We start from the raw sequence: 57,047 nt of genomic DNA on the forward strand, positions 1-57,047 counted from the left end.
GTAGACGATGTAGGAGTGGCCGGTGATCCAGCCGATGTCCGCCGAGCACCAGTAGGTGTCGTCGGCCTCGATGTCCAGTACGGCGTGGCTCGTCCAGGCCGTGTAGGCGAGGTAGCCGCCGGTGGTGTGCTTGACGCCCTTGGGCTGACCCGTCGTCCCCGAGGTGTACATCAGGAACAACATGTCCTCGGCGTCGCGGGTGACGGGCTCGACCGACGACCCCTCGTGGTCGGCGACGAGCTCGTCGTAGTCGTGCTGGTTGTCCGCGAGGTCGTGGTCGAGATCCTCGCCGAGTCGGTCGACGACGACGACGTCGGAGACCTCGTGTTCGACGCCCTCGAGGCCCTCGTTGGTCTTCGAGAGGTGATCGAGCGCGTCGCCGCGGCGGTAGTAGCCGTCGCAGGTGACGAGGTACTCGCTGTCGGCCGAGTTCATCCGCGTCGCCAGCGCGTCCGCCGAGAAGCCGGCGAAGACGACGCTGTGCGGTGCGCCGATGCGGGCGCAGGCCAGCATCGCGATTGGCAGCTCCGGAACCATCGGCATGTACAGCGTGACGATGTCGTCCTCCTCGACGCCCAGATCGCGCAGCGTCGCGGCGAAGTCCTCGACCTCGTCCAGCAGTTCGCTGTAGGTGTAGGTCCGCGTCTCGCCGAGTTCACCTTCCCACTCGATGGCCACGCTGTCGCCGCGACCCTCCTCGACGTGCCGGTCGAGGCAGTTGTACGACGCGTTCAACTCGCCACCGGTGAACCACTCGTAGAACGGTGCGTTCCCGTCCTCGAGGACGGTGTCGTACTCCTCGTCCCACGAGAGCAGATCGGCCGCCCGTTCCCAACAATCCGGCCAGTTCTCCTCGAACTCCTCGTATACCCCCGGATCCGAGACGTTCGCCTGCTCGACGAACGAGTCGGAGGGTTCGAACGTCTCCTGTTCCTCGAGTCGGGCCTCGAGGTTGGCATCCTCCTGTGACATGATACACCACACCCAAACACAACTGGCATAGTAAAGCCGCCATCTAGTTGTGCAAAATCGACCCGACACGGGGGATGATAGCTAGGGAATATTGACTGTATTAGGAGCATATAGCCGCTTATATCGACCCGAATCCCCCCGGTCGAACGGTCGCGCGACGAACGAGCGCGGACCGACCGGACACCGTTCGCCGTCGGACCCGTCACGTGCAGGCCGTTCATCTAGAGGGTTAGTATCCGATCGATCGACAGGATCTCCGTCAGTCGGTCCCGCGAGACTCGTCGGCCGGATCGTCGAAGAAGGTCCGCAGGAGTTCGTGCTGGCCCTTCCGCAGGTGGTTGTGCAGCGTCGGCGAGGAGATCCCCATCGCGTCGGCAATCTCCTCGGCCGTGCTCTCCCGGGGCCAGTCGTAGTAGCCGCCGAAGTAGGCCGCCCGCAGCGACGCCTCCTGACGGTCGGTCAGCCGGTCCTCGAGGCCCTCGCGGAACTCGCGAGCGGTCCGGACGTTCCGTTCGGTCTCGCGTTTGCCGACCAGTTCGGAGTCGGGGAAGACGGCGCGGAGCCCGTCCAGGATCGTCCGGATATCGGCGTCGACGGCGCATTCGGCCGTGATCGTCGCGGTTCCGCCCACGAACCGCGCCTCGAGGACGGTGGTGCCGTACTCGGTGAGCGTGACGATCGGACACGAGCTATCGACCACGAACTCGACGCGCCACCCCTCCGCGTCGGTCTCGACCAGCCGGTAGTCTTCGATACCGGGATCGTCCGCGGCGAGATCGAAGACGTCGGCCGGCGACGCCCCCTCGAGGCGCAGGTAGTACAGCTGCATCGTCTCCGAGACGGGGACGAGCGAGTCGAGTTCGAACCGACAGCCCAGCTGTCGCGAGGCGTCGACGAAGAACGAATCGTCGTCGCGACACTCGAGTTCGAGTTCGACGACCCGATCGGACAGCAGGAGGTTCCGCCGCCGGATCGCCGCGATGGCGTAGCCGACCTGCTTGCCGATCGTCTCGAGTGACCGTCGCTCCTCGTCGTCGAACGCGTCGTCGGCGTCGGTCGCGACCGAGAGGGCGCCGTAGACCGTGTCGCCGTACGCGAGCGGGATGCGCGCGAGGGCTCCGAACCCGTCGGTGTCACCGTCGCCCTCGTCCTCTCCGTCGGCGTCGATTGCGAGGGAGACGCCCCGTCCGATCGAGACGGACGACTCCCCATCGACGTCGATCGACCCGACCTCGCCGTCACGCCACGCCTCGGGGACCAGTCGGTCGACCGCGTCCGGATCGATCCCGCTGGCGGTGCGCCGGTCCGTCCGCCGGTCCGCGTGGATCGCCCGCTCGATCCAGGCGTACTCGTAGGCGCCGCCGGCGGTCAGTGCGGCGCAGGTCTTTTCCTCTACCTCCTCGTGATCGGTCGACTCCAGCAACGCACGCGTCACCGCCCGGTGAGATCGAGCGACGTCGTATCGGCGCTCGAGTTCGTCTCTGCGCGCGCGAAGTTCCTTGAGTTCCTCGTGGGCCGGCGAGACGTCGCGGACGAAGACAGCGAAGCCGCGGTGTCGCCCCTGATCGTCCCGCAGCGGCGAAATGATCTCGGTCGCGCGGAATCGCGACCCGTCCTCGGCGACGCGCCACCCTTCGCGTTCGTACCCCGACTCCTCTAAGGCCGTCGCGAGCACCCGTTCGGGGACGCCCTCGTCGACCGCTTCGTCGGTGTAGAACGTCGAAACGTGCGTGCCGACGATTTCGCCGGCTCGGTAGCCGAACATCGCGGCCGCGCTCCGGTTCCAGCGCTCGATGTAGCCGTCCGAGTCGAGACGTAACAGCGCGTACCGGTCGCTCGCAGCGAGCAGCAACCGGATGACGCTGTCGTCGCCGACGATGGGACCGTCGCGGTCGCGACCGGTTCCGGACGGCCGTTCCATGGCGTCGAAGGCGTCGATAATCTTGGTGTCGGTCGGTTCGGGGAGGTACGGCTCGAGGGCCTCGAAGCTCCGCCAGCCGCCGGCGGCCTTGACGGCCCGCGGGTTGACGCCGTGATCGATCAGCGCGCGACGGGCGAAGTACCGCCGGAGATCGCTCGTCGAGACGTCGGACAGGTCCGGGCGGTTGAACAGTTCGGCGGCCCGGTCCGCGACGTCCGAAACGAGCATCTGGAGCCGGCGGGCCGTGACGGGGAAGATCCGATCGTCGGTCGTCAGCCCGTTGCTCCGGGCGTAGCGTCGCAACTCGCGTTCGACGTGGGTCGGCAGGTACGCCGTTCGGCCGTCACCGCCGTCGACGGCCGGCACCCGAACCAGATAGCGGGGCGGCTCGATCCTGACCTGCTCGACGGCGTCGACGGTGAGTTCGGCCAGTTCCCGCGGCCGGAGACCGACGTCGGCACAGAGGCGCACGACCAGCGCCTCGCGATACGTCTCGGCGGCATCGAGGAGAATCTCGTACTCGTCGCGCTCGAGCGCCGCCGCGTCCACCCCCTCGAGACTCATGCTTCGCGCATTCCAGCGGTGCGAATATAATTGTATCGGCGCGAACCGACGGTAGACCGGTAGTATCGCGAATACGGTGCACAAGTCGTCGCTGCGGGACGTTTCGCATCATTTGAGATCGCGAAATCAGATGCGCTGCGGTCACTCGTCGTCGATCTCCGCCTGGATTTCGCCGACGATCTCCGGGTTTCGCAGGGCGCTCGTGTCTCCGAGTTCCTCCCCGTTCGCGACGTCCTCTAAGAGACGGCGCATGATCTTCCCCGAACGCGTCTTGGGAAGTTCGGGCGTGAAGACGACCGCCTCGGGCCGAGCGATCGGTCCGATCGCCGCCTCGATGTTGTCGACGATCGCCTCGCGGACGGCGGTCTCGTCGTCGTAGCCGCCCTCGGTGCTGACGTAGGCGTAGACGTCGGTACCGTTCGTCTCGCTCGAGCGGCCGACGACGGCGGCCTCGGCGACGCCGGCGACGTCGGTGATCGCCGACTCGATCTCCATCGTGCTCAGCCGGCGGCCGGAGACGTTGATCACGTCGTCGACCCGGCCGAGGACGGTCACGTAGCCGTCCTCGTCGATGCGGGCGGCGTCGCCGCTGAAGTAGCGCCACTCGTCGGCTTCCGGGTCGGAGAACCGCTCCCAGTACTCCGCGCGGAAGCGGTCGTCGCCGTCGTACAGCGTCCGGGCCATCCCCGGCCACGGGCGGGCGATCGTGAGATAGCCCGTGTCGCCCGGATCGACCGGTTCGCCGGCGCCATCGACGACGCGGACGTCGATCCCCGGGAGCCCCGGCCCGGCCGCGCCGGGTTTCATGTCGTCGATCGCGGGCAGCGTCGAGATCGTCACGGCGCCGGTCTCGGTCTGCCACCAGGTGTCGACGACGGGACAGTTCTCCTTCCCGATGTGTTCGTAGTACCAGTTCCACGGGCGCGGACTGATCGGTTCGCCGACGCTGCCGAGCAGGCGCAGCGACGACAGGTCGTGTCCCGCGGGGTACTCCTCGCCCCACTTCATGAACGCGCGGATTGCCGTTGGCGCCGTGTAGAAGACGTCGACGGCGTTGCGGTCGACGATCTCCCAGAGCCGGTCCCGGTCGGGGTAGTCGGGCGTCCCCTCGTACATCACCGTCGTCGTCCCCAGCGCGAGCGGGCCGTAGACGATGTAGGAGTGGCCGGTGATCCAGCCGATATCGGCCGCACACCAGTAGGTGTCCTCGGGTTTGACGTCTAAGACTGCGTGGCTCGTCCACGCGACGTGGGCAAGATAGCCCCCCGTCGAGTGGACGACGCCCTTCGGCTCGCCGGTCGTCCCCGAGGTGTACATCAGGAACAGCATGTCCTCGGCGTCCCGCGAGACCGGCTCGACGGTCTCGCCGGAAAACTCCTCGCGGAGGTCGTGGTAGTCGTACTCCTCGTCGCCGAGGACGTGGGGGAGGTCCTCGCCCAATCGGTCGACGACGACCGTCCGCACGTCCTGCTCGAGTTTGAGCTGGGCGTTGTCGACCTTGCTCTTCTGATTGAAGGCGTCCCCGCGGCGGTAGTAGCCGTCGCAGGTCAGCAGGTACTCGCTGTCGGCGGCGTCCATCCGGGCGACGAGCGCGTCGGCCGACAGCCCGGCGAAGACGACGCTGTGTGGCGCGCCGATGCGGGCGCAGGCCAGCATCGCGATCGGCAGCTCCGGGATCATCGGGAGGTAGATCGTCACCACGTCGTCCTCCTCGACGCCCAGGTCGCGCAGCGCCGTGGCGAACTCGTTGACCTCGACGTACAGGTCGCGGTAGGTGTAGGTCCGGCGCTCGCCCTGCTTGCCCTCCCACCGTATCGCGGCGTGGTTCTTTCGCCCCGCCTCGAGGTGCCGATCGAGACAGTTGTACGACGCGTTCAGCCGGCCGCCGGCGAACCACTCGTAGAACGGCGCGTTCCCGTCCTCGAGGACGGTATCGTACTCCTCGTCCCACGAGAGTAACTCGGCGGCCCGCTCCCAGCAGTCCGGCCACTCCGTCTCGAACTCCTCGTAGATCCCCGGCTCCGAAACGTTTGCCTGCTCGACGAACGACGACGGAGGGCTTCGGGGCGACCCGGTGAGGACGGGATGATCCCGTCCCCACCCGTTCCGATCGACCATTCTCGTTCGAACCGACGGCAGACAGTGGAATAAGCGTTAGGCACCGAACTTTTTAACGGGTCCTCGCGCGGCCGAAGGCCGCGATCGAACCTCGTCAAAAAACCTCGATGAAAAAGGCCGAGAGAGCGAAGCTCTCTCGAGCTCTCGTTCGTTCCTTCGGAACTCACGAGGAAGACCGAGCGCGCCGCTGGCGCGCTCGGTGAACCGCTCGCCCCGCTCGCGGATGCTCGGCATCCGTCAGCTTCACTCAGGTTTCGAGGACAGTCCTGTCAGATACTCCCGTAGCGATTCAGGTGGCTCAGTCACCGGAACTGCAGGAACTGCCGATCGTCGCCCCGCTCGCCGACCGCCGGATAGATCACCACGAAGTTCCCGTCGGTCAGTTCCGCGACGGTCGTCGGCAGCGTTCGCAGCCTCGAGTCCCAGCCCATCGTCCCCCGGCGGGCGCTCATCGGGACGATCAGCGACGTCTCGTCGACACCCTCCCGGAGTCTGTCCTCGAGGGCATCCCAGCTCTCGACTCCGTCGAACGTCGCCGGCACGTCGGGTTCGATCAGGTCAAAGGCGCGCTCGAACTGCTCGGGATCGCCCTCGACGACGAGGCCGCGAACCGGCGCGCCGACCTGCTCCGCGAGGTGTTCGACCGTGTGGACCGCCTCGGAGAACCCGTCGTTATGTTCGATCCCCGGCGGGAGGACGACTACGACCTCGTCGGTGGTGTTCAGCGGCTGTCGCACGTGCGAGACCAGGACGAGTTGTTTCGTCCGGAGCAACACCCGATCGATCACGTGGCCGAAGACGCGCTGGTGGCGCGGCGCGCCGTCCCAGCCGATGACCAGCGTCGTGATCCGATTCTCGAGCGTCGCTCGAACGATTCCCGAGGCGACGTTAGCGTCGACGCGCGTCTGCGGTTCGAGGGGCACCTCGGCGCCGGCCGCGTAGGCCTCCGTCGCCTCGAGGACCGACTCGAGTTCCGCGACGTCGGCCTCGGCGTCGGTTCCCGGTCGGGCGACGCTCAGGGAGTACAGCGGCTGGTTCTCACCGGGTTCGCGCACCAGCAGCGCGAGATCGAGCAGGCGCTCGCTGTACTGGGACTCGCGCGAAAAGGGGACCATGATCCGCTGCGGGGCCGCCCTCGGATCGTACGCGGTGCGTTCGGACGCGCGAACGATGCCCCGACCGTAACGGTCGACGATTGCGGGGCTGATCACGCTGACGACGAGGATCATCAGCACCGTCGCGTTGAGCATCGCCTCGCCGAACAGGCCCGCCTCGTAGCCGATGAGCACGATGGCCAACGCCGCGGCGGCCTGGCCCAGCGAGAGTCCGAACATCGTCATCGTCTCGTCGGTCGAGTAGCCGTACAGCCGCGCGGTCAGCCACGCCGCCGCGTACTTCGTCGGGAACAGGAGGCCGACGAACGCGACGGCGAGCACCAGCGTCTCGAGGCCCTCGGTCAGGACTCGGACGTCGACGAGCATCCCCACGGAGAGGAGGAAGAAGGGGATGAAGAGGGCGTTGCCGACGAACTCGATGCGGTTCATCAGGGGACCGCTCTCGGGGATCAGCCGGTTGAGAACCAGTCCCGCGAGGAACGCGCCGATGATGTGCTCCACGCCGGCGAGTTCGGCGAGGAAGGCGCAGCCGAAGAGGACGGCCATCACGAACAGGAACTCGAAGTAGCTCTCCTGATCGACCGTCTGGAAGAACCACTCGCCCAGCCGGGGGACGAGCACCCAGACGCCGACGAAGAAGAGCGCGAGCTTCCCCGTCAGCGAGAGCCAGAAGGTCGGGCCCAGTTCGCCCGCCTCGCCGGCCATGACGACCGCGAGGACGAGCAACGCGAGGGTGTCGGTGACGATCGTCCCGCCGATCGTCGCCGTGACGCTCTCGGTCTTCACGATTCCCAGTCGGCTGACGATCGGGTACGCCAGCAGCGTGTGCGAGGCGAAGATCGCGGCGAACAGCGCCGCGGCGCCGACGGAGAGCCCGAGGGCGTAGTAGCCGACGACGGTCCCGATCGCCTGCGGGATCGCGAAGGAAAGGAGGCCGAAGACGGCGCTCCGGTCCTTGTACGCGATGAACTGGGCGAGGTTGATCTCGAGCCCCGCGACGAACATCAGATAGACGATGCCGACCTCGCCCAGCAGCACGATCGTCTCCCCGCGCTCGAGGATCCCGAGGCCGTTGGGTCCGATCGCCGCGCCGACGACGATGACGCCGATGATCCCCGGGAGCCGGTAGCGGTCGAGCACCAGCGGCGCGACCAGAAAGACGGTCATCGCCAGCCCGAAGATGAGAATCGGATCTTCGACGGGGATCGACGCCGCCAGCATCACGATCCGCTCCGCGACCGATCCCGCCGTCGACTCACGACTCTCGTCACTTCCGGATTCTGTCCGAACACGCGTCTACTCGAGACGGCCTCGGTCGACTACAAACTGGCTCCGATTTTCGCGCCGCGAACTCGAGTGCTCGACGGCGAGACCGACTGACGCCGCCGCGATAGCGGGGACGGTCACTCGACGGTCGAATCGATGTCCGTGATGTCCTCGGGGTCGACGTCCGCGCCGGGCTCGCGGACGACGTAGACGTCGTAGCGCTGGTCGTTGGCGACCGGGCTGCCGACGCTCGACTGGGGAGCGATCACCGAGCCGGCGTTTTCGGACCCGATGAAGACCACCGACGCGCCGATCTCGCCGGCGACCCGTCGGATCGCGCGGACGACGTTGTTCGTCGCCGTCGCGGTCGGTTCGTCGGAACTGACGCGCTCGGTCTGGAACGTCGCTTCCGGGGCGACCTCCATCGCCCGCGTCTCGATGCCCGCTTCGATAGCCTCCGGGTCGAACGGCTCCCCCGCGGCGATCCAGCCGCGGTCTCGAGCGTAGTCGGCGTCGTCGGGGATCACCGTCAGGACGACGACCTCCTCGTCTAACAGGTCGCCGAACGTCGCGGCCTTCTCGAGCGCTTTTCTCGCCAGTTTCGACCCGTCGAAGGGCACGAGTAGCGTCATACGGCTATGTCACACGACAGCCGAAGTAAATGTTCGGCCGCCGCCGCTCGGCGAGGCGGTCGGCGGCGTCACGCGCGTTCACTCATCAGTTTCCGGTTCCACGTGAGCGCCGATCGTCGCGACGACGTTTCGGACGTACCGCATGCTCGTCGCGATCGACATGATGCCGTCCATCAGGGCCTGCTGGCTGGCTTCGTCGGGGTAGACGCGGTACTCGACCTGAACGGTTTCCGCCTCCCGGAGCTGACAGGCCGCGCCGCCGGGGTCGAGGAAGGTGTAGAACCCCGGCGTCGCCGCCAGCATCGGTCCGACGTACTGGAGGAGTTCGCTTCGGTGCTGATCGTCGCGGAGCAACTCCTTCGTTCGCTCCGTGTCGAACCCGCTTCGACCGACGATCCGGACGGGACCGAACTCCTCCTCCTTGATGACGTGGACGGGCAACCGCGAGAGTTCGACCTGCAGATTGAACGCGGTGTCCTCGTCGGAATGGGCCGTCACGCCCCGAATCGCCGTTTCGTCTAACCAGTGGCGAACCTGGGTCTCGCTAACGTGTCTCGTCATACGAGAGCGACGGCTGCAGTCGGGATAAGCCTTCAGCGGTCTCCTGCCAGGGTTTCGTACGGTCCGTGCGCGTCAGTACGAGCGGACGGGTCGCTCAGCGGCGTTTGGGCATCGTCGAGTGACGCGTCGTCTTCATATCCGCGCGCTTCGATGGCGGCGGTGCCATCGTCGAGTGACGGGTTCCGTCGCCGCCGCCCCCGTCGCTCGAGCCGAGCCCGGAACCGAGCAGCCCGTCGTCTTCCTCGTCCGCCGCGTCGCCGTCGTCCTCACCGTCGCCGTCGCCGCCGACGGAACTGGCGCTTCGCTCCTGTAGTCGCTCGTGGAGCCCCTCGAGGTCGTCGCCGACGCCCGTCAGCGAGGACTCGACCGCCGACCGAAGCTGGTCGCCGATGTCCGAGCCGCCGCCGTCCTCTCCGTCTCCATCCTCGTCGTCGCTCTCGAGGAGTCCACCGGCTTCGCCGACTGTTTCGGCGGCCGCTTCGATCGTCTCTCGAGCGCCGCCTTCGCCGTCGGCGTCGTCGCCGTCCTCGTCGGATTCGGTGTCGTCGGTCTCCGCCTCGGCGCCGCTCTCGTCCCCCTCGAGGAGACCGCTGGCTTCACCGACCGTTTCGGCGGCCGCTTCGATCGTCTCTCGAGCGCCGCCTTCGCCGTCGGATTCGCCGGCGTCGTCATCGGTTCCGGTATCCGCGGCCTCCGCTTCGGCGCCGCTATCGCCGCCCTCGTCGCTCGAGCCGAGCACAGTCTCGAGCAGTCCGTCGCCCTCGGCGCCCTCGTCTTCGGTCTCGTCGTCCTCGCCCTGATCGCCCTCGCTGGCGGCCTCCGCGTCGCTCCGCTCCTCGTCCTCCGACTCGCCCTCGTTGGCGTCCGATTCGGCCGCCGCTTCCTCGCCGTCGTCGATCGACGACCGGAGTTCGTCGACAGCGCCCTCGAGTGCCCCCTCGTCGTCGTCATCGGCCAGATTCGAGAGGTGTAACAGCCGCTGGAGGTCCGCGACCTGCTCCGGATCGCCCCGCGCGATGGCCGCCGGAATCGAGTCCGGCTCGCTGCCGTCGGGCAGCGTGTCCAGCCCGACCGCCGCGAGCAGTTCGTCCGGCTCCGCGGACTCGAGGAGGTCGCTGGCCTCCGCGGCGGTCTCGAGGAGGTCCCCGCTCGCGCCGTCGGAATCGCCGTCCTCGTCGCCGAGCAGCGACCCGCTCGAGGCATCGGCCGCGTTCAGTATCTCGGTCACCCGATCGTGGAGGTCCTGGCTATCCTGACTCATGGTTCCCTCACCGTCCGCGCCGCGGTCCACAGTTCGCCGTTGGCCGATCGCTGCCGTCCGGGCTGCCACTCGAGGGCGGACGGCGACGATTCGGTTTCAGCCGTCGGTCGCTATTCCGCTTCGGCCTCCGCCTCTTCGTCGTCTTCGTCCTCGTCGGTCACCGCCGCGATGATCTCCTCGGTCATCTTCTCGCGGCTGAGGTTCGCCTTCACGTCGACGTCCTTGGCCACCGATTGCAGGTCGTCGTAGGACATGATACCGAGGAAGTCCTCCAGCGTATCCCGACGCAGATCCTCGATGTCCTCGACCGACGGCTCGGAGTCGTCGCTCGCTTCGGCCTCGGATTCGTCTGCCGTCTCCTCGGTCTTCTCTTCGGAATCCGCTTCGGCTTCGGATTCGTCCTCGGCCTCCTCCGATTCGTCGCTTTCAGCTTCCGACTCGCCTTCGTCTTCCGACTCGGCTTCCTCTTCCGCTTCCTCCTCGGCGTCTTCGTCCGCCGATTCGGTTTCGTCCTCTTCCTCTTCCTCGTCGCCCTCTTCTTCCGGCTCGGCTTCGCCCTCCGACTCTTCGCTCTCGCCCTCGAGTACGTCGCCGAGACCGCTTTCCTCGCCGATGCTCTCGACGACCGACTCGATGGTCTCCTGCGTGTCGCCCTCTCTGTCGGCTTCCTCGCCGTCGTCGCTCTCGGCCTCGCTTTCGTCAGTATCGCTCTCGAGTAAGCCCTCGAGACCGCTGCCTTCGGAGACACCCTCCGCCAGCGATTGGACCGATTCCTTCGCGTCGTTTTCTTCGACCGTCTCCCGGAGGGAATCACGGATCGCGGCCGTGAGGGACGACTGCATTTCCTTGCGGCTCTTCCCCTCCTCGAGGCCTTCGGCGATCGACTCGTGGATTCCGCGGCCGATCGCCCCGCCGAGTTCGCGCCCGACCTGCTCGCCGAACTCGCGGCCGACCGCCGCGCCGACTTCGCCGCCGTCGATGCTGTCCTCGATGCTGCCGTCGCCGAGCACGTCGGCCACGTCGAGCTGGTCGCTCACTTCTTGGGCGACCAGCTTCCGCAGTCCGCTCTCAGCCATGGCGCTCACCTCGAGACGGGTGCGGCGAACGGCCGCCGAGTGCTTGATTCGGTCTCATGGTTAGTCCTCCTCGGCTTCGACGGCGTCCTCTTCCTCGGCCTCGGAGTCGGATTCCTCGCCGTCGTCGGTCTCCTCGTCGTCGGCTTCGGACTCGTCGTCCGTCGACTCCGCCGATTCTTCGTCCTCCGATTCGGATTCGCTCACTTCTTCCGCCGATTCGTCCGTTTCCTCTTCGGCGTCGCCCGCGTCCTCGTCCTCGACCGATTCGTCCGCTTCCTCCTCGAGATCTTCTTCTTCCTCTTCAGCTTCGGCTTCCTCTTCTTCGGCTTCTTCCTCGAGATCCTCCGCTTCTTCTTCGGCCTCGGCTTCTTCCTCTTCTTCGGCCTCGGCTTCTTCCTCTTCTTCAGCCTCGGCTTCTTCCTCTTCTTCAGCCTCGGCTTCTTCCTCTTCTTCAGCCTCGGCTTCCTCTTCCTCAGCTTCCTCCTCGGCCGCCTCTTTGCCGCCGAGTAGTTCTTCGACGACCATATCGCCGATCGTCCGACCGATGGATTCGCCGATCTTCCGGCCGATAAGCGCGCCGATCTGGGCGCCCAGCGCCTCTCCGAGGGGCTGATCCTCGTCGATCTCGTCCTCCCACTGGGTCCCCTCGATCAGCTCGTTGACGTCGATGTTCTCGGTGATCTTCCCGTAGTCGATTCGCTGTGCCATTGACGTAGACTCGGACTCGGACTCAGATTCGGATTCTCCACTCATCGTTAGGCTGCCTCCGCTGTGGCGTCGGATTGGTCTCCGGACCCTGCTTCTTCCTCGTCGGGTTCGAGCTGCTCAATTAACTGCTCGAGCACCTGACTGACGACCGTCGCGACGAATTCCTCGACCGGCAAGTTCGGGGCGAGCCCGGCGAGCCCCTCTTTGGCCCGGTCGCCGACGGCGGAGATTGGTCCCGGCGATTCGGTCGATTCCTCCTCGTCCTCCTCTGTGCCTTCCGCTTCTTCGTCTTCTTCCACCTCCGACTCGTCCGGCGCTTCCTCCTCTTCGGGCTCTGTCGCTTCGTCCTCTGCAGCCTCTTCCTCCTCGGCTCCGCCGCCGAAGAGCCCGCGGAGCCACTCCACCGGCTTGCCGAGAATGCCTTTCACCCAGCTCACGAGCGAGGAGATTCGGCCGCCGGATTCCGCTTCTTCCTCTTCGCCTTCGGCTTCTTCCTCGCCGCCGAGTCCCAGCATCCCCAACAGCTTGTTGAACAGTTCTTTCGGCTTGCTCAGCAACCCGCTGAGGACCTCCTTGGGCTTCTCGAGGAGTCCGCTGAGCATCTCTTTGGGTTTCTCGAGAATCCCGCTGAGGACCTCCTTGGCCTTCCCCGGGACCTTCTTGAGCAGTTCGAACGGCTTTTTCAGGAGCTCCTTTGCCTTATCGATCATCGCACCGGGGCCGTCCAGCAGCCCCGTCACGGCGGACAACAGGTTCCCGAGGAGGTTGTTACTGCCAGGCCGTGCCGACACGTCGAGCTGGACCGGGTTCAGGTTGACCTCGAGGCCGAGCAGATCGAGGAAGAGGCCGTCGAGGTCGAGGTGGAGGACGCCGGAGGCGTCGTCGCCCTCGTAGACCTTTTCGGCGTCCTCGGCGTGCCCTTCCTCGCGGCTGTCATCGGTGAGATCACCGGTATCGTCTCCGACGTCCTGTTCCTCTTCCTCAGCTTCTTCCTCCTCTTTGGCTTCTTCGTCCTCGGCTCCCTCCTCCTCTTTGGCTTCTTCGTCCTCGGCTCCCTCCTCCTCTTTGGCTTCTNTCTCCTCTTTGGCTTCTTCGTCCTCGGCTCCCTCCTCCTCTTTGGCTTCTTCGTCCTCGGCTCCCTCCTCCTCTTTGGCTTCTTCGTCCTCGGCTTCCTCTTCTTCGCCTTCTTCGTCCTCAGCTTCTTCCTCTTCAGCTTCTTCGTCCTTGGCTTCCTCCTCTTCAGCTTCTTCGTCCTTGGCTTCCTCCTCTTCAGCTTCTTCGTCCTTGGCTTCCTCCTCTTCAGCTTCTTCGTCCTCGGCTCCCTCCTCCTCGGCTTCTTCCGATGCCTCTTCGGTATCAGCTGTCGATTCCTCGTCGTTACCCTCCTCGGCAATCTCTGCTTGACCGCCGTCGGTCAGAACCCTTCGGCCCGCTCGCTCCGCGTGCTCACCGTCGTGACGATGGCTCGAGCGATCCCCAACTGTCACGGGATCCGAACACTCCTCGGAACCATCATCTCCTAGACCCGTTGTCATTATATGCAAAACCCATGCGAGTGGGCGTTGTGGTAATTTCCCTTGCGTATGCGACTGATGGCTGGATCGACCGCTCGAGGCAGATTGTAGTCGAGAAAACGGGTGAACGAGCGACGATTTCGAGCCGGATCTAACAGTTCGATTACTCGACCGAAGCCACGTGCAGGGCGTACTCGCCGCGGGTCTCGCCCTCGTCGTGGTAGGCCACGGGTTCCTCGATCGCCGCCAGCGTCCCGTCGTCGACGGCAGCGGCGGTCGCGATCCCCGCGAGTCGGTCGACCCGTCGCGGTCCGGACTCGAGGTCGAACCGGCGAACGGCGTGGATTTCGGGATCGCGAACGCGGAAGTTCTGCGCGCAGGGCGCGACGATCGTCTCGCCGTCAGCGGTGAGGCCGTGAACGAAGCCCCGAACCTGGTCGTCCCACGCCAACTCGCCGTCGGCGTCGAAGGTCGCGATCCGGTGCTCGTTCGGGTGGCGACTCTCCGTCTCGCGGCTCTCCACTGCGTAGGTGTTGCCGGTCACGAACGTCACGCGCCCGTCGGCCGCGTACGCGTGGTTCGGATAGGCGTACAGCGTCTCGCCGTCGATCTCGGTTTCGACCGCCAGATCGACGCGCCAGCGCTCGGCGCCGCCGGGGCCGAGCAGGTAGCCCCGTTTGTCGCCGTGGCTCGAGACCGCGATCGAATCGCCGTCGAAGGCAACGTCGCCGACGCGCCGGTCGCCCTCGGTGCCGGGGTCCCACGTCCACGCGAGGTCGCCCGATTCAGTTTCGAGGACGACGAGGCCGTTGTCGTGATCGCCCATACAGCGGTTGTAGCCGACCGCCAGTCGCTCGCCGTCGGCGTCGAGATCGATCGTGATCGGCGAGGCGTCGGTCTCGTACGTCCAGCGCACCGTGCCGTCGGGATCGAACGCGTAAACGGTGCTGTGCCACTGCCGACGGTCGCCGTCGCGCTCGTACCGCCGCGCGGCGGCGTAGAGGCGCTCGTTGCCGTCGGCGTCGGTGCTGCTCTCGAGGGCGACCACGTACGGGAGGTAGAAGACGGTGTCCTTGACGGCCTCGCCGAGGTCGTCGACGGTCTCGTACCGCCAGCGCCGCTCGCCGGTCGCGGCATCGTAGGCTGCAATCGTGCCGGTCTCGCCGCGGCCGGCGACGATCACCGTCTCCGCGGTCTCGCCGTCGCTCTCGGTCCCGTCGCTCGAAAGCGTCGCGATTCCGACCGCGTGGTCCGGATGGTCGGCCGTCCAGTGGGTCTCGAGCGAGGCCGAGTCGACCTCGCGGGCGGTGACGGTGCCGTCCCACTCGCCGGTGACGACCAGATCGCCGCCTTCGGCGACGTGAACCGCGGATCGGGTCCACATGTGGCGGCTCCGAGCCGTCTCGATCTCGCCGAGCGAGACCGACCGGAACTCGCGGTCGCCGTCCCGATCGGCTTCGCGGTCGGCGTCAGCGGTTTCGGCCATCGTCAGTCCTCTACCGGGAAGGTCTCGTGGAGGGTATCGTGAGCGTCCCCGAGGCCGTCGACGATACTCCCGCCCTGCGTGCGCAGCCGCTGGACCGCGCGTTCGGCGTCGCGAACCGCCAGCAGTCGTCCTCGCGTGTAGTCGTACTCGGGGTCGTCGTCGTCCATCGCGGCGACCTCTTCCTCCAGATCCACGAGGGCCGCGTCGAGGTGGCGTTCGACCTCGGCGAGGCTCTCGGCGTTCGCGAGCCCTTCTATCGGCCCCTCGAGGTGGCCCTCGAGTTCGTTCTCCGCGTGGTCGCGGGCGCTGTCGTCCCCGACGCCGAGGACGTTCATCAGTCCGAGTCGTAGCGCTTCGATTTCGTAGCAGCTCATGAGTGTGTGTGTGTGTGTACTGACTGTTCGGAGTCGTGTTTTTCGTCTCGAGTGCGTCGGTGCACGTCGGTCGGTTCGGTCCGCTACAGCGTCTGATCGACGAGGTCGCTGACGATGCGATCCCGATCGAGGTGGTCGCCGACGATCCGTTCGGCGTCCTCGCTCGCGACGTCGCCGTACCAGATCCCGTCCGGGTAGACGGCGACCATCGGCCCGTCCCCGCAGCGTCCCAGACACGAGGAACGCGTGATCCGCGCGTCGCAGTGGTCGGAATCCCGCACCTCCTGTCGGAGCCGCTCGAGGACCGACGGCGACCCCATCTCGGCACAGGTCTGGTTCATGCAGACCGCGACGTGCTTTTCGGGCGCGTCGTGGCTGTGGGGTTCGTCGTCGACGTCCTCGCGGTCGGCGTGGGCCTCCTGATGGGCCAGCGCGCGCAGCATGGCCCGCGCGCCGCCGACGTCCTCCTCGTAGCCCTCGAGGTCGACCTTGTACTTGCACGTGTCACAGGACATGGAGACGCTGTCCGTGCGCGCCTCCTGCCAGCGGTCGGCGAAGACGTCGAGCAACCGCGAGTCGGTGCCGAGCGGGTCGCCGGCCAGCGCCTCCACGTACGGGTAGTCCTCGTCGAACTCCGCCGTCCAGTCGCGGACTCGCTGGGTGAGCACGCCGTCGCCGAGCATGTACGGCAGGACGACGACCGCGTCGGGGCGGTGCTTCGAGAGCCCGTGGAGGGTGTCCTCGAGCGTCGGCTCGGTGACGCCGATGAACGTCGCCTCGACGCGGTCGAATTCGCGGCCCTCGTAGAGCAGGCGGGCCAGCTTGTGCACGTCGCCGTTGGCGTCCGGATCGCTCGAGCCGCGGCCACAGAGGACGACGGCGACGTCGTCTTCCGCACGGTCGACGCTCAGTTCGGCCTCGACTTCGGCGGCGCGGTCGTCGAGCAGATCCAAGATCGCGGGGTGGATCCCCAGGTGGGCGCCGTTGTTGATCTCGAGGTCGTGTTCGGCCCGGGCCTGCTCGATCGCCAGCGGCACGTCGTTCTTGACGTGGCTCGCCGCAAAGAGCGAGCAGTGGACCACCGTTACCTGCGAGGTGACGGGCGCGAGTTGCGCGAGCGCCTCGTCGATCGCCGGCTCCGCGAGTTCGAGGAACGCGGCGTCGACGGGGATGCCGAGTCGGGACTCGAGGCCGGCGGCGAGGTCCCGAACCTGTTCGTTGGACTTCTCCCGGCGGGAGCCGTGACCCACCAGCAGGAGCGCCTCGTCGTCGAACGCGGCCGTCGTCGCGGGCGTGGTCTCGTTGGATTTGCTCATCGATTGGATGGTCGGATCGTCGTTGGTCGGTCGGTTACTCGTCGTACGCCGTCGCCTGCTCGAGGCTCCGCTCGAGTTTGCGGCGGCGACTCGGCGCGAAGAGGCCGGTCGCCTCGCAGTCCTCGTAGAGCCACGTGCCGAAGTCGGGCGCGGCGTCGTCGTCGACGCCGAACCAGTAGCCGCCCGACGAGGTCTCGGAGAGGTCGTCGTAGGGCGCGTCGACGGGACTCTCGTCGATCAGGTCCTGTGCGAGCTCGAGCAGGTCCGCGTCGTCGTGGACGAACGAGATGCCGACGGTGCCGCTCGAGGACTTGAAGCAGACGGTACCACAGCCCTCGAGCAGCCCTCGGAGGAGCTCTCGATCGTGGCTCGAGAACGCGCCGAAGCGGTAGTTGCCGCGACCGTCGACGGGGAGCCCGAGCGCGCCGCTGCGGCCCAGAAGGCCCGAGTCGTCGGTCCCGTCGTCGGCTCCGACCGACAGCGTGTACTCGTCTTCCGTCCGCGTGATCGAGGTGTCGTGGGCGTAGTCACGCGTCGTCGTCTCGTGCTCGAGGTCGCCGCCCGCGACGGCCGCGAGCACCCGTGCGGACTCCTCGTCGTTGGTGACGACTTCGATGCCGCTATCCGAGACGTCGCCGCTGCCGGCGACGTGCCCCCAGAAGTACGCCGTCGCGGGGTGGCCCGCGAGCGGGTCCGACGGAACCGCGATCTCGAGCGGCGTTTCGTCTCCGTCGTCGGCTTTCGATTCGGTCTCGCTCATTCGCCTACCTCCTCGACGACGATCGCGTCCGTCGGGCAGGCCGCGGCGGCCTGCTGGGCCTCGTCGATTCGATCGTCGTCAAACGTCGCGACGACCCGGTCGTCGGTGTCCGCGACCTCGCCCTCGCAGTCGTAGACCGGATCCGCGTCGGGATCGATCGTCGCGAGGCCGTCCCCGCCCTCGACGAACCGCGGGTCGCGGGTCAGGCAAGCAAAGATGCCGTCGCAGGCGTCCTTCTCGATGGTGACTTCGTATCGTGGCATGCTGATCCTCAGTAGTCGTACTTCGTCTCGTAGCCCCGGGGCGTGACCATCCGGTCGTCCCAGACGTAGGTGTCCTCGGTGCCGACGACGATCGTCGTCGTCATGTCGATGATTTCGCTTTCGCCGAGTTCCTCGAGTTCGGCGAGTTCCGTGATCATCACCTGCTCGTCCTCGCGGCCGGCGCCGTGGACGATGCCGACGGGCGTATCGGGGTCCCGATGAGTGAGGAGAATCTCGCAAGCCTTCTGGAAGTTCTCGCGGCGCTTGCGGCTCCACGGGTTGTAGATCGTGATCGTGAAGTTCTCGCTGGCGACCGAGTGCAGGCGCGACTCGATCTCGGGCATCGGAACGAGGTGGTCCGACAGCGAGACCGAGACGGTGTCGTTCACGAGGGGGGCACCGAGCCGAGCGGCACAGGACTGGGCCGCCGGGACGCCCGGCACCACTTCGAAGTCGACCATCGAGGCCGTCGCGCCCTTGGACTCTAAGATCTCGAGGGCCAGCCCCGCCAGCGCGTAGACGTTGGGGTCGCCGCTGCCGACGATGGCGACGTCGTTGCCCGCCAGCGCGCGGTCGATCGACTCCTCGGTTCGCGACACCTCACCGCACATCGGCGTGTCGTAGATGTCCTCGGCCTCGTCCGTGATCTCGTCCGGGATGAGCTCGATGTAGGTCGTGTAGCCGACGATGTGGTCGGCCTCGAGTAACGCAGTCTTCGCGCGCTCGGTCATTCCTTCGGGGTGGCCGGGGCCGAGGCCGACGGCGATCAGCTGGCCGGGCTCGGCGTCGAAGTCCTCGATCGTCGCGCCGACCTCCTTCTCGTTGCTGCCCGAGTCGTCGGAGCTCGAGGCCCCGCACGAACTCGAGGACGAGGAATCGGAACTCGAACTGGAACTGGAGGCGCCGCATTTGGAACCGCTCGAGTCGTCCGTCTCGTTCGAGGAGGCGCCGCACTTCGATTCCGATTCCGAAGACGAGGTCTCGGCCTCTGTATCGGTACTCGAGGCCCCGCACTTGGACGTCGATTCATCGTCAGCGTCTGCGTTGGTGTCCGTACTCATGGTTGGATTGCGTATTATCAGAAGTCGTCGACGTCACGCCCGCCCCGCGGGGTGACGAGGTACGTTCGGTCGTCGTTGCGCCAGGTCTCGGTCTCGTGGTTGCCGATGATCAGCGAGGTGCCCATCCCGGAGACCTTGTCGTCGTGGTCGGCGGCCTCGCCGAGGGTCGTGATGAACTGGCTCTCGCCGTTCCGGCCGGCGTCGGCGCGGCCCGCGTCGTTGACGATGGCCACGCGGGCGTCGTCGGTGCGCTCCTCGCGGACGATCTCGACCGCCTTCTCGTAGTTTCGCCAGCAGTTGTAGAGGACGATCACGAAGTCGCTGATCGCCGCGGCGCGCAGTTTCTCCTCGATCTCGTCCCAGCCGCGCCACTTGTCCGACAGCGAGATCGTACAGAAGTCGTTGCAAAGCGGCGCGCCGACGTTGGCCGCGCCGCCCAGCGCCGCCGTCATGCCGGGCACGATCTCGATCGGGACGTCCGTGGCGTCCTCCTCGTCGGCCATCTTGAAGATCAGGTCGGACTTGCCGTAGACCGACGGGTCGCCGCCGGAGACGTGGGCCACGTCCTTCCCTTCGCGGACGTAGTCGAACGCCGCGCGGGCGAGTTCGATCTGGCGCCCCATCGTCGAGCGGACGATCTCCTGCTCGAAGCCGTCCTCGCGGGTCGCGATGCCATCCTCGTCCGTTCGCTCCTCCGAGGGGATCGTGCCGTCGTCGCGCAGGAACTCCTGATAGAGGCTCGAGGCGATAACGACCTCCGAGGACTCGATGACCTCCTTGGCCCGCTTGGTCATGTGATCGGGCAGGCCGGGGCCGATGCCGACGACGTAGAGGGTGCCGTGGTCGTCGGGGGTGCCGCCGGTGGTCGCGTCCGCTGCCGTATCGGCGGCGGCGGAGTCAGCGTCCGAACTCATCGGCCGATCGCCACCGTAACCTCGTTCTCGTAGCTGATCTTCTCGAGCACCAGTTCCTGCTCGGCCCCGCCCGCAATCGCGGAGGCCTCGGAGACGCCCGGCCAGCCGATCAGCTCCTTCGATTTGGAGGGCGTCGGCCCCTCGTGGTCGAGCAGCGTCTCCTTATCGAAGGCAACGACGCCGAGGTCGAGCTCCTGTGCGGCCTCGAGCAGTCCCTCCTCGTCTTCCTTCCGGGTCGCAGTGCCGACGAACTCGACGTCCGCGAGGTCGTAGTCCGTTCGCTCGAGTGCCTCTTCCCAGGCCTCGAGGAAGGCCTCCTTGTCGGCCCCGGAGACGCTGCCGGTGCCGAGGACGACCCCCTCGTCCTTGTTGCGCTTGAGAACCGTCACGTCGTCGCCGACGAGGACGGCCTTCGGGCCCTCGAGTCGCTCGACGGGGCCGAGGTTGTCGTCCAGTACGGCGAGGTTGGTCTTCACCGTCGAGTCGCCGTTGACGACGTGGGTGTCCATCGCCTTCGCGCGCGACTCGACGCCCTGCTTGCCGGCCGCCTCGGAAGCGGTAGTCATCGCCGGAACGGCACCCATTGTCGCCAAGTCCTGTGCGACCTGATTCGCGCCGTGGTGGCCGCCGGTGATCGGGATGGCCCACGTGAGTTCCTCGTCGACCACGCAGATCGCGGGATCGTCCCACTTGTCGTCGAGCAGGTGGGCCGTCTTCCGCATCGCGATCCCCGAGGCCATGAGGCCGATGAAGCAGTCGTACTCGCCCCAGTGCTCCTCGAAGACGTCGCCGTGGTACTCGATGATGTCGATCGCCTCGTAGCGATCGCCGATCTCGGCTTTGATCTCCTCGGCGGTGTCCATCTTTCGCCCGAAGGAGATGATCGCGATCTCCTCGGCGACTTCGCCGTCCGAATCCGGCGTCGAACAGTGGCCGCCGTCGGAATCCGATCCGCCGTCGTCGTTCGCGTTGTCAGCGTTGTCCGTACTCATGATTAATCGTCTCCCGCTTGCGTTTCCGTTTCGTTCGCGTCGCTCGATCCTCGGTTCGCCCAGTCGCCGTAGAGGAAGGATCGCTCGTAGCCCGCGCCGGTCACGGCGTCGCCGATGACAACCAGCGCCGAGGCGCGGTAGCCGGCCTCCTCGACCTTGTCCGCGATCGATCCGATATCGCCGACGATCACGTCCTCGTCCGGCCACGAGGCGTGGTAGATTACCGCGACCGGTGTCTCGGGATCGTGATCGTCCTCGAGCAGTCGGTCCATCGTGTCCCGAACCGCGTGGGTCCCGAGGTATATGCAGGTCGTCACGTCGCCCATCTCCACGAAGTCGGAGATGTGGTCCTCCTCCGCCGTGAGCGTCTTGCCCTGCGGCCGGGTGAACGCGACGTGATTCGAGACCTCGTTGAGCGTCAACTGGGTCCGCAGCGTCGCGCTGGCCGCGAAGGCCGACGTGACGCCCGGCACGAAGTAGGTCGGGACGCCCTCGTGTTCCAGCGCGTCCATCTGCTCCAGGGCGGCGCCGTAGATCGCCGGATCGCCGCTGTGGAGCCGCACGACGTTGTCGCCATCCTCGTAGGCGTCCCGCATCAGCGGAATCAGCTCCTCGAGGTCCTTGCCGACCGAATTCACCAGCTCCGCGTGGCCGCAGTACTCGTCGAGGAGCTCGCTGTTGACCAGCGAGCCCGCGTGGACCACGAGGTCGGCGTCCTCGAGCAGTTCCTTGCCCGCGACGGTCAGTAGGCGCGGGTTGCCGGGGCCGGCACCGACGAAGGGGATCCCCTCCTGCTCGTCGCCGGCGCTGTGCTCGAAGATCCGGTCGTCGAGTTCTTCGCGGCGGCGTTTGCTTTGGGAGTCGATCGCGTCCTGCGGGTCGTTCGGTGTGTCTTCAGTCATCGATGGCCTCCACAGTCGCCGCCCTCACAGCCCTCGGCGTGCTCGAGGGCGGCGACTTCCCCGCCGTCCGCGACGGGTTCGCCGCTCGAGTCGGGGTCGTTCGCGGTCGCGTCGTCCGCGTCGTCCTCCTCGAGGAACGCCGCCGTCGCCTGCTCGACCTCGAGGTCTTCCCTCTCGGCGTAGGCGAGCGTATAGTAGTCGCGCTCGTCGAGCTCCTCGGGGTCGTCGGTGACGATCGTCTCGCCCTGTTCCATGAACAGCCGACGGCCGTAGGTCACGTCGTAACCGGCCTCGACGAGTCCCTCGTGGGTCGCCGGCGCGTCGGTGACCTTGAACAGGATCATCCGATCCGGGCCCGTCGGGCTCGCGCCGGACGCGGCCTCGCGCAGCGAGAGCCCGGCACCGGCCTCGATCTCGACGCCCATCGCGGTCGCGAACGCGGTCACGGCGCTGACGCCGGGGACGATCTCGAGGTCGACGTCGGGGTGGAAGGCGTCGATCGTCCGGCGCAGGTGTCCGAACGTCGAGTAGACGTTCGGATCGCCCAGCGTGACGAAGGCGACGTCGCCGTCGCGTGCGTTCGGCGCGATCTCCGCAGCGGCGTCCTTCCAGGCCGCACGGAGCTTCTCCTCGTCTTTCGTCATCGGGAAGTCGAGATCCCCGATCTTCGACTCGTCGACGTGCTCGAGGGCGACGGTCCGAGACAAGCGGCCCGGCGAGTAGACCACGTCAGCGTTCTCGAGAATTTCCTTCCCGCGGACCGTGACGAGGTCGGCCTCGCCGGGGCCGAGCCCGACGCCGTACAGCGTCATTGTCGGCTCCCCCCGCTTTTCGAATCGCCCGCGGTGATTCGACCTACGTCGGAGCGACGCTCCGACGAGGATCGCCTCGTTTCACTCGGCTCACCACCGTCTGCAGCGACTTTCTTCCCGCCATCGTCGTCTGCGTCTTCGTCGGCCGTCGCGCTCCCGACCAGCATGTAGACCGGATTATCCGAGTTGAAACTCGTCGCGCCGGCGAGTTCGTAGCCGTTGCTCACCTGGAACTGGACGACCTCCTCGAGGATATCGCGCTCGCGGAACGCCTCGGTCGCTTTCCCGGCGACCTCGAGTCGCGAAACGTTCATCACGATGCGGTCGACACCGGTCTCGACGGCGTGGTCGAGGACGGCCTCGAAGTTGCGGCTCCCGCCCAGGAAGAGCGCGTCGGCGTCGTCGGGCAGCCCCTCGGGGGCTTCCGCGTTGCGCAGTTCGACGTCGGCGCGGACCGACTCCTCGTTCGCGGCGAGGTTCTTCTCGGTCGTCTCGAGCCGTTCGGCCTTCCGCTCGAGGGCGGTCACTCGCCCGGCCCGCTGTGCGGCTTCGATGGTGACGGCCCCCGTACAGGAGCCGACCTCCGCGAAGTGGTCGTCCGCCTCGAGCACGAGCTTCGAGGCGACGACGGCGCGGACCTCGGACTTCGTCGGTCCGGCCTTCGCGTCGTGTGGAAGCGCGATGGGTGGCATCACCCGTGGCAACAGCAGCCTCCCCTAAAACAATTTTGTTTGGTATAGGGCAAGTTCGCTTGCTTAGTTGCAGTTGGAGTAGTTCAAGAGGGGTTGTGCTACGGAGCGAGACGATCGACTCGAGCGCGTCGAACCGTGCCAAAAAGTGTCGCCTCGAGGTCGGGTCGAGGAGCGATACGCGATGAGCGCCGCGTCACCACTCCATGCCGCCGTTGATACCGAGGACCTGTCCGGTCATGTACTCCGCCTGATCGCTGGCGAGGAATCGAATCATGCCGACGATGTCCTCGGTCGTGGCGAAGCGATTCAGCGGGATGTCCTCGCGGATCTTCTCTTGGACGCGCTCGGGGACCTTCTCGAGCATGTCCGTCCGAGTGAAGCCGGGCGCGACGCAGTTGGCCGTCGAGCCGTGGCCGGCCAACTCGAGGGCGAGCGTCCGGGTGAAGGCGAAGAGGCCGCCCTTCGAGGTCGCGTAGTTGGCCTGGCCGTAGTTGCCCTGCTGGCCGACGACGCTCGAGATATTGATGAGCCGTCCGTGTTCGGACGCCTTGATGTCCTCGTAGAACGCCTTCGTACAGTTGAACGTCCCGTTCAGGTTGACGTCGATGACGGTCTGCCAGTCCTCGTGGGTCATGTCCTCGAACTTCCGATCGATCGTGATCCCCGCGTTGTTGACGAGGACGTCGATCTCGCCGAGTTCCTCGCGTACCTCCGCGGCCATTCGCTCGACCTGCGTCGGGTCGGAGATGTCGGCTTGCACCGGGACGGCTGTCTCGCCGTTGGCTTCGATCGTCTCCGCGACCTCGAGGGCGCGGTCCTCGGCCGAGCGATAGTTGACGGCCACGTCGGCGCCGGCGCGGGCGAGTTCGAACGCGATATCGCGGCCGATCCCGCGGGACGATCCGGTGACGAGACAGGTGCGATCGGTCAGCGGCCTTCGCTCCAGCGGCTCGAGTCGGGAGACGGTTTCTGACATACGAACGACACTACGCTCGCATTCGTGTTAACTATTTGACTGTATATCAGTAGCTGTGACTACCAGTCCGTGATTCCATTCCAATCCGAACGGACGGACTCGATGCGTTTCGAGACACTCGTTCACAGCAGTACAGCGCGGAAGCCCACCCCTTTAGGGGTGGGAGGAAGCGCGTAAACTCTATGCCACAGCCCACCGATATCAGCAGGGCCGACTCCCGAAATAATCGTCGTATATATAAATAACCAGTCTCAATGTGGTTCTGTCATGGAGGTGCAACGTACCGTTCGGGTCAAACTCGACGTGCCCGACGAGCGACGAGACCACCTCCATCAGACCATTGAACAATTCGATACTGCCGTCAATTATAGCATCGAGAACGGTCGCAACGACGACGGCTACTTCATCACTGCGAAGACTAACATCCACGATCAGGTCTACCACGATCTCCGTGACGTGACTGACCTTCCCGCAAACCTCTGTGTTCGCGCTTATTCAAAGGCAGTTGAAATGATAAAATCCACGGTCGCCGACTGGAAGAACGGGAATAGTCGCCCCGTACCGTCGTTCGACCAGCCCATCGTCGTCTACGATAAACGCATCCTGACTATCAACGAGAGGAGCGCGACCCTCTCAACTGTCGAGTCCCGCGTCGAGGTCGGCTTCGACATTGGTGAATATCAGGCCGACTACCTCGATGACGACGACTACGAGAAACGAATGGGGACGCTCCACTACGACGAACAAGAGGACGACTTCTACCTCCACATCGTCATTCAGAAGGAAGTCGAGGAGCGCGAGGGCGACCGCATTCTCGGTGTTGACCTGAATCTGAAGAACGTCGCCGTGACTAGCACGGGATCGTTCTATGACGGCGGTAAATTACTATGGGGGCAGAACCATTACTTCCGCGTGCGTCGGAGCCTCCAAGACAAAGGCACTCGCTCCGCAAAGCAGGCGTTAGCGCGACTGTCGGGGCGAGAAAACCGCTTCGTCTTGGATCGCCTGCATACAATTTCTCGACGCATTGTGGAAGAAGCCCGCCACTACGACTGCTCGTACATCGCCGTCGAAGACTTGACCCACATCCGCGAGCGGATGGACGCCTCCGACGACCAACTGAAACGCCAGATGCACCAATGGGCGTTCCGCGAGTTACAGGAGATGATTCAGTGGAAAGCCACCGAGTACGGGATTCGCGTCGAGAGCGTGAACCCCGCGTTCTCCTCGCAGACCTGCTCGAAGTGCGGACATCAATCAAGCACGAACCGGAATTCGGATGGGTGGTTCGAGTGCAACGAGTGCGGATACGAGATAGACGGCGACTACAATGCTTCCAAGAACATCGGGATGCGACTGCTCTCTTTACCCGAGGGCAAACGTCCCTCGGGGTTGGGCGACGGTCATCTCGCCCTCAAGAGCGGGACAGTGACCCTGAACGGCGATTACACCGCCTACGACACCGTGTCGGCAGAAGGGGAGTCCCACGCTTAAGCCCACGGCTTTAGCCGTGAGTAGATGACTCCGTCTCGACCGAGACGTCGAACTTGCCGCGCCACCGGTAGCGTCGCCCGCCCCAGACGAACGTTCGTCGGACGAGGCCGTACGCGAGCAGCGGAATCGCCGCCAGCGCGACCGGATACGCCGCGAGGAACGTCCATCGACGAACGCCGAACGCGGCGTAGACGACGGCCATCGCGGCCGTCAGTAGCACCAGCGCGGGGAGCGGAAACAGCACGCACCCGGCGGTGAGCGCCGATCCCAGGACGAACTGGCCGGCGGTCGCGACCGGATCGTGGTACCGGACGATTTTCGCGAACCGAACCTGATTCTCGAGCGTCTCGCGGACCGAGCCACCGATCTCGACGCGGCGCGTCCGCCCGACGCTCGTGATATCGGCGTACTCCATGAGGAGGCCGTCGTCGCTCACCGTCCGCCGGAGTTCCGAGAGGAACGCCTCTTCGTCGATGTCGTCGCGTTCGAAGACGAGCGACCCGCCCCAGGGAACGCCCCCTCGAGAGACGGCGAGCGTTCCGCTGAGAACGTGGGTCGGCTCGAGGAGTCGGGCGAGCGGATCCCGGCCGACGAAGACCGGGACTTCCGTGGTCGGTCCGTACCGTTCGTAGTCGCGGCGCAGTCCGTCCAGCCAGTCGGGCGGATGGTGATAGTCGTCGTCGGACCAGACGAGGCGATCACACTCGGCCGCGTCCATTCCGGCCGCGATCGCGTTCGCCTTCCCGGAACAGCCCTCGGGTTCGCCCGCGACCACCAGCCTAACGTCGTCCGGGCGGTCGTCGATTCGCTCGGCGACCGACTCGACCGCCCTGTCACAGACCACGAGGAGTTCGTCCCCCGGACGCAGTTGCGCGGCGATCTCTTCGCAGGCGTCGTTCCACCCCGTCGTGGGTAGAATGACGCTGATCGGCGTTGGCTCTACCATGCACTCCCTATCGACCACCTTATAATTAAATGACAGGTGATCGGAGCGGAGTCAGCTATCAACTCACGATTAGCGGCACGTCGGTCGAGACTATCGAATCGGTCGAACGCGATCGCCGCGATCAGCGACTGCTCTCCTCGAGGAACCGATCGAACGCACCGCTCTCGGCGTGGACGTGGACGTACGTCCCCAGCGAGTCGTACTCCGTGAGACCGTCGTGGTCGCCGTCGATGCCGTCGCCCCGCACGGTCTCGAAGGCGAAGCGGGCGTCGTTGTCGACGTCGGCGCTCGAGTAGTGAAACTCGTGGCCACGGATCGTCTGGCCGGCGCCGGCAGTGAGCGTCCCCTCGAGGGCCTCGAGTTCGACGTGATCGAGCGCCTGATAGCGGTCGTGCATGGTGACGTCCGCTGGGAGAATGCCGGCCATCTCGTGGGTATCGCCCGCCGCCGTGGTCAGTGTTTGGCTCATGGCCATCAGACCACCGCACTCGCCGAGAACGGGGAGTCCCTCGCTCGCGAGTCGAGCGAGTTCGTCGAGCGTATCGCTCGACTCGAGTTCCGCGCCGTGGAGTTCGGGGTAACCGCCGGGGAGGTAGACGCCGTCGCAGTCGGGGACGGGATCGCCCGCGACGGGCGAGAACGTGACCAGTTCGGCGCGCTCGCGGAACCGCTCGATCGTCGCCGGATACCGGAAACAGAAGGCGGCGTCGCTGGCGACGGCGACCGTGGCGTCGACGGGTTCGGCGGACTCGACGGGTTCGGCGGGCGCGGGCGGCGCCGTCGCGACCGCGGCCAGCCGTTCGGCCTCGAGCGATTCCGCGGCCTCCCGCAGCGCGTCTCTGGGGAGGGCGGCCTCCGCGCCCATCTCGAGGCCCAGGTGCCGGTCGGGAATCTCGAGGTCGTCGTTCGGCGGGATCCGCCCGAAGTACTCGAGGTCGTCGGGGAGGGCGTCACGGATGCCCTGCTCGTGACGGCCGCCGTGGGCCCGCTGGGCGACGACGCCGGCGACCTCGATATCGCGGCCGATCGCGTCGGCGTACTCCTTGAAGCCCAGCGCGGTCGCCGCGACGCTCTCCATGCCGGCCTTGGCGTCAGCGACGAGGACGACGGGGATGTCGAGCGCCTCGGCGACCATCGCCGTGCTCGAGCCGTCGCCGTCGTACAGTCCCATGACGCCCTCGACGACGCAGACGTCGCCCTCGCCGCGCCGGTAGTTGCGCCGGAGGCCGTCCTCGCCGCAGAGCCACAGATCGAGCGTGCGGGAGGGCCGGCCCGCAATCGCCTCGTGGTGGCTCGGGTCGATGAAGTCCGGGCCCGCCTTGGCCGGCTGGACCGCGTAGCCGGCGTCCTCGAGGGCCTGCACGATCGACAGCGTCGCGACCGTCTTCCCGACGCCGGAGCTGACGCCGCCGAGGACGAATCCGTTCATCATTGTAGTTGCGTTCGCACAACTGAACTTGAATCCGTCGGTGGCGGTGGTGTACAGTTTCTCGAGGGGACAGAGCGAGAAACGTAAGAAGGGATTCGGACGGGAGGAGGCGGCCTGCTATCGTGGCAACAGGGAGTTACCACGCCCTCCCCAACCGACTGCGGTCCTCGCTCCACAAGTCGCTGCGGTCCTCATCCCTCGCGCGCTTCAGTGACTGACCTCGCGTAGCTCACGGTTCCCTTCGGTCTCCGTTCGCTTTCCGAGGTTCTCACTTCGTTCGAACCTCGCCTCGCTCGGCCAGTCCCCAGCGCGCGCCACCGCGTAGAGCCTAATAGTGCGACACTCAATACTCTCGTCGCGATCCGAGGCGACCGAAACCGAATTGGGCGTCGTCCGCGTTCGAGAACTCGAGACCAATGAGCGACGCGACGACGGCCGAGACGGTGCCGGCGCTGAAGGAGCGCGCCGGCGTCGTCAACGCCCTGCTCGACGGCGCCCAGACCGTCCTCGTCCGCCACCCGACGCTCGATCCGGGGACGATCGACGACGAATTCGTGCTCTATCCGGCCTATAGCCATCAGGACCCCGCGCGGTACCAGTCGCGGTACGAGCACTACTACCATCGCTCGAGCGCGAAACCCGAGGCCGGCGTGCCGATCCGCGCCGTCGCCGACGTCCGCGAGGAATACCGCGTCTCGAGTGACGCCCTCGAGGCGCTGGCTCGCCACTACGTCTACACGCCGGACGGCCTGCGCGACAAGTACGACCTGGAGGACGACCTGCGCGTGCTGTTGCTTCGCGTGTCGGCGCTCGTGTCACCGCGACTCGTCGAGGAACGAAGCAGCTACCGCGGCTGTCGCGCGTGGATCGACCTCGAGAACGACGTCGATGTCGATACCGAGGCCTCGCTCCCGGTGCTCGACGACGCGACCTTCGCCGAGCGGCGGGCCGCGGTTCGGGACGCCCTCGAGTGACGGCCGGTGTTCGGTTCGACCCACCGACGAACTTAACCGCTCGAGTCGGCTACGACCGTCGGATCGAACTATGAGTGGTGAACCTGGGAGCGACACCGAGATCGAGCACCACCTCCGGGAAGCGCTGCAGCACCTGAGCGCGGCCCGCGACGCCGACGAGCTCCGGAAGACCAACGCCGTCGCGCTCGAGGAGGTCGAGAACACCGTCTCGACGGTGCTGCGGGAGTACGAACAGGACGAGTGAGGCCGCCGATCGAGACGGGGACGTCCGTGGCCTCGCGCGGAGTCTCACAGACGGTGCCGGTTCTCGAAATAGTTATTTTGTCCGATGGGTGATTGCAAGCAACAATGTCGTTCGAAAATCGTCGGATCGGTTCGAACCGATCCGCAGGCCGGACCAGGGGTGGCCAGTCGTGACGACTCGAGACGACGAGGCCGTCAAAGAGCGCGTCCAGCAGTATTGGGACGACCGTTCGGAGTCGTACGACGGAGACAGTCACCACGCCATCCACGGCGACGAGCAGCGCGACGCCTGGCTGTCGATCCTCCGGGACTGGACCGGTGACGGGGAACCACCCCGGCGGGTTCTCGACGTCGGCTGTGGAACGGGCGTCATCTCGCTGTTGCTGGCCGAACTCGGTCACGACGTCACCGGCGTCGACCTCTCGACGGACATGCTCGAGCGCGCTCGAGCGAAAGCCCGCGACCGCGGCCGGTCGGTCGAGTTCCGAAACGGGGACGCGGAATCGATCTCGGCTCCCGAAGACGCGTACGATCTGGTGACGGCCCGACATCTCGTCTGGACGCTGCCGAACCCGTCGGCGGCGCTTCGGGAGTGGCAACGGGTCGTCCGGCCAGGCGGCCGAATCGTCCTGATCGAGGGCCACTGGGACTTCGACGAGGCGTTCGACGGCTATCAGGAGATTCACGACGAGTTGCCGCTGTACGACGGCCGGCCGCCGAGAGAGTTGGTCGACGTGCTCGAGAAACACGGGCTCGAGCGGGTCGAGCACGAGCCCCTGATGGAGTCGGTGCTCTGGGGCGAAGAGCCGAACTACGAGCAGTACGTCGTCGCCGGCGACGTTCCGGAGTGAGACGGGACGGGAGAGATCGAACGGAGACGGTGACGGACCGCCCGCGATACCATCGACCCGATCTGCTAGAGTTTCATGATTTGACACGTACTCGGCGAGAACACACGATGAGGACCGTCGAATGACGACCGACACGGCCGACACGGAATCGAAGTCGAGGGAGACTGCGAGATCGATTCGCGATCCGCGAGTCGTCGGACGAGGGCTCCTCCTCGTCGGAGCGCCGTTTCTCCTCGCTGTCGTCCTGTGGTTCCATCCGAGCGCGGGTGACGAGCCGTTCGCGGCCCTCTCGCCGGTCGTGGACACGTGGTTTCTCGTCCACGCGCTCCTGTTACCGCTCTTCGGTCTCCTCGGGATCGGCCTCTACGTCCTGCTGAGCGAGTATCGCGGGACCGTCGCGACCGTCGGACGGGTCGGCGTCGCGGTGTATCTCGTCTGCTATCTCGCGTTCGAAGCGATCGCCGGCATCGCGACGGCCGTCCTGATTCGAGAATCCGGTGACCTCGCCGCCGACCAGCGAGAGGGCGTCGCGGCGGTCGTCGACGTCGTGCTGACGGAGCCGATCGACGGCGTCGCGGGCCTGCTGGCGGTCGTCGGGACCGTCGGTAACCTCGTCGCCGTGCTCGCGATCGCCGTTTTGCTTCGGCGCTCGGGCGCGCCGCTCGTCCCGGTCGTCCTGCTCGCCGGTTCGCCGATCGGTCTCGTCGCCCACGGTGCCACTCCGGGAGCCACGATCGGTATACTGGCGTTCTGTTTCGGCGTCGCGTGGCTCGAGTTTGGCTGGCGCTTGACAGACTGACGAAAGAGACGGTATCGAGTCGTCGTTGGATCATGACGCACGCCGACGAACCGCCGACGGGAATCGTCGGTTTCAGCGTCGCGCCGACGGTGTGGCCTTCGATTCGACCGGCTGTCGAACGGCGAGCACGACCAGATCCGAGAACGGCGTGTCCTCCCGACCCGTCCCGCCGGCGTGTTCGGACAGCTCCGCCAGCGTGAACCGGTGTATCTGCTCGTCCTCGTGGGTCAGCTTCTCGAGCACCAGCGCCTCGAGGTCGGGATCGGCACCCCGCTCGAGCAGGAAGGCGGCGATATCGCCGGGCATCCGATCGTAGGGCCGCGGGAGCACGAGCAGGTGCCGATGGTCGGCCGTCACTGCGCTCGCGAGCCGCTCCATGTCGGCCTCGAGGTCGCCGCTCTTGTGGAGCGTGACGAACTCGGTGTCCTCCATCGGGGTGCGGGCGCGGCTGGCGGCCATCTGGAGCGAGGAGATGCCGGGGACGATACGGACCGGGATATCGGGATCCTCACGCTCGACCGCCCGCTGCACCTTCCCGACGAACTGGTAGCCCGAGTGGTTCGGGTCGCCCATCGCCACGGCGGTCCCCGACTCGCCGGCTGCAACGCGTTCGCCGAACGCCTCGAGCGCCTCAGCCTCGTCCTTGTACCCGCAGGTCAGCAGGTCGGCGTCGGTCAGATCTTCGACGAACTCGACGACGGTCGTGAAGCCGACGACGACATCGGCCTCCTCGATCGCTCGCTGACCGCGAGGAGTCAGATACTCCTGATTCCCGGGGCCGACGCCAACGGCGTAGACGGGGTTGTCCGCCTCCGCATCGATATTTGGCTCCGGCGCTGCCGCCGCGAACGTCGACGGATCCGGACCTGCCTCGAGGTCGTAGTCGTCGCTCATTCGTCCTCGCTTTCGGATTCGGCCCTCGCCGCTCGAGCGTCAGCCGTCACCTCAAGTTCGAGGTCGTCGGTCCGCACGTCCTTTGCGACGTGGATCAGTTCGTTCGTCAGCGCCGCGGCCAGTCCGCTGCCGCCGCGTCGGCCGACGTTCGTGATCGCTGGGACGTCGTACTCTTCGCTGACCTCGCGGATGCGTTGGCGGCTCTCCTCGGCCTTGACGAAGCCCACGGGCGTCGCGACGATGGCGGCGGGTCGGGTGCCGTTCTCGATGCAGTCGGCCAGCGCGAACGCCGCTGTGGGGGCGTTGCCGATCGTCGCGATCGCGCCGTCGTAGACGCCCTGTTTGTCGAGTTCGAGCACCGAGGCCGCAGTGCGGGTCATCCCGGTCTCCTTCGCCAGTTCGGCGCCGTTGCCGATCGCCTTGCGCTTCTCGCAGTTGTGGCCCCGAGAGGTGATTCCCGCCTTGGACATCGTGATGTCCGTGACGATGGTCGCCTCCTCGAGGACGGCTCGAGCGCCGGCGCGGACGGGCGCGTCCTCGTCGTCGCCGAGGTCGTCGCTGCCGGTGAACTCGATCAGGTGCTGGAACTCGATGTCGCCCATCGAGTGGACGGACTTCTGTCGGATTCGGTCTGCCAGCGTCTCGTCGGGGACGAACTGCCTGACGATGTCCATGCTCGTCTCCGCGATGTCCATCGCGTTCTGTGTCGTCGCGCCCAGATCGGCGTACTCCTGTTCGAACTCCTGGCCGCCGTCGGTCTCGGGTCGCTCGCCCTCAGTCATCGTTCGCCACCTCCGCATCGGCATCCGCACCGACGCCGTCGTTGGTCGTTCTGGCCTCGAGATCGCCCTCGACCTCGAGGTTCAGATCGCGCAGTCGGTCGACGGTCTCCTCGTCTGCGTCCCAGAGGTCGCGTTCGATCGCCTCGAGCAGCGTGTCCGTGATGGACTCGAGCGCCCACGGGTTCACGTCGCGCATCCATTCTCGCCGAGCGTCGTCGAAGGCGAACTTCTCGGCGACCTCCGCCCAGAGCGTGTCCGAGACGACGCCGGTCGTCGCGTCCCACCCCAGCGTCACGTCGACGGTCGTCGAGAGGTCGCCCGCGCCCTTGTAGCCGTGTTCCTCCATGGACTCGAGCCAGTCCGGATTGAGGACGCGCGAGCGCATCGCCTTGCGGACCTTCTCCTCGTTCGTGTAGACGTCGACGTTGTCGGGGTCCGAAGAGTCGCCGACGTAGGAAGCCGGTTCTTCGCCCGAGATTTCGGACACTGCGGAGATGAAGCCGCCGTGGAAGGCGTACCAGTCAGAGGAGTCGAACTCGTCTTGCTCCATCGTGTCCTCGAGCTTGACCGTCGCATCGACGGAAGAGAGACGACGTTCGAAAGCGTCGTGGGCGTCGGAGACGCGCCCTCTCGAACCCATCGCGTAGCCGCCCCACTGGACGTAGACGCTCGCGAGGTCCGAGCGGTCGTCCCAGTTGCCCTCGTCGACGGCCTTGTTCGTCCCGGCGCCGTAGCCGCCGGGTTTGGTGGTGAAGACGCGGTGTTTCGCGGCCTTGCGGGCGTCGGACTCGTCGAGGCCCTCTTCCTCCTGCAGTTCTTCGGTCTCCTCCTCGACGTGTTTCTTCACGTAGTTCATTTCGAGGGGTTCGTCGAGGTCGACGACGGCGTCGACGGCGTCGTGGATGACCCCTGCCGCGGCGGGGAAGGCGTCCCGGAACAGCCCCGAGACGCGCGTCGTGACGTCGATTCGGGGTCGGTCGAGTTCCTCGAGCGGAATCGGCTCGACGTCGTCGATCCGGCCGGCGTCGGTCCACTGCGGTTCGACGCCCATCATCGCGAGCACCTGGGCGATCGTCTCGCCGCGGGTGCGGACTGTGGGAGTGCCCCAGGCGACCACGCCGATCTCCTCGGGATACTCGCCGTTCTCCGAATGGTGGCGCTCGAGGACGCCCTCAGCGACTTCGCTCCCGACCTGCCACGCGGCCTTCGCGGGTACCTTCCGCGGGTCGAGCGTGTAGAAGTTCCGCGCGGTCGGCAGCAGGTCGACGCCGCCGCGGGTCGGCGCGCCCGACCCGCCGGGGGGCACGTACTCGCCCGAAAGGGCGTCCGCGGTTCGCGGGATCTCGTCCTCGGCGCCCTGCACGCGGGGCTGGGCCTCTTCGCAGATGTACGCGAGAACTTCGCGGAGGTCGTCGTGGGCGCGCGATTTGGCCCGCGCGTCGCCGATCGTCTCGAGGTCGACGACGAGGAGATTCATGTTCACCTCGTCCTCGGGACCGGCCTCGCGCTCCGATTCGGGCACGTCGAAGTCGTGTTCCGCGAGCGTCTCGATCAGGTCGACGCTGGTCTCGTGGACGACGTCGGCGGCCTCGGCGTAGGTCATGCCGAGGGCTTCGTCGTACTCGCCGGGCGACTCGAGCATCGTTTCGTAGTCCACGCCGAGCGCGCCGGCCACGCTCTCGCGCAGGCTCGGCGCGCCGGGGTTCTCGAGGCGAGTGAGCGCGACGAGATACTCCACGAGGCGCTCGTCGGCCGGCGGCTCGGACATCGTGTGCAGCCCCAGCCGGATCTGGGTCGTCTTGACGTCGGTGAGGTACTCGTGGACGCGTTCGACGAGTTCGTCGATGTCGACTTCGTCCCCTGCGACCTCGCCCTCCGCGAGGCTCGAGCCGGCCTCGTCGGGTCCGCGGACGTCGGCCCTCTCGTCGATGGTTCCCGAAATGCCGAGTTCGACGGCGAGGTCCAGTTCCTCGACTTTCTCGCGGATGAGCGTCTCGAGGTGGTCGCCGTCGTCGGCCCGGGCGTCTTCCATCCCCGCTTCGCGGTACTGATTGGCGAGTTCCTCGAGTTCGGAGAGTTCGTCGTACGTTCCGGCCGACCGCATGACCGGGGTCAGATAGTCGACGATGGCGGCGTAGGAACGCCGTTTGGCCTGGGTCCCTTCGCCGGGGTTGTTCACGATGTACGGGTAGACGTTCGGGATGTCGTCGATCAACTGATCGGGCGCGCTCGCGCCGTTCAGGCCGACCGTCTTGCCGGGGAGCCACTCGAGGCTGCCGTGGGTTCCCAGATGAACGACCCCGTCGGCCCCGAACGCGTTGCGCAGCCAGCCGTAGAAGGCGTAGTAGTCGTGTGGCGGCTGCAGGTCCGAGTCGTGGTAGACCTTCGAGGGATCCATGCCGAACCCGCGCGGGGGCTGGACGGTGACGAGGACGTTGCCGAACTCGACGCCCGGAATCGCGAACGGACGGTCCGGTACGTCACCCCATTCCTCGATGATGTTCTCTTGGAAGCGCTCGTCGGCCTCCGAGAACCACTCCTCGTAGGTGTCCGGCGAGACGACGTCGACAGAGAGGTCGCGGACGTCCTCCGGGGCGACCCAGCGGTCCTCGAGCGTGAGCTGTGCGGTCAGCTTTTCGACGAGGGACTGCCCGCTGTCGGGCATCTCGTCGCCTAAATCGTAGCCGCGGGCCTCGAGTTCCTCGAGCAGGTTCACGGTCGACTCGGGACTGTCGAGGCCGAACGCGGTGCCGATCCCGTCGTCGCTCGGCGGGTAGTTGTGGAGGATGACGGCAACCTGCTTGTCCTCGTTGGGCGTGTGGCGGAGTTCGGCCCAGTTGACCGCCAGCCGGGTGGCGTGGTCGATCCGGTCCTCGATCGGGAAGTGGTGTTTCGGCGCCGAACCGATGCCGGCCTCGTCGTCGGTGCGCTCCTTCCCCGAGATCGGGTGCGTGATGACGTTGCCGTCGAACTCCGGCAGCGCGACCGAGAGGGCGAGCTCGAAGCCCATCACGCCCGTGTCGCTGGATTCGTACCGGGAGCGGGAGCGCATCGTGGTGACCGTCTGCAAGACGGGGACGCCGAGGCGGTCGAGGAAGACGTCCTCCGCGGAGTCACCCTCGTCGCTGGCGCTGCGGCCGCGCTCGTCCATCGAGAGCGAGAACATGAACGAGGAGAGCACGGCGTCGACGACGGGCTGGCCCGCGTTGTCGATCAGCCAGTTGTCTGTGACCCATTCGGCGTCCTCCTGCTCGTCGGTGTCCGTCGCGGGGTTACAGAAGATCGGCAGGGCGTTCGCCCCCTGCTCCTCGAGCGCCTGGACCTGCGCGTCGACGTAGCGGGTGTTCTCGTGGGTCCAGTGGGACTCGTAGAACCAGATCGCGACCGTCGGCCGGTCGGGGTCGTGGGTCTCGAGCAAGTCCTCGTACTCGATCCCCGGATGATCGGGGTGGTAGACGCCCTCCGTGGGGAGTTCGGCGGGGTCGTCGTATGCGAGGTCCCGTCCCTCGTATTCGGAGACCAGAAATCGGCACAGGTTGGCGACGTTGATCGTCCCGCCCTTCTCCAGGTACTCGTAGACGAGGTCGCGATGGCCCTCCGAGACGGTCGTGTCCTCGAATGCGAAGGCGTCGCCGGTCGCCTTGACGATCAGCGGCACGCCCGCCTCCTCGAGCGCGCCGGTCGCGTAGTCGTAGCCCGGCATGCTGTCTTCGGCCCCGTGCAGCCAGAAGATGGCCGCCGCGGCGTCGTGCAATTCCTCGACGAACTCCTCGATGGCGGCCTCGTCCTCGAGGTCGCTCTCCGAGCGAACCACGAGGTCGATATCCTCGAGTCGCTCGGCGGCCCGGCCGATCGAGCCGAGTTCGTTCTCCGTGGCGGTGTAGATCCCGATCGTAGTCATCGCGTTTTTAAACCTCTGTTGTATTAGCGCAACTATGGTTGCAGAGTCCGGAGACAAAAAGCTGTCGTCACTCCCCTTTCCGGCCATCGTCGGCCAGAACGAGTTGAAGCGGGCGCTGCTCGCCGTCGCCGCAAACGACGGCCTCGACGGCGCCCTGATCGTCGGCGAGAAGGGGACCGCGAAGTCGACCGCCGTGCGCGGACTGGTCGATCTCCTCCCCGAACAGCGCGCTGTGGCGGACTGCCCGTACGGCTGTGCGCCCGACGCGCCGAATCTGCAGTGCGACGACTGCCGCGAGCGCGATCCGGAAGCGATGCCCGTCGAAACGCGTCCCGTCCCGCTCGTGACGCTTCCCCTGGGTGCGACTCGAGACCGCGTCGTCGGGACCCTTTCAGTCGAGGACGCCCTCGCAGGAGCCGCAGATTTCGATCCCGGCCTCCTCGCCCGCGCCCACCGCGGAATTCTCTACGTCGACGAGGTCAACCTGCTGGACGACCACCTCGTGGACGTCATCCTCGACGCGGCCGCCAGCGGCGTCAATACGGTCGAGCGTGACGGAGTTAGCGTCTCCCATCCTGCCGAGTTCACCCTCGTCGGGACGATGAACCCCGAGGAGGGCGACCTCCGGCCCCAACTGCGCGACCGCTTCGCCCTGCAAGCCACCGTCGAGGGCTGCCGGGAGATCGACCAGCGCGTCGAGGTCATCGATCGGGCGCTCGAGACCGACGCCGGCAACGGCGCTGACAGCGCGGATCCGTGGACCGAGTACGCCGACGAGACCGAGGCCCTGCGCGCGGACCTCGCGGCGGCTCGCGACCGCCTCGCCGAGGTCTCCCTGCCGGCCGACTTCAAGGAAGAGATCGCCGACCTCTGCCTCGAGGCCGGCGTCGACGGCCACCGCGGGGACGTGGCGACTGCCCGGACCGCGATGACCATCGCGGCGCTCGAGGGCCGAACAACCGTTATCGAGTCCGACGTTTACGAGGCCGCCAGCTACACGCTTCCCCACCGGCTTCGGAGCACGCCGTTCGAAGACGAACCCGACCTCGAGGACCTCCTCGAGGATCGGTTCGACGAGGAGTCGCCGGACGAAGGCGAACACGAGGACGAGGCGGACGGCGACGAGTCCGCAGACAGAGACGAAGGGGACGAGTCTGAGCCCGAGAGCGACGACGGTGAGACGGGAACCGAATCCGGCGGCGAGCGTAGCGACGGTGACGGTACTGACAGCGAATCCGACGAGAGCGACGATTCGGGACCAGAGCGTCGACCCGACGAGGGCGACGAACCGACCGGCGACGAACCGACTGGCGGTGAGCCGTCGCCCGCTGAAGCCGGCGGCGGGAACGACGGGAACGAGGACGACGACTCGAGCGAATCCGATTCGAACGACGGCGACGGGTGCGATAGAGACAACGGAAGCAGCGACGGGGAAGACGAGGACGCCCAGCCGCTCGTTCCCGGCCAGCAGCGCGCCGAGATCGCCGAAGTCGGCGAGGCGACGGCGCCTGACCTCGAGACGCCCGACGCCGAGAGCGCGGACGCGGCGACGGCGGGCGGCTCGCGGGCGAGCACGGCCCCAAGCACGGACAACCGGGGTGCCCGAATCCGGACCGAACCCGCGTCGGGCGACGGTCCGATCGACGCGGCGGCGTCGGTTCGCTCCGCCGCGGCCCGCGGCGACTCTCGGGTACAGAAGCAGGACTTGCGTCAGTCGGTCCGCACAGGCGACACGTCGGCGACGATCGTCTTCGCGGTCGACGCCAGCGCCTCGATGCGTCCCGCGATGCGCACCGCGAAGGGCGTCGTGCTGGACCTGTTGCGCGACAGCTACGAGCACCGAGATCAGGTCGCGTTCGTCGCCTTCGCCGGCGAGGACGCCGACGTCCTCCTGCCGCCGACCGACAGCGTCTCGCTGGCCGCGCGTCACCTCAAGGAGCTCCCATCGGGCGATCGGACGCCCCTGCCAGCGGGCCTCGAGACCTCGCGGCGAGTCATAGAGCGCGCGGAGACGGAGGCCTCGGTCGTCGTACTCGTCACTGACGGCCGGGCGAACGTCGCCGACGGCAGTCCGACCGATGCGACCCGGCGGGCCGCGCGGAGCCTCGCGGCCGAGGACGCGACGGTGATCGTCGTCGACGCCGGCGACGACTCTCGGGCCGGCCTCTCGGAGCTGGTCGCCGGCGAGACGGGCGGCGACGTGGTCGCCCTCGAGGCGCTGTCGCCCGAAACGGTCCGCGCCGCGGCCGATCGGGCCGCGGACGAGCGATAGCGTCGACATCGATCGGATCGTTCGAATCCAATCTAGTTAGCTAAAGACACTTTTTCACCGACTGAAACGTACGCGACGGTGGATCAATATCCATTTCAGCGCCCTCGCTCGTTATCCGACGAGAACTATGAGTAACGCGGGGGACGAATTCAGTAATCGGGATGCTGACAGGGGCACAGACGCGGATTCCGGGGTCGCCGTCAGCGAGGATATCGAGTACGGCATCGACGACAAACCGCCGCTGGGTGAATCGTTCGTTTTGGGCGTCCAGCACTATCTGACGATGGTCGGGGCGAACATCGCGGTGCCGCTGATTCTGGCGGGTGCGATGGGGATGCCGCCGGACGTGACGGCGCGGTTCATCGGGACCTTCTTCGTCGTCTCGGGGATCGCGACGCTGGCCCAGACGACCTTCGGGAACCGCTACCCCATCGTCCAGGGGGCGCCGTTCTCGATGCTCGCGCCGGCGCTGGCGATCATCGCCGTCGTCACGTCCGGCGGCGTCGGCGGGGGCGGGTGGGAGGCCGCCCTGCTCCAGTTACAGGGCGCGATCATCGTCGCCGCGACGGTGCAAGTCGCGATGGGCTATCTCGGACTCGTCGGGAAGCTCCGGCGGTTCCTCTCGCCGGTCGTCGTCGCCCCGACGATCATGCTTATTGGCCTCGCACTGTTCAACGCCCCGCAGATCACCGCCTCGAACCAGAGTTGGCCCCTGCTCGGGCTGACCCTCGGCCTCATCCTGCTGTTCTCGCAGTATCTCGACGTCAAAGCTCGAGCGTTCCGGCTCTATCCCGTTATCTTGGCGCTCGTGATCGCGTGGGTCGTCGCCGCGACGCTGTCCGCGGGCGGTCTCATCGCCGACGCCCATCCCGGCTACGTCCCGCTCGAGCAGGTCACGAACACGGATCCGATCCTGCCGATCTACCCGTTCCAGTGGGGGACGCCCCAGATCACGACCGCGTTCGTTATCGGGATGTTCGCGGGCGTGCTGGCGTCGATCGTCGAGAGCATCGGTGACTACTACGCCGTCGCTAATCTGACCGGCTCCGCCGCACCGAGCGAGAAGCGAATCAACCACGGAATCGGGATGGAGGGGCTGATGAACGTCTTCTCCGGAATTATGGGCACCGCTGGCTCGACGTCCTACTCCGAGAACATCGGCGCGATCGGACTGACCGGCGTCGCCTCGCGGTACGTCGTCCAGTTCGGCGCCGTCGTCATGCTGCTCTTCGGCTTCGTCGGCTACTTCGGCCAGTTGGTCGCGACCATTCCGGATCCGATCGTCGGCGGACTCTTCATCGCCATGTTCGCTCAGATCGTCGCCGTCGGCGTCTCGAACCTGCGCCACGTCGATCTGGACTCCTCGAGGAACACCTTCGTCATCGGCTTCGCGCTGTTCGTCGGGCTGGCGATTCCGGCCTACATGGGGAACTTCGACAGCACGATCGCGTTCCGCGAGGCGATCGGCCTCGAGAGCGCGCTCGCGGGCCAGCCGGGGTGGCTCGAGGCCGCGGCACAAGCCGTCGTCGACACGATATATATCATCGGCTCGACCGGGATGGCCGTCGGCGGCCTCGCGGCGCTGGTGCTCGACAACACGATCCCCGGCAGCCGCGAGGAGCGCGGCCTGGCCCACTGGGATCGGATCACCGAGGACGAGTCCGAGTTCGAGACATTCTGGGACCGCTGGCTCGGGGCCGATAACGCCGCGGTCGACGCCGAACGAGGGGACTGACCCGCCGGATCGGGATCGTCTCGGTCCTCGATCGCGGGCTCTTTCTCCCACACCTACAAGACGGAACCGTTACTGCAACCCGGCGACCTATATGTACCGATGCCTACAATACTCCCGATGGCAGAACTCCCTCTCGAGGACGGCACGCTCTGGTACGAGACGCGCGGCGACGGACGGCCGCTGGTGTTCATTCACGGCGGCTGGATGAACGGGCAGTCCTGGCAGCCTCAGGTCGACCGCTTCGACGACGACTACGAGGTCGTCACCTTCGACGTCCGCGGCCACGGCCGGACGGGGGCGACCGAGGCGGACCAGTACTCGGTCGAACTCTTCGCCGACGACCTCGAGGCCTTACTCTCGCATCTCGACCTCGAGGCGCCGATCCTCTGTGGCCTCTCGCTCGGGTCGATGGTCGTCCAGGAGTTCATGGACCGCCACCCCGACCGCGCGGCGGGAGCGATCCTCGGCGGCGCGGTGCGATCGATGCCGCCCCTGGAGATGCCCCCGGAGCTGAAGCCCTTCATGTCCCCGCTGCCCGCGCTCACCACGTCGCTGTCGCTGACGGGGTCGAAGACGACGTTCCGGTCGATGCTGGGATCCATTCGAGCGACCACTGGTGAGCGCTGGCTCTCCGTGAACCCGGAGATTCAGTCGCAAGCGATCGACGCCGTCGACGAGATCGGTCGCGACGAGTTCCGCAAGGTGTTCGACGCGCTCTACCGCTACGAGCCGTCGAACCTTGCCCACGTCGAGACGCCGACGCTGGTCGTCCACGGCGAGCAAGAGGCGCCGCTGGTCAAACGACAGGGCCGACAACTCGTTTCGGAGGTCGGCGGCGCCAAACACCTGGAACTGTCCGACTCAGGCCACCTCGTCAACCTCGATCGCCCGAACGCGTTCAACACCGCGAGCGAGACGTTCCTCGAGGCGGCCAGCGCCGCGTAATCGGCGCAATAGTACGGAACCGATCGCACTCGAGCGATGTGCGATGCGCCGTTCGTTCTCTCGGACTCCGATCCATGTCACGGATTCGACCCTGCGTTTGAATATCCGAAAAACGCCGCTTGAGTCGTGATAAGCGGCGCTATCGCTGTTCGAAAGTAATGTGCGGTATGGAATATGAGTGTGGAAGCCGCGATTGCCCGGCGTTCCGGCCGGGGGAATCCCGGTTGCCTCCTCCACCCCGCGACCCGTCGAGCGACAGGTGTCCGGCGGTCCACTGCTCGCTTCCGCGCCTGATGGGCTGTCGCCGACTAACCGCGATGGGGCGTCCCTGCGGACGGCCATCGCGGACCGCTGTCCCCGACGGACGAGGCTTCTGCGTTGGCTCCCGGGGCCCCGGCCGGTCTGACCGGACGCCCGCGGTGTTTGGTCCCCGCTAAAGGCCATATCGCGGGTAACGAGCAGGGCCTAACTGCCCGACCTATCCATCTCTTCGTAGGGGAAGGTGACTTAAGGACCTTTCGTCTCTCCGACCGCCCGACGGCGCGGTGATCGGTCGTGGCGATCAGTTAGATGCGCGACTCGACCGTCCGATTAGTCCGACGTCGCGTCCGCCTCGCGTAACGCGTGCAGTCCCGCGCTGGGGAAGAACGCGGTTTCGCCGACGACGGGCGCAACCTTGTTGCCGCTGCTGCTCGAGGCGTCGGTCTCGTACCGCCACAGGCGATCGCCCGTGGCGCCGTCGTGCGCTCCCATCGCGTTCAGCCCGCTGACGTAGACGATGCCGTCGGCGACGACCGGCGGTCGGTCACCGGCCGTTTCGGTCGTCCAGTGCTGCGCGCCGTCATCGGCGCCGAGCGCGGTCAGTCGCCACGAGTTCGTGACGTACAGCGTTCCATCGTCGACTGCCGGCGACGAGACGGAGTTTAGCCCCGAGCCGTGGCCGCCGCGTTCGACCGGCTGGCGCCAGCGGAGCGTGCCGTCGCGCCCGAGCGCCGCGATGGTACCGTCGCCGAGCGGAACGTAGCAGGCGTCGTCGGTGACGGTCGGCGATCCGGTGACCGCGTTTCCGAAGTCCTTCGACCACAACCGCTCGCCGTCCGCGGCCGATAATGCAGTGAATTCCATGCCGCCCTGATAGACCGTCCCGTCGGCCACCGCCGGCGGCGTCGGCCAGTACATTCCGTCGTCGGAGAGGGGTTCCGTCCAGCGTTCGCGCCCGGTCTCGAGATCGATCGCCACGAGCGTCGGCGGATCGGCGTACGTGGTGTTGATCGCGTAGACCGTCCCGTCGGCGACCGTGACCGCGTCGGAGAAGTCTCGCTCGAGTCGCCAGCGTTCGGTTCCCGCGTCGGCCTCGAGCGCGACGACCGATCCGCCGAGGATGAGGACGACCGCACCCTCGGCGACGACGGTCGATCCGAACGTGGTGCCGCGGGGATAGGACCACTCCCACTCGATATCGCCGGTCGCGCCGTCTAGCGCGTAGACGACCGTCTCCGCGCTGTCGTCACCGACGGAGTGATTCTCGGGAACGTAGACCGTCCCGTCGACTATCGCCGGTGTTCCGATTTCGTAGTGTGAGTCGTCGGCGCCCTCGCGGAACGTCCAGACGGCGTCGACGTCGGCGGTCGGTCCGGCGTCGCCGGTGTTCCCGACGTGGGCCGGTCCGTACTGGAGCATTCGGTACGGGTCGGCGGCGGCCAGCGTTTCCCGCAGTTCGGCCGTCTCGTCTGACGAGTCAGTCGATTCCTCGTCGGATTCGGTATCGCCGTCCCCACCGTTCACGTTCTCGGTTTCGTTCTCGTCCCCCTCGAGCGCGCCGAGACAGCCCGTTAACCCGGTCGTCAGCGCCACTCCCGCGGCCGAGAGCAGGGCGCGGCGGTCGCGACCGCCCGACATATGCTTTTCTTTGAATTTCATATATTCTGATGTATATCGGGAAAATATATAGATGGGGGTTCCGTCGGCAACCGAGGCCGACGTCGGACCGGCCTCGAAAGCTCCGTCGACCTCCTCGAGAGTCCCGAAATCCGCCGGCGGGCCGACGATGATCGGCACCGTCGCTCGTCGGAGTGGGGCTCGAATCGCGCGGTTCCGGAAATCGAACGGCGAAATCGGCGCTCGAGAGCGGTCCCGTTACTCGGCCTCCGTTTCGCTCTCGCCGCTCTCGAGGACGCCCTCGAACTCGCTCGCGCTGGGACCGCCCTCGAACTCCGCGGCCGATTCGGGCGAAATCTCCTCGAGGGCTCGCTCGAAGTGCTCGGCCGTCAGCGCGATCTCCTCGACGTCGCGGTCCTCGCCCTCGGCTTCGGCCCGGACGTGTTCGCGGACGGCGATGGTCGCGGCCTCGCGACAGACCGCCTCGACGTCGGCGCCGGTGTACCCCTCGGTCTCGGCCGCGAGGTCGTCGAGATCCACGCCGTCCGCGAGGGGCCGGTCTTCGGTGTGGATCGCGACGATCTCCCGGCGAGCCCGTTCGTCGGGCTCGTCGACCGCGACGTGGCGGTCGAGGCGGCCGGGCCGGAGCAGGGCCTCGTCGATCAGTTCGGGCCGGTTCGAGGCCGCGATCACGACGACGTCCTCGAGTTCCTCGAGGCCGTCGAGTTCGGTCAGCAGCTGGGAGACGACGCGCTCGCCGACGTTCGAGTCGCCGACGCCGCTGCCCCGCTCGCTCGCGATGGCGTCGATTTCGTCGAAGAAGACGATCGTCGGGGCGTTCTCGCGGGCCTTGCTGAAGATCTCCCGGACGCCCTTCTCCGACTCGCCGACGTACTTGTCGAACAGCTCCGGGCCCTTGACCGAGATGAAGTTCGACTGGGACTCGTTGGCGACGGCTTTGGCGAGCAGCGTCTTGCCGGTCCCTGGCGGACCGTGCAGCAGGACGCCCTTGGCGGGCTCGAGGCCGACCTGCTCGTAGGCGTCGGCGTGGTCCATCGGCCACTGGACGCTCTCGCGGAGCCGCTCTTTCGCCTCCTCGAGACCGCCGACGTCGTCCCACGTGACGTCGGGGACCTCGACCAAGACCTCGCGCATCGCGGAGGGCTCGATCCCCCGCAGCGCCGACTTGAAGTCCTCGGCGGTGACCTCGATCTCCTCGAGGACGTTCGCGGGGATCTCCGCTTCCTCGAGATCGAGTTCGGGTCGGACCCGGCGCATGGCCGTCATCGCGGCCTCCTTGGCCACGTTCTCGAGGTCGGCGCCGACGAAGCCGTGGGTGTTCTCGGCGTAGCGCTCGAGGTCGATCTCCTCGGCCACGGGCATCCCGCGGGTGTGGATCTGCAGGATCTCCTCGCGGCCCGCAGCGTCGGGAACGCCGATTTCGATCTCGCGGTCGAACCGGCCGGGACGGCGCAGCGCGGGATCGATGTCGTCGACGCGGTTCGTGGTGCCGATGACGGTGATCTCGCCCCGTTGCTCAAGCCCGTCCATCAGCGAGAGGAGTTGGGCGACGACGCGCCGTTCGGTGTCGCCCTGAACCTCCTCGCGCTTGGGCGCGATGGAGTCGAGTTCGTCGATGAAGACGATCGCCGGCTCGTTCTCGGCGGCCTCTTCGAACACCTCGCGGAGTTGCTCTTCGCTCTCACCGTAGTACTTCGACATGATCTCCGGGCCGGAGATCGTCAGGAAGTGGGCGTCGACCTCGTTGGCAACCGCGCGGGCGATCAACGTCTTCCCGGTACCCGGCGGGCCGTGCAGCAGGACGCCCTTCGGCGGCTCGATGCCGAGCGCGCGGAAGAGTTCGGGGTGGCACATCGGCAGTTCGATCATCTCGCGGACCCGCTCGAGTTCGTCGTCGAGACCGCCGACATCTTCGTAGGTGACGTTCGGGGATTCGGCGTTGACGGCGCTGGCACCGGCGCCGGCAGTCTCACCCTCCTCGAGGGGCCCCTCGGCTTCGACGGAGAGCCGATCGGGCTCGCGCTCGGCGACCTCGATTTCGGTGCTCGCGTCGACGACGACCGGCCCGTCGGGCTCGGTGTCGACGACGGTCACCGGGAGCCGCCGCCCGGAGCGACTCGAGAGCAGGCCGAAGCCAAGCGACAGCGAGTACTGGTCGCCGGGGCTGACGGCCCGCTCCGAGAGTTTGTCGCCCAGATAGGAGCCGACGTCGCCCCGGATGCGCACGTTCTCGGGGAGCGCGATCGTGACGCGTTCGGCGGGCTCGACATCGGCGGGTTCGACGGTCACGCGGTCGTCGATTCGGACGCCGGCGGCCTGTCGGAGTTGGCCGTCGATGCGGACGATACCCCGACCTCGGTCTTCGGAGCGGCCGGGCCAGACGCGGGCGATCACCCGACCGTCGCGACCTTCGATCGCGACGAACTCGCCGCTCGAGACGCCCAGTTCCTCGAGCGCGTCGCGATCGATCGCGGCGAGACCGCTGCCTGCGTCCTTCCGTTTGAGCGGTCGTACGCGGAGTTGCATGGTCCTGCGTTCGAACTCGAACGTCGGAGCGGCGCCGACGCGTGCGGAAAACGACAGATGTGGTCGGCGAACGACTCGGCCGACGCGATCCGGGGGACACGCGTCGGCGGCGATCGGTTCGCCGGTCGATGCCAGGTGTCGGTTCAGCGGCCGATTTCACGAGGCGGTTCACCGACGGGAGCGGCGATCGGCGGCGACCGCGGGGAGGACGGGCCGACGATCGTGTCTCGAGACGGGTCCCGACCGGCCGTCGGTCGGGTCCGGGTCACCCCTCGAGGGGGATTTCCTTCCCGCGGGTGACGGCGTCGGCGACCGGCAGTTCGACCTCCAGGACGCCGTTGGTGTACTCGGCGGAGATGGCGTCCTCGTCGATGGTCTTGGGGAAGCGGAACCGCCGGTGGCAGGTCTTCTTCCGCCCGCGCTCGTCGTCGACGTGCTCGGCGGCGACGTTGAGGACGCCGTCGTCCCACGAGAGTCCGATCTCGTCGGTCTCGAAGCCTGGCATGTCGATCGTCAGGACGAACTCGTCGTCCTCCTCGTACAGTTCGTAGTCGCTGCCGCCTCGGTCGCCGAACAGTTGGGACGGTACGTCGAGGCCTTGCGTCCAGGTGCTTGGCGTCGGTCGGAGCACCATGGCTGTTCACCTCGAATGCAACAGGAGATTGTTCGCGGTTCGTAAAAAGTTTGTCGTTTCATGTGGTGTGTTACCGTAGATAGAGAGTGCTGACAGAATAGTTCGAACGCGTCCGACGGAGGAAAAGGCCCATTAGTTTCCCGACACCTCGACTAGGTATGGGACTTGGCAGCACCGCAAAGAAGATTCAGAGCCTCTCGGAGCGAGCCGAGGCGATGTACAAGCAGGTTCAGCAACTCCAGAAGCGGATCATCTCGCTGGAAGAGGAGATGGACGAGACACACGACACGGTCAACCGAATGGACCACCAGCTGACCGAACAGCGCGCGCTCCTGCTGGCCATCGCCGACGAACACGACCTCGACGGCGAACAGATCCTCGCCGACGCGGCCATCGACGAGGCCGAACTCGAAGCCGAGGAGAGCGACACCGCTGCGGACGAGACGACCGACGAATCGGCGGACGCCGACGCGAGCGACGCGACGGCCAAATAGGACACTCGGGAACGGTTCCCGGATTCGGGCGAGTCCAGCCCTGAACGGTCGACCGACTGGTGTGGGCGTATAGGGAAAGCCCTACGGCCACGGCTCCCGTTTTTCGAGTCGATGACGAGCCACGAGCAGCCGGTCGACTCGGTGCTGGAGACGATCGGTCGGACGCCGCTGGTCGCCCTGCGGGACGGACCCACGGATGTCGACCTGTACGCGAAACTCGAGACGTTCAACCCCGGGGCCAGCGTCAAGGATCGCATCGGCCGGTACATGCTCGAGGCGATGCTCGAGCGCGGGGACGTCTCCGAGGGCGGAACGATCATCGAACCGACCGCGGGGAACACGGGGATCGGGTTCGCGATCGCCGCCGAACAGCTGGGTCTCGAGGCGATCTTCGTCGTCCCGGAGCGGTTCAGCGTCGAGAAACAGCAGCTGATGGCCGCGCTGGGCGCCGAGATCATCAACACGCCCACGGACGCGGGGATGGGCGGGGCGATCGAGCGCGCCCACGAACTGGCCGCGGAACTCGACGACGCCGTCGTCCCCCAGCAGTTCTCGAACCCGCTCAACGTCGAAGCCCACTACGAGACCACCGGGCCCGAGATCTACGAGGCGCTCGACGGCGAGGTGGGCGCCGTCGTCGTCGGCTGTGGCACCGCGGGGACGCTGATGGGCATCGCGAAGTACGCCCTCGAGCAGGACGAGTCGACCTACGTCGCCGCGGTCGAACCCGAAGGATCGATCTACGGCGAGGCGCTCGGCGACGACCGCGAGGAGGATGAGTACAAGACCGAGGGGATCGGCACCCACGATCTAGCGACTAACGAACTGTTCGACCCCGACCTCGTCGACGCCGTCTACGCGATTTCCGATCGGGACGCCCACGACGAACTCCGGCGGCTGGCCCGCGAGGAGGGCCACCTCGTCGCCTCGAGTGCGGGCGCCGCGAGCGTCGCCGCGAAGCGGGTGGCACGGGCGATTTCGACGGGCGAGGTCGACGCGCCCCACGAGACCGTCGTGACGGTGTTTCCGGACTCGAGCGAGCGCTACCTCTCGAAGGGGATCTACCGGTCGTTCGAGGAGTGGGAGGGCTAACGCCGAACGGCGCCGGAAGACGGGACGAAAACGACAGTCATCAGTACACTGATTATGTCTCCCTCTTAGAAGCGGCATATGTCCCTCCCACCAGCTGCGCTCCCCGACGCGGGCTGTCCGCCCCCGTTCCGGGCGCGCGTCGAGCGGTACACGAATCAGGGAGGGCTCATCGGCGCGTTCACCTACGCGCTGACCGTCCTCGAGACCGACGACGAGACCCTCGCCGCGACGACCGCGTCGATCCCGACGAATCTCTTCGTCACGAGCAGCCTCCACGACGACGCGATCGACGAGTCGGGCGATTGGAACGCGGCCGACCGCAAACGCCGGCTGAACGAACGCATCACTCTGGGCGACCTCGTCTTTACGAACGTCGTCGAGGCTGTGCGGTCGCTCCCCGCGGACGCCGATCTGACCCCCGTCCTCGAAACCGTCCGCCAGATCGGTCGGGGACAACTCGCGGAAGACCACCTCGAGCCGTCGACGGCAACCCTCGAGGACGCGGTCGCCCGCGTCGACGCACGCGGGGCCGTCTGGGGCGATCTCGCGGTCGCGCTGGTCGACGCCGTCGCGGACTACTCCGAGACCCAGTGCGAGATGCTCCGTCGACTGACGAGAAACGGCATGTTCGTCCTCACCGTCGTGGACGACGTCGAGGACCTGCCCGCGGACGTCGCCAACGGCGTCGCGAACGTGCCGCGCGCGCTCTACGACGGCGACCTCTCGACCCGCGAGTCACCGGCCGCCGTCGTCGATGCCTTCCTCGGCTCCGACGCCCCCGATCGTCTCGAAGCGATTCTCGCCGAACGCCGGACCGCACTCGGCGCCGACGCCCGCGCGTTTGCAGCGACGCTCGACCGTCCCGAGACCGACGTGCTGGCGGCCGTCCGTCGGGCGCTGTCGTGGTACTGCGATACGGTCTGTTCGGTGCCGGTCGAGGCGACCGTGCCGCCGGAGCGCCAGCGACGCGTTCGGGCGCAACTGGCCGGCGACGAGGCGTCGACGCGGCGAACGCTTGCGGCGGCCGTCGCCGAACTCCCCCTCGAGACCGGATCGCTGCCGGTCGACCTCGACGCGGTCATCGACACCGTCGTCGAACTCCCCGCAGCTCCGCTCGCGGACGTCCTCAGTATGGTCACGCACGTCGCGACGATCGCCGACGACGTGATGAGCACGTCGCTAGCCGACGCCCTCGACGTTCTCGAGCGACGAGCATCGACACCGCAGTCGTAATCCGTCGCTCGACCGTCGTCGCTAGCCTTCAGGCGGCGAGCCGCCGGTGTTCGACCTTCATACACCGATCCTGGACGACCCGTCGACCGTCGTCTTCGGCTCGGGCCGCGGCCTCGTCGTCGCGGATCCCCTGCTGGGTCCAGACGACCTTCACGTCGTCGCGCTCGAGGGCCGCGGCGACGATCCCGCTGACCTCCTCGCTCGGCCGGAAGATGCAGACGACGTCGATCTCCGCCTCGACCTCGTCGAGCGTGTCGTAGACCTCCCGCTCGAAGATCTCGTCGGCGTACGGGTTGACCGGAATCACGTCGTAGCCGCGCTCGAGCAGGTACTCGGGCACGTCGTGGGCCGCTTTCCCCGGCGTGCTCGAACAGCCCACGACGGCGATCGTCTCGTACTCGAGGATCTCCTTGATCTCCTCTGCGGTATCGACTGGCATGGTAGTCTCGAGTACGCGCTCGGCGCTGAAACGTTTCGGGGTCTCGTACCCCCGTACCTGACTCGAGATGGGATGCTCGCTACACTGCGTCGAACGCCACGAAAGCCCACCCGCGGTGGCACGACCGGCCAGCCGACTCGGGTGAGACTGAAAGAGCCAGAGCTTTCGTGGTGTTCGCGGTCGATGCGGGTGTCCCAACGAGTCCCGAACGCGCGATATCAGCGCTCGGAAAACGAACCGTGAAGCCAGCGGTCGCGAACGAGACTGCTACTTAACTCGAGAGGCCGGCGGTTCGAATCTCGGGTTCCTCGCCGTCGGCCGGCTCCTCGAGTTCGATGACGGCGTCGAACAGCTGTTTGAGCGTGTTCATGGTCTGGTCGTCGTGGGCCGTCGAGTCGATGACGTACAGTCCCATGGCGTCGGCGCTCTGGATCCGGCCCGTGAAGACGTGGAGGAACCGGAACACGGTCTGGAGGTCGGAGTACATCAGCAGCGTCGACACCGAGTGCAACAGCACGCGGTTCTCGGTCAGGCCGTGGCCCTCGTAAAATTCCTGGAGGAACTCCGAGAGTTTAATCCCGATACCGGTCATGTCGACCGGCGAGGAGGCGTACTTGATCCGCGGATCGTCGTCGACGGTACCGATCCCGCGCTGTTTCGTGACGCAGTCGACGACCCCGACGTCCGGATCGACGCCCGCCTCGAGCGAACCGGTGAACGTCTCGAGAACCTTGTCGGCGCTGTCTTTGGTCGTAACGACGATCGAACCGTTACCACGGTTGGCGCCGCTGGCGAGGATGTCGAAGGCGATCTCGCGCTTTCCCGTCAGTGGCGGGCCCGCAATGAGCAGGTTCGTCCCGGGCTCGATATCGGCGTCCGGGAGGACATCTGCGAGGTCATACATGCCAAATACTCACATCCATACAGCCGTAGTGGAATCCGCTGGCTACTCCGGCGTGTGATATGAGAATGCGGTATCCAGCTTATATTACTTTTGATTGTACGGGCACAACTATTGCTTATTCCCCACGGTTGTGGGTCGACAACCGCCGGCGCTGCCACCGCGAACGGTCTCAGAACACGGTGGGCATCGCCGCCGCCCGCCCCACGATAAACGCCAGCGCGGCGAGAAACATCCCATATTTGAGATGTCCCTGTCCCGCCGTCGGATCCGAGAAACTCTCGTAGGCCGCATAACACATCACGGCGACGGCCGGACCAACCACGACCAGGTACGCGACCCCGAAGTCCTCGAGGAGGACGTACGGGAGCGGGCTCGCCGCGGCGCCGATCGCGAGCAGCCCCGTCGCGACGTACAGCGCGCGGCGCTCCCCGATGGCGATCGGGAGCGTGTTGAGTCCCTCTTCGCGGTCACCCTCGACATCCTCGACGTCCTTGATGATCTCCCGCGTCAGCGTCGTGATCGCCGAGAGCAGGAAGAGGACGGCCGCGGGCGCCATGTCGCCCACCGCGGCGGCCCCGAAGAGGAACGAACTCCCGACAAGGTAGGCGACCAGTGCGTTCCCGACTCCTGGCAGCCCCTTGAAGACCTCCGTGTACGCCACCAGCGCGACGAGGTTGATCCCCGCGATGGCCAGCGCCGCCGGCGGGAGCGTCACCGCGAGCACGACGGCCGCGCCGAAGCAGACGAGACTGAACGCGAGCGCGCCGCGCGGACTCACCGCTCCCCGGGGAATCGGCCTGTCGGGCTGGTTGATCCGGTCGATCTCCCGATCGAAGTAGTCGTTGATCGCGTTACCGGCGCCGACCGCGAGCGCCGTGGCGGCGACCGCCGTCGCGACCCGAACCGGCTGGTCGACGACCCCGCCCGCGACGAACGCGCCGATGAAGGGCAAGACGCTCGCCGCGATCACGTTCACCGGCCGCGTCAACTCGAGGAGACCGCGGCCCGTCTCGCCTGCTGTCATAGGATGGACTGTTCAATACTGGTGGATAAACGGTGCGATCCGCCGCGGCGAGACGGCAGGGAGCAAACGGCGGCCTCGAGTCCCCCGCTGTGGCTGGCGACTACGGTACTCGCTGGCGAGAGCGCGGGTTGGTGGCGGTACGAGACGCGGTGCAAAGTCGCCTCGAGGGGCTGGTGCGGAGCGTTACTGCCACTCCTCGAGATCGCACAGCGTGTCGACGTCGACCGAGAGCCACTTGGTCACGCGCTCGTCACCGGTGGCGTCGGCCGGGACGGCCGTCCAGACGTCCTCGTCGTCGGTGAGCAACTCGAGCGGCATCGCTGCGGCCTGCTCGTCGTCGGGGATGGGGGTCTCGTTTACCGTCATAGCACATTCGATCGTTGACTACCCATAACAAAGACCCCCTGAGCCAATTTTCACCGACTGAGAAGTGGGGGTAAAGGTCGTGGCCTCAAGGTGCGTGTGGTGGTGGCTATCGAAAGCGTCCCAAATCGAGTGACTTATACGGCACCGCCGGAAATTCAGTGGTGAGGGCGCTTAGCTCAGTCTGGACAGAGTACTTGGCTTCGGACCAAGCTGTCGCGGGTTCAAATCCTGCAGCGCCCATATCACTTTCTTGAACTGTCGAAATCCAACCGACGGCGACGACCTTCTGCCCGTGATTTATCAGGTAGCGGCGGCCACCCGCTGAGCGTTCGTTCCGTTTCGGCACGATCCACATCCGACAGACGGCATCGACTTTTTATATATGTCGTGCCGCGCGGTCGCGTGATTTCATTTCGTTGCGTCATGGCACGGCTATGAGTGGGTTCCGCCACGGCTCGGGGACCGGCCCTGTCCGGCGATTCCGTACATCCAAACCCACCACCTACAAGCATAATGGTACGGACTAGCACACTCACCGACAATAGAATAATATACTGTGATCAACACGCCGTGTTAACGGCGATTCAAACGGTGAGGCACCGGTCCAAAACTCCCTGTATCTGATACTGGTTTTTGCGGCCGCTTTAAGTACTGATGCATGGATGCCGCGCGCACCACTCTCCGACCTGCCAGACACACAACCAGTTATTCCAGTTCCTGATGCCGCGCGCCACAGTTTGCTTGTAGTTGGCTCGCCGACCCACCGCACGATGTCACTACTACTCCATCCCCGAATGAGTGATGGATCACATCGTTCTGCTGTGAGGCGAGATGAGGGTGAAGATAGAACTGTGAGCGCGGCAGAGGGGTTGGTTCGCTACCCCTCGTAATCGATGTTATCCTACGGACTCAGCGAAGGTGGGACTCCCCGACCCGATCCAACCGCATACTCGGGTACGGCCGATACGGGACATCATCATCTTCCAACTGCTCGAGAGGAATTTCCTCTTCACGCTGATCCCAATCAGGCATATACTCGTTGAGTTCCTCACGGAGGACAACGATGATGACATCGTCTCTTGCCGGGCAGGCTGGATTCTGATCGGATAGCGTCCCTCCATCGACCTCCCATTGGTTCGCAACCTTCTGCGGGAGATTGACCACAACCCTGTCTTCCGGATCGGCCGGTTCTTCGTCGTGAACGATATCCCCGTACATGAGTTCGTCCTCGTCGTACACCGCGCCTCTTGGTGTCGCCCGGTCTCGTTCGGGATTCGTCCATACATCCTCTTCCTCTGCTTCTTCTGGCGGGGTCTGGCCACCGCCTCCTTTTCGTGGCATTGTTAGTCACCTGCAATCTGATCGAAGAACTGTCTGAGTTCGGTCTGCGAATCGTTTACCGCCTGTAGCCGCTTCTCGACACTGCTGTCCAGCAGGTCTCGGCTGAACTCGTCTCCGACCTTCGTCTCTTTGAGGAGGGCGCTCTTCCCGGAGAAGGCGCATACCTCGGAGGGCATATACTCGAGGTGTGTCGGTCCGATCCGGCCGTTGATGTAGACCTCGGCACCGAGAACGTCAATGACACGGTTCACGTCCTTGGCGAGTTCGTACTTTGACCGGTAGCCAGTAGCATCAAACCCAACTGGTCCACCCATAAGTTTGACGAGCGGCCGATTGCGTTCCAGGTGCCATGACTTCCAGCCGAGTATCGTAGGTCGAAGCTCAAAGTCAGCGTTGACCTCCTCGAACCGGTGGAAGAGGTACTTCTGAGCTTCAACAGAACGCATGATCTGCTTCCGGTTCTGCCGGGGCGTCATCACCTCGTAGGTCCATCGATCCCCGAGGAAGGCGATATCAACGTGCTCCTCAAGCTCCATGAGCCGGTCGAACACGTCGTCCGGATCTCTTCCGAGGAGCTTGTCGCCGTCTTCCCATTCCGTCAGAATGAGGGTCTGGTCTGGACCGACAAGGTCGTCGACGGGATTGTTGAGCAACCAGTTCGAGTCGCTGTACTTGACCTGGAGGGCTGGAACGCGTTTGTGCGCTCGAAACAGGTCGCGCTCGTTCTGGTTATAGGGATCGATCTTTACCACAATCTCGGTATCGGAGAATTTATCCTGCATTTCGTCTTGCTTGAGTGCAGTTTCTTGTTCTGGTGGCACTCATATACACGTATAATCTCTGTTGACATAATCATGTTGGATTGTTTTTCTACAAGCTGCCCGAAATTTATTCTTGCACCAATATAGTCGGTGTCAGATGATGAATTAATCACATGAAACCAGACTAGAGCGAAGGAGTTTACAAGAACCTCTCGTGAGTGAGAAGTATGAGTGACCAAGTTCATTTCATCCCTGTCGGATTTGATTTTGAACGGCTGATATATCCGATATCGAAGGGGGGGTTGGACGCAGATCGTGTTGTTCTGATTATTAACGAGGAAGACGCGGACAGCGGTTCTATGGATACAGCAGCGCAGCTTGCGGCTAATATGTCGGAGCGGCTGGAGAACTCGTTTGATCTAATCGATATTGAGGTTCAGAAGCAACCCATCGGGGTTGAGGAGCTGTACGACTATGAAACGCTCTATGCGATGGCTCACAGGTTGTTCGTGGACGAACTCAAGGCGGGCAATGAGGTGTTCGTCAATATTTCATCGATGCCTCGTACGACGGCTTTTGCCTTTGCAACGGCGGCAGATTCGCTGATTGCTGAGGATCGGGAGGAGTTGGACGATATCCGTGACCGACTTCATACGTATTATGTGGCGCCCGAGGATTACCTTGTTCTCGAGATGATTGAGACGCTTGAGGACGAGGCAGAGTTCCTTGACGATTTGAAGGAGTATGAGGATCTTCGAGTCCACAGTCGGTACGAGGAGGTCAATAATCTCATAGAGCGGGTCTATGACAGCGGTGTTACGGAGGGTGCCCGAGATCTTGACGGGCAAATGTACGTGGAGTTCCCGTCTTCTCCTGGGAGCGATGTCAAGGACTTTGAAGCGACCATTCTGAATTTCCTGATTGATCGGGGTACGATTCAGTCCACCTCTGAGCTTGCGGAGCAATTGGCGGAGGAAACAGGGGAGGAATACGATGAGTCGTTCCGGAGCCGGGTACAGTATAATGTTGGGAAGCTCGAGGGGAAAGGGTACGTCAATCGTGAGAAGATGGGGAACCGGCTGGAGACCTCACTGTCGACGATGGGCCGCATGTGGGCGAAAACTCATTGAATATGAGAAAGTTGGATGTCAAGACTGCCGTAACATAGACTGATGAAGTGTTGCTTAGGATTCCCCTTCAACGAATTGATCGAGTGTACTCTCGTCCATAGCATCTGCGCTGGATTCTTCTGATTCAGCTGTTGACGGGTCTGGAAGCGCGTTATGATCCTTCAGATCACCCCAGTTTTCCGGGTCTGACCAGTACTCGAGACGTTGCGAGATGATTTCGTTGACAAATCGCTCCCGCTTCTCAATCAACACGTAGTCAAAGCTCTCAACCTCGCAGGCGCAGCCAGTTGTCCCACTGCCCGCGAACGGGTCCAATACAGTACCTTCTGGTGGCGTCACCAACCGGACGAGATATCGCATCAGGTTGATCGGCTTCAATGTCGCAATATCGTTCTCGTCGTCAAGTCCGGCATTGCGTTCACTCGTTGCAGCCTTCGCGGAATAGAAGAACCGGGAAGCGCCACCCGAGTCGCCATATGTATCCGATGTAATTGACCGCTTGTATTCGCCGTAGCAATTCTTCGCAGGATTGCTCGTCGCTTCATGTTCTGGTTTCAGAATACCACTGGACAGTTCCCCAGTCTGCCTGTCCAGCTGCGTAGCAGCTATCGGGTCAAGGATTACGTTCGCAGGCCATCGACCGTTCGATGAGCCACCTCGAGGACCAGGTTTAGCTGCTATGTTTGTAGAGCCATTTTCCGTATAACGTTTCTCTGCAGTACGTTCTCCGTTTCGACTTTCTCCCTTGCCACCTCCGATACGGCACGCACCGATATTCAGACCGCCGACACCGTGTCTCTTAACATTTTCTTGATAGGTACCTTCACGCGGTTTCTGTGCGACGACCACCGGTTCATGCGCCGGTTTCAACGTTGTACTCCATCCCCCCCATTCGTCATTGAACCGTGAGAAATTGTATCCTTTCGGAAAGCCGTTACCATACATCCATGCGATCATATCTCGAATTTCGAAGCCGGTGTTCTGTAGGCCGCAAACCATCCGATGATACGTGCGCGTCCCGCTGAACGCTAACAGGAACCCGCCGGGTTTCAATACGCGGAGAACAGCTTCGCCCCATTCCTCACAGAATTCCTGGTACTCCTTGGGTTCAAAATCGTCCCATTCCTTCCCCATGAAGGCCAGACCATACGGCGGATCAGTCACAACTGTCTCGACCGAGTTCCGATCAAGGTTCTGCAGTTCCTCAATACAATCCCCGTGTATTACTGTACCATTTCCGATTGATTTCCCCTCCGTGTCTTGGTTCTCATCCATTTCCGGCCGAACATAGCGGCCATGTATTCAAATCACATCAGAGTTCCGTCACTAATTCGGTGAAAATAGGCGGCTATGGCGATTAATTACGATTGTGTAGTTTCGCCGTATTCGTGGTGTCCTAGTCGGTTGATTGCATCTGTTGCATGTGACGGACGATCTTTGCTACTTGATGCTCGGTCAAGATGACCTCATTGTACTGATCCTCACCGTCATCGATCTGTTTGATATTTGCGTAGTCCTCATCCAGTTCAACGACCGTACGCCGTTCGACCGTAGTGCCGAACATAGTCTCCACATCTTGGACCCATTCAAACTCCATGCTGTTTTCACTCATCGTACCTCCTTCCTCCGCCGCTGGACGATCCAGCTGCAACTGTCGCACCACGGCCTGATGTCCTCCTCTGT

Annotated in this window: 50 protein-coding genes, 1 tRNA gene and 1 other RNA gene (1 of these 52 running past the window's edge); 13 read left to right on the plus strand and 39 right to left on the minus strand. The window is 65.5% G+C overall.

The features are described from left to right. The 22 genes from C477_RS01195 to C477_RS01300 form a co-directional block, all read right to left on the minus strand. Nucleotides 1-972, minus strand: a 972-nt coding sequence (locus C477_RS01195; RefSeq protein WP_008892595.1) for an AMP-binding protein, incomplete at its 3' end; no start/stop codon positions are given. Nucleotides 973-1,231: 259 nt separating this feature from the next. Continuing rightward, a complete protein-coding gene (locus C477_RS01200) occupies nucleotides 1,232-3,457 on the minus strand; it encodes a bacterio-opsin activator domain-containing protein (RefSeq protein WP_008892596.1) in 2,226 nt (741 codons plus the stop codon). A 141-nt stretch (nucleotides 3,458-3,598) separates the two neighbouring features. Next, nucleotides 3,599-5,575, minus strand: a complete 1,977-nt coding sequence (gene acs / locus C477_RS01205) for an acetate--CoA ligase (protein ID WP_008892597.1) — start codon at nucleotides 5,573-5,575, stop codon at nucleotides 3,599-3,601. Nucleotides 5,576-5,877: 302 nt separating this feature from the next. Beyond that, on the minus strand, nucleotides 5,878-7,911 hold the full coding sequence (locus tag C477_RS01210) for a cation:proton antiporter (protein WP_008892598.1): 2,034 nt from the start codon (nucleotides 7,909-7,911) through the stop codon (nucleotides 5,878-5,880). 182 nt (nucleotides 7,912-8,093) lie between these two features. After that, complete coding sequence (locus C477_RS01215; protein ID WP_008892599.1) at nucleotides 8,094-8,588, minus strand: universal stress protein; 495 nt, start codon at nucleotides 8,586-8,588, stop codon at nucleotides 8,094-8,096. Between the two features lie 78 nt (nucleotides 8,589-8,666). After that, nucleotides 8,667-9,149, minus strand: a complete 483-nt coding sequence (locus C477_RS01220; RefSeq protein WP_008892600.1) for a hypothetical protein — start codon at nucleotides 9,147-9,149, stop codon at nucleotides 8,667-8,669. Between the two features lie 94 nt (nucleotides 9,150-9,243). Next, nucleotides 9,244-10,410, minus strand: coding sequence for a hypothetical protein (locus tag C477_RS01225; protein ID WP_049914124.1), 1,167 nt, complete (start codon nucleotides 10,408-10,410; stop codon nucleotides 9,244-9,246). A gap of 110 nt (nucleotides 10,411-10,520) precedes the next feature. Beyond that, on the minus strand, nucleotides 10,521-11,486 hold the full coding sequence (locus tag C477_RS01230) for a hypothetical protein (protein ID WP_008892602.1): 966 nt from the start codon (nucleotides 11,484-11,486) through the stop codon (nucleotides 10,521-10,523). Between the two features lie 60 nt (nucleotides 11,487-11,546). Then, entirely contained in the window at nucleotides 11,547-12,194 is a 648-nt protein-coding gene (locus C477_RS01235) for a hypothetical protein (protein WP_008892603.1), read from the minus strand. A 47-nt stretch (nucleotides 12,195-12,241) separates the two neighbouring features. Beyond that, entirely contained in the window at nucleotides 12,242-13,729 is a 1,488-nt protein-coding gene (locus C477_RS01240; protein WP_049914100.1) for a hypothetical protein, read from the minus strand. Between the two features lie 142 nt (nucleotides 13,730-13,871). Then, on the minus strand, nucleotides 13,872-15,194 hold the full coding sequence (locus C477_RS01245) for an outer membrane protein assembly factor BamB family protein (protein ID WP_008892605.1): 1,323 nt from the start codon (nucleotides 15,192-15,194) through the stop codon (nucleotides 13,872-13,874). Nucleotides 15,195-15,196: 2 nt separating this feature from the next. Next, nucleotides 15,197-15,568: a DUF3209 family protein gene (locus C477_RS01250; protein WP_008892606.1), complete on the minus strand. Its 372-nt coding sequence runs from the start codon at nucleotides 15,566-15,568 to the stop codon at nucleotides 15,197-15,199. A gap of 83 nt (nucleotides 15,569-15,651) precedes the next feature. Then, nucleotides 15,652-16,884: a CbiX/SirB N-terminal domain-containing protein gene (locus C477_RS01255; RefSeq protein WP_008892607.1), complete on the minus strand. Its 1,233-nt coding sequence runs from the start codon at nucleotides 16,882-16,884 to the stop codon at nucleotides 15,652-15,654. Between the two features lie 34 nt (nucleotides 16,885-16,918). Continuing rightward, nucleotides 16,919-17,644, minus strand: a complete 726-nt coding sequence (locus tag C477_RS01260) for a hypothetical protein (protein WP_008892608.1) — start codon at nucleotides 17,642-17,644, stop codon at nucleotides 16,919-16,921. Continuing rightward, the gene (locus C477_RS01265; RefSeq protein ID WP_008892609.1) at nucleotides 17,641-17,907 is read right to left on the minus strand and encodes a ferredoxin; all 267 of its coding nucleotides are present in this window, start codon (nucleotides 17,905-17,907) and stop codon (nucleotides 17,641-17,643) included. The genes C477_RS01260 and C477_RS01265 overlap by 4 nt, the downstream gene beginning before the upstream one ends. 8 nt (nucleotides 17,908-17,915) lie before the next feature. After that, nucleotides 17,916-18,968, minus strand: a complete 1,053-nt coding sequence (gene cobJ / locus C477_RS01270) for a precorrin-3B C(17)-methyltransferase (protein ID WP_008892610.1) — start codon at nucleotides 18,966-18,968, stop codon at nucleotides 17,916-17,918. 17 nt (nucleotides 18,969-18,985) lie between these two features. Next, nucleotides 18,986-19,882, minus strand: a complete 897-nt coding sequence (locus C477_RS01275) for a precorrin-3B C(17)-methyltransferase (protein ID WP_008892611.1) — start codon at nucleotides 19,880-19,882, stop codon at nucleotides 18,986-18,988. Beyond that, nucleotides 19,879-20,874, minus strand: coding sequence for a cobalt-precorrin 5A hydrolase (gene cbiG / locus C477_RS01280; protein WP_008892612.1), 996 nt, complete (start codon nucleotides 20,872-20,874; stop codon nucleotides 19,879-19,881). Before cbiG ends, C477_RS01275 begins: the two co-directional genes overlap by 4 nt. Before the next feature lie 2 nt (nucleotides 20,875-20,876). Further along, the gene (locus tag C477_RS01285) at nucleotides 20,877-21,776 is read right to left on the minus strand and encodes a cobalt-precorrin-4/precorrin-4 C(11)-methyltransferase (RefSeq protein WP_008892613.1); all 900 of its coding nucleotides are present in this window, start codon (nucleotides 21,774-21,776) and stop codon (nucleotides 20,877-20,879) included. Beyond that, nucleotides 21,773-22,588 (minus strand): cobalt-factor II C(20)-methyltransferase, encoded by an 816-nt coding sequence (locus C477_RS01290; protein ID WP_008892614.1) that lies wholly within the window; start codon nucleotides 22,586-22,588, stop codon nucleotides 21,773-21,775. The genes C477_RS01285 and C477_RS01290 overlap by 4 nt, the downstream gene beginning before the upstream one ends. After that, nucleotides 22,585-23,280 carry a precorrin-6Y C5,15-methyltransferase (decarboxylating) subunit CbiT gene (cbiT, locus tag C477_RS01295; protein ID WP_008892615.1) on the minus strand — a complete coding sequence of 232 codons (696 nt, stop codon included), beginning with the start codon at nucleotides 23,278-23,280 and terminating at the stop codon, nucleotides 22,585-22,587. Before cbiT ends, C477_RS01290 begins: the two co-directional genes overlap by 4 nt. 193 nt (nucleotides 23,281-23,473) lie before the next feature. Next, nucleotides 23,474-24,256 carry a 3-oxoacyl-ACP reductase family protein gene (locus C477_RS01300; protein WP_008892616.1) on the minus strand — a complete coding sequence of 261 codons (783 nt, stop codon included), beginning with the start codon at nucleotides 24,254-24,256 and terminating at the stop codon, nucleotides 23,474-23,476. A gap of 267 nt (nucleotides 24,257-24,523) precedes the next feature. On the opposite strand from C477_RS01300, the gene C477_RS23335 reads away from it, so the two are divergent. Then, nucleotides 24,524-25,750 carry an RNA-guided endonuclease InsQ/TnpB family protein gene (locus tag C477_RS23335; protein ID WP_008892617.1) on the plus strand — a complete coding sequence of 409 codons (1,227 nt, stop codon included), beginning with the start codon at nucleotides 24,524-24,526 and terminating at the stop codon, nucleotides 25,748-25,750. 10 nt (nucleotides 25,751-25,760) lie between these two features. Here the strand turns inward: C477_RS23335 and C477_RS01310 are convergent, their stop codons facing one another. Beyond that, nucleotides 25,761-26,696 (minus strand): glycosyltransferase, encoded by a 936-nt coding sequence (locus tag C477_RS01310; RefSeq protein WP_008892618.1) that lies wholly within the window; start codon nucleotides 26,694-26,696, stop codon nucleotides 25,761-25,763. Between the two features lie 121 nt (nucleotides 26,697-26,817). Then, nucleotides 26,818-28,125: a cobyrinic acid a,c-diamide synthase gene (locus tag C477_RS01315; RefSeq protein ID WP_008892619.1), complete on the minus strand. Its 1,308-nt coding sequence runs from the start codon at nucleotides 28,123-28,125 to the stop codon at nucleotides 26,818-26,820. A gap of 416 nt (nucleotides 28,126-28,541) precedes the next feature. On the opposite strand from C477_RS01315, the gene C477_RS01320 reads away from it, so the two are divergent. From C477_RS01320 to C477_RS01330, 4 genes are all read left to right on the plus strand, one after another. Continuing rightward, nucleotides 28,542-29,099: a DUF1802 family protein gene (locus C477_RS01320; protein WP_008892620.1), complete on the plus strand. Its 558-nt coding sequence runs from the start codon at nucleotides 28,542-28,544 to the stop codon at nucleotides 29,097-29,099. Between the two features lie 70 nt (nucleotides 29,100-29,169). After that, nucleotides 29,170-29,343, plus strand: coding sequence for a hypothetical protein (locus C477_RS23925; RefSeq protein WP_008892621.1), 174 nt, complete (start codon nucleotides 29,170-29,172; stop codon nucleotides 29,341-29,343). Nucleotides 29,344-29,512: 169 nt separating this feature from the next. Beyond that, nucleotides 29,513-30,193 carry a class I SAM-dependent methyltransferase gene (locus tag C477_RS01325; protein WP_008892622.1) on the plus strand — a complete coding sequence of 227 codons (681 nt, stop codon included), beginning with the start codon at nucleotides 29,513-29,515 and terminating at the stop codon, nucleotides 30,191-30,193. Between the two features lie 121 nt (nucleotides 30,194-30,314). After that, nucleotides 30,315-30,992, plus strand: a complete 678-nt coding sequence (locus tag C477_RS01330; RefSeq protein ID WP_008892623.1) for a hypothetical protein — start codon at nucleotides 30,315-30,317, stop codon at nucleotides 30,990-30,992. Nucleotides 30,993-31,064: 72 nt separating this feature from the next. Here the strand turns inward: C477_RS01330 and C477_RS01335 are convergent, their stop codons facing one another. The 3 genes from C477_RS01335 to cobN are packed head-to-tail and all read right to left on the minus strand — an operon-like array spanning nucleotide 31,065 to nucleotide 36,569. Beyond that, nucleotides 31,065-31,886: a cobalt-precorrin-7 (C(5))-methyltransferase gene (locus C477_RS01335; protein WP_008892624.1), complete on the minus strand. Its 822-nt coding sequence runs from the start codon at nucleotides 31,884-31,886 to the stop codon at nucleotides 31,065-31,067. Then, a complete protein-coding gene (locus C477_RS01340) occupies nucleotides 31,883-32,668 on the minus strand; it encodes a precorrin-8X methylmutase (RefSeq protein WP_008892625.1) in 786 nt (261 codons plus the stop codon). Before C477_RS01340 ends, C477_RS01335 begins: the two co-directional genes overlap by 4 nt. Continuing rightward, nucleotides 32,661-36,569, minus strand: a complete 3,909-nt coding sequence (gene cobN / locus C477_RS01345; protein ID WP_008892626.1) for a cobaltochelatase subunit CobN — start codon at nucleotides 36,567-36,569, stop codon at nucleotides 32,661-32,663. Before cobN ends, C477_RS01340 begins: the two co-directional genes overlap by 8 nt. 34 nt (nucleotides 36,570-36,603) lie before the next feature. On the opposite strand from cobN, the gene C477_RS01350 reads away from it, so the two are divergent. The 3 genes from C477_RS01350 to C477_RS01360 all read left to right on the plus strand — a co-directional run bounded on the left by C477_RS01350 (nucleotide 36,604) and on the right by C477_RS01360 (nucleotide 41,521). Then, a complete protein-coding gene (locus C477_RS01350; protein WP_008892627.1) occupies nucleotides 36,604-38,841 on the plus strand; it encodes a VWA domain-containing protein in 2,238 nt (745 codons plus the stop codon). A 127-nt stretch (nucleotides 38,842-38,968) separates the two neighbouring features. Beyond that, a complete protein-coding gene (locus tag C477_RS01355; RefSeq protein ID WP_008892628.1) occupies nucleotides 38,969-40,576 on the plus strand; it encodes a uracil-xanthine permease family protein in 1,608 nt (535 codons plus the stop codon). A gap of 117 nt (nucleotides 40,577-40,693) precedes the next feature. Then, nucleotides 40,694-41,521 carry an alpha/beta fold hydrolase gene (locus C477_RS01360; RefSeq protein ID WP_008892629.1) on the plus strand — a complete coding sequence of 276 codons (828 nt, stop codon included), beginning with the start codon at nucleotides 40,694-40,696 and terminating at the stop codon, nucleotides 41,519-41,521. A gap of 177 nt (nucleotides 41,522-41,698) precedes the next feature. Here the strand turns inward: C477_RS01360 and ffs are convergent. From ffs to C477_RS01375, 4 genes are all read right to left on the minus strand, one after another. Further along, an RNA gene (ffs, locus tag C477_RS22740) (signal recognition particle sRNA) lies at nucleotides 41,699-42,011 on the minus strand. Between the two features lie 101 nt (nucleotides 42,012-42,112). Beyond that, nucleotides 42,113-43,441 carry a PQQ-binding-like beta-propeller repeat protein gene (locus C477_RS01365; RefSeq protein WP_152423243.1) on the minus strand — a complete coding sequence of 443 codons (1,329 nt, stop codon included), beginning with the start codon at nucleotides 43,439-43,441 and terminating at the stop codon, nucleotides 42,113-42,115. A gap of 216 nt (nucleotides 43,442-43,657) precedes the next feature. Beyond that, the gene (locus C477_RS01370; protein ID WP_008892631.1) at nucleotides 43,658-45,946 is read right to left on the minus strand and encodes a CDC48 family AAA ATPase; all 2,289 of its coding nucleotides are present in this window, start codon (nucleotides 45,944-45,946) and stop codon (nucleotides 43,658-43,660) included. Between the two features lie 265 nt (nucleotides 45,947-46,211). Further along, nucleotides 46,212-46,580 carry an Hsp20/alpha crystallin family protein gene (locus C477_RS01375; protein WP_008892632.1) on the minus strand — a complete coding sequence of 123 codons (369 nt, stop codon included), beginning with the start codon at nucleotides 46,578-46,580 and terminating at the stop codon, nucleotides 46,212-46,214. A 158-nt stretch (nucleotides 46,581-46,738) separates the two neighbouring features. On the opposite strand from C477_RS01375, the gene C477_RS01380 reads away from it, so the two are divergent. From C477_RS01380 to C477_RS01390, 3 genes are all read left to right on the plus strand, one after another. Further along, nucleotides 46,739-47,074 carry a DUF5798 family protein gene (locus C477_RS01380; RefSeq protein ID WP_008892633.1) on the plus strand — a complete coding sequence of 112 codons (336 nt, stop codon included), beginning with the start codon at nucleotides 46,739-46,741 and terminating at the stop codon, nucleotides 47,072-47,074. A 111-nt stretch (nucleotides 47,075-47,185) separates the two neighbouring features. Continuing rightward, nucleotides 47,186-48,166: a PLP-dependent cysteine synthase family protein gene (locus tag C477_RS01385; RefSeq protein ID WP_008892634.1), complete on the plus strand. Its 981-nt coding sequence runs from the start codon at nucleotides 47,186-47,188 to the stop codon at nucleotides 48,164-48,166. A 78-nt stretch (nucleotides 48,167-48,244) separates the two neighbouring features. Beyond that, nucleotides 48,245-49,399, plus strand: a complete 1,155-nt coding sequence (locus C477_RS01390) for a class 1 isoprenoid biosynthesis enzyme (protein WP_008892635.1) — start codon at nucleotides 48,245-48,247, stop codon at nucleotides 49,397-49,399. A gap of 28 nt (nucleotides 49,400-49,427) precedes the next feature. Here C477_RS01390 and C477_RS01395 read toward each other — a convergent pair whose 3' ends face one another. The 4 genes from C477_RS01395 to C477_RS01410 form a co-directional block, all read right to left on the minus strand. After that, nucleotides 49,428-49,838 carry a CoA-binding protein gene (locus C477_RS01395; protein ID WP_008892636.1) on the minus strand — a complete coding sequence of 137 codons (411 nt, stop codon included), beginning with the start codon at nucleotides 49,836-49,838 and terminating at the stop codon, nucleotides 49,428-49,430. A gap of 271 nt (nucleotides 49,839-50,109) precedes the next feature. After that, nucleotides 50,110-50,742: an RAD55 family ATPase gene (locus C477_RS01400; RefSeq protein ID WP_008892637.1), complete on the minus strand. Its 633-nt coding sequence runs from the start codon at nucleotides 50,740-50,742 to the stop codon at nucleotides 50,110-50,112. A gap of 169 nt (nucleotides 50,743-50,911) precedes the next feature. Then, nucleotides 50,912-51,766: a geranylgeranylglycerol-phosphate geranylgeranyltransferase gene (locus C477_RS01405; RefSeq protein WP_008892638.1), complete on the minus strand. Its 855-nt coding sequence runs from the start codon at nucleotides 51,764-51,766 to the stop codon at nucleotides 50,912-50,914. A 183-nt stretch (nucleotides 51,767-51,949) separates the two neighbouring features. Beyond that, a complete protein-coding gene (locus C477_RS01410) occupies nucleotides 51,950-52,132 on the minus strand; it encodes a DUF7511 domain-containing protein (protein ID WP_008892639.1) in 183 nt (60 codons plus the stop codon). Between the two features lie 165 nt (nucleotides 52,133-52,297). Here C477_RS01410 and C477_RS01415 point away from each other — a divergent pair. Beyond that, a tRNA-Arg gene (locus C477_RS01415) sits at nucleotides 52,298-52,372 on the plus strand. A 669-nt stretch (nucleotides 52,373-53,041) separates the two neighbouring features. Here the strand turns inward: C477_RS01415 and C477_RS01420 are convergent. Both C477_RS01420 and C477_RS01425 read right to left on the minus strand, forming a co-directional pair. Continuing rightward, the gene (locus tag C477_RS01420) at nucleotides 53,042-53,473 is read right to left on the minus strand and encodes a hypothetical protein (protein WP_083870226.1); all 432 of its coding nucleotides are present in this window, start codon (nucleotides 53,471-53,473) and stop codon (nucleotides 53,042-53,044) included. Nucleotides 53,474-53,475: 2 nt separating this feature from the next. Then, nucleotides 53,476-54,294: a hypothetical protein gene (locus tag C477_RS01425; protein WP_204366219.1), complete on the minus strand. Its 819-nt coding sequence runs from the start codon at nucleotides 54,292-54,294 to the stop codon at nucleotides 53,476-53,478. A 167-nt stretch (nucleotides 54,295-54,461) separates the two neighbouring features. Between C477_RS01425 and C477_RS01430 the strand changes: the two genes are divergently transcribed. Next, nucleotides 54,462-55,364: an HFX_2341 family transcriptional regulator domain-containing protein gene (locus tag C477_RS01430; RefSeq protein ID WP_008892642.1), complete on the plus strand. Its 903-nt coding sequence runs from the start codon at nucleotides 54,462-54,464 to the stop codon at nucleotides 55,362-55,364. A gap of 54 nt (nucleotides 55,365-55,418) precedes the next feature. Here C477_RS01430 and C477_RS22745 read toward each other — a convergent pair whose 3' ends face one another. Continuing rightward, complete coding sequence (locus C477_RS22745) at nucleotides 55,419-56,639, minus strand: DNA-methyltransferase (RefSeq protein ID WP_083870227.1); 1,221 nt, start codon at nucleotides 56,637-56,639, stop codon at nucleotides 55,419-55,421. A gap of 121 nt (nucleotides 56,640-56,760) precedes the next feature. Then, nucleotides 56,761-57,047 carry the 3' portion of a hypothetical protein gene (locus C477_RS01440; RefSeq protein WP_152423244.1) on the minus strand. 13 nt of this gene lie beyond the right edge of the window, so 287 of the gene's 300 nt are visible here — the last part of the coding sequence; its start codon lies beyond the right edge, outside the window — the gene reads right to left on this strand; the stop codon is at nucleotides 56,761-56,763.

Source organism: Haloterrigena salina JCM 13891, from assembly GCF_000337495.1.
In the GTDB taxonomy this organism is placed as follows: domain Archaea; phylum Halobacteriota; class Halobacteria; order Halobacteriales; family Natrialbaceae; genus Haloterrigena; species Haloterrigena salina.

Coding starts and splice junctions, on each gene's coding strand:
- C477_RS01200 (WP_008892596.1), bottom strand. CDS start 3,457: ATGAGTCTCGAGGGGGTGGACGCGGCGGCGCTCGAGCGCGACGAGTAC.
- acs (WP_008892597.1), bottom strand. CDS start 5,575: ATGGTCGATCGGAACGGGTGGGGACGGGATCATCCCGTCCTCACCGGG.
- C477_RS01210 (WP_008892598.1), bottom strand. CDS start 7,911: ATGCTGGCGGCGTCGATCCCCGTCGAAGATCCGATTCTCATCTTCGGG.
- C477_RS01215 (WP_008892599.1), bottom strand. CDS start 8,588: ATGACGCTACTCGTGCCCTTCGACGGGTCGAAACTGGCGAGAAAAGCG.
- C477_RS01220 (WP_008892600.1), bottom strand. CDS start 9,149: ATGACGAGACACGTTAGCGAGACCCAGGTTCGCCACTGGTTAGACGAA.
- C477_RS01225 (WP_049914124.1), bottom strand. CDS start 10,410: ATGAGTCAGGATAGCCAGGACCTCCACGATCGGGTGACCGAGATACTG.
- C477_RS01230 (WP_008892602.1), bottom strand. CDS start 11,486: ATGGCTGAGAGCGGACTGCGGAAGCTGGTCGCCCAAGAAGTGAGCGAC.
- C477_RS01235 (WP_008892603.1), bottom strand. CDS start 12,194: ATGGCACAGCGAATCGACTACGGGAAGATCACCGAGAACATCGACGTC.
- C477_RS01245 (WP_008892605.1), bottom strand. CDS start 15,194: ATGGCCGAAACCGCTGACGCCGACCGCGAAGCCGATCGGGACGGCGAC.
- C477_RS01250 (WP_008892606.1), bottom strand. CDS start 15,568: ATGAGCTGCTACGAAATCGAAGCGCTACGACTCGGACTGATGAACGTC.
- C477_RS01255 (WP_008892607.1), bottom strand. CDS start 16,884: ATGAGCAAATCCAACGAGACCACGCCCGCGACGACGGCCGCGTTCGAC.
- C477_RS01260 (WP_008892608.1), bottom strand. CDS start 17,644: ATGAGCGAGACCGAATCGAAAGCCGACGACGGAGACGAAACGCCGCTC.
- C477_RS01265 (WP_008892609.1), bottom strand. CDS start 17,907: ATGCCACGATACGAAGTCACCATCGAGAAGGACGCCTGCGACGGCATC.
- cobJ (WP_008892610.1), bottom strand. CDS start 18,968: ATGAGTACGGACACCAACGCAGACGCTGACGATGAATCGACGTCCAAG.
- C477_RS01275 (WP_008892611.1), bottom strand. CDS start 19,882: ATGAGTTCGGACGCTGACTCCGCCGCCGCCGATACGGCAGCGGACGCG.
- cbiG (WP_008892612.1), bottom strand. CDS start 20,874: ATGAGTACGGACAACGCTGACAACGCGAACGACGACGGCGGATCGGAT.
- C477_RS01285 (WP_008892613.1), bottom strand. CDS start 21,776: ATGACTGAAGACACACCGAACGACCCGCAGGACGCGATCGACTCCCAA.
- C477_RS01290 (WP_008892614.1), bottom strand. CDS start 22,588: ATGACGCTGTACGGCGTCGGGCTCGGCCCCGGCGAGGCCGACCTCGTC.
- cbiT (WP_008892615.1), bottom strand. CDS start 23,280: ATGCCACCCATCGCGCTTCCACACGACGCGAAGGCCGGACCGACGAAG.
- C477_RS01300 (WP_008892616.1), bottom strand. CDS start 24,256: ATGTCAGAAACCGTCTCCCGACTCGAGCCGCTGGAGCGAAGGCCGCTG.
- C477_RS23335 (WP_008892617.1), top strand. CDS start 24,524: ATGGAGGTGCAACGTACCGTTCGGGTCAAACTCGACGTGCCCGACGAG.
- C477_RS01310 (WP_008892618.1), bottom strand. CDS start 26,696: ATGGTAGAGCCAACGCCGATCAGCGTCATTCTACCCACGACGGGGTGG.
- C477_RS01315 (WP_008892619.1), bottom strand. CDS start 28,125: ATGAACGGATTCGTCCTCGGCGGCGTCAGCTCCGGCGTCGGGAAGACG.
- C477_RS01320 (WP_008892620.1), top strand. CDS start 28,542: ATGAGCGACGCGACGACGGCCGAGACGGTGCCGGCGCTGAAGGAGCGC.
- C477_RS23925 (WP_008892621.1), top strand. CDS start 29,170: ATGAGTGGTGAACCTGGGAGCGACACCGAGATCGAGCACCACCTCCGG.
- C477_RS01330 (WP_008892623.1), top strand. CDS start 30,315: ATGACGACCGACACGGCCGACACGGAATCGAAGTCGAGGGAGACTGCG.
- C477_RS01335 (WP_008892624.1), bottom strand. CDS start 31,886: ATGAGCGACGACTACGACCTCGAGGCAGGTCCGGATCCGTCGACGTTC.
- C477_RS01340 (WP_008892625.1), bottom strand. CDS start 32,668: ATGACTGAGGGCGAGCGACCCGAGACCGACGGCGGCCAGGAGTTCGAA.
- cobN (WP_008892626.1), bottom strand. CDS start 36,569: ATGACTACGATCGGGATCTACACCGCCACGGAGAACGAACTCGGCTCG.
- C477_RS01350 (WP_008892627.1), top strand. CDS start 36,604: ATGGTTGCAGAGTCCGGAGACAAAAAGCTGTCGTCACTCCCCTTTCCG.
- C477_RS01355 (WP_008892628.1), top strand. CDS start 38,969: ATGAGTAACGCGGGGGACGAATTCAGTAATCGGGATGCTGACAGGGGC.
- C477_RS01360 (WP_008892629.1), top strand. CDS start 40,694: ATGGCAGAACTCCCTCTCGAGGACGGCACGCTCTGGTACGAGACGCGC.
- C477_RS01365 (WP_152423243.1), bottom strand. CDS start 43,441: ATGAAATTCAAAGAAAAGCATATGTCGGGCGGTCGCGACCGCCGCGCC.
- C477_RS01370 (WP_008892631.1), bottom strand. CDS start 45,946: ATGCAACTCCGCGTACGACCGCTCAAACGGAAGGACGCAGGCAGCGGT.
- C477_RS01375 (WP_008892632.1), bottom strand. CDS start 46,580: ATGGTGCTCCGACCGACGCCAAGCACCTGGACGCAAGGCCTCGACGTA.
- C477_RS01380 (WP_008892633.1), top strand. CDS start 46,739: ATGGGACTTGGCAGCACCGCAAAGAAGATTCAGAGCCTCTCGGAGCGA.
- C477_RS01385 (WP_008892634.1), top strand. CDS start 47,186: ATGACGAGCCACGAGCAGCCGGTCGACTCGGTGCTGGAGACGATCGGT.
- C477_RS01390 (WP_008892635.1), top strand. CDS start 48,245: ATGTCCCTCCCACCAGCTGCGCTCCCCGACGCGGGCTGTCCGCCCCCG.
- C477_RS01395 (WP_008892636.1), bottom strand. CDS start 49,838: ATGCCAGTCGATACCGCAGAGGAGATCAAGGAGATCCTCGAGTACGAG.
- C477_RS01400 (WP_008892637.1), bottom strand. CDS start 50,742: ATGTATGACCTCGCAGATGTCCTCCCGGACGCCGATATCGAGCCCGGG.
- C477_RS01405 (WP_008892638.1), bottom strand. CDS start 51,766: ATGACAGCAGGCGAGACGGGCCGCGGTCTCCTCGAGTTGACGCGGCCG.
- C477_RS01410 (WP_008892639.1), bottom strand. CDS start 52,132: ATGACGGTAAACGAGACCCCCATCCCCGACGACGAGCAGGCCGCAGCG.
- C477_RS01420 (WP_083870226.1), bottom strand. CDS start 53,473: ATGCCACGAAAAGGAGGCGGTGGCCAGACCCCGCCAGAAGAAGCAGAG.
- C477_RS01430 (WP_008892642.1), top strand. CDS start 54,462: ATGAGTGACCAAGTTCATTTCATCCCTGTCGGATTTGATTTTGAACGG.
- C477_RS22745 (WP_083870227.1), bottom strand. CDS start 56,639: ATGGATGAGAACCAAGACACGGAGGGGAAATCAATCGGAAATGGTACA.